Source organism: Runella salmonicolor (assembly GCF_024158025.1).
In the GTDB taxonomy this organism is placed as follows: Bacteria; Bacteroidota; Bacteroidia; order Cytophagales; family Spirosomataceae; genus Runella; species Runella salmonicolor.
The window spans coordinates 346,029-403,699 of sequence record NZ_JAMZEL010000002.1 but is presented as its reverse complement, the minus strand read 5'-3'; the positions used below and the strand labels follow the sequence as shown (position 1 = coordinate 403,699).

Here is a 57,671-nt window from a genome sequence, read left to right as displayed (position 1 = left end):
TATTTTGACGGGTCGCGCAAAATGCTCGATGAAAAATGGACGTATTGGGATGGCCCGCGTTTGGCGGCTACGCTGCCTATCAAGTGGTTTATTGTCAATGACCCCGTCGATAAAGGAACGGCCGTCAATACCAATGACCCTGCCGCCGCGGGTGGAAAGTACGGTGCGGCAGATATTGTTACCAAAGAAAAATTCAAGGATTTTCGCCTTCATGTGGAGTTTTACATCAGCAAACCGGGTGGTAACAGCGGTGTGTATCTCCAAAATCGTTACGAAATTCAAGTATTAGACGGTGATACCACCTCGCATGGCATGGCGGCGGTCATCAACGAAACGCCTTCTCCTTATTATGCCTATAACGGTGTAGGAAAATGGAACGCCTACGATATTATGTTTAGGGCGGCGCGTTTCAAGGATGGAAAGCTGGTTGAAAAACCCCTGGTAACCATTTATTTTAACGGAAAAAAAGTGCACAAAAACCAGCGTATCAGTCAAGTATGGGGCGGCCCGAACTCGGGCATTGATGGGGGTAATGACGGTGGCAAAGGAATCACGGATACGCCTGGTGGCCTAAAATTACAGGCCGAAGGCCATGACGTACTTTACCGCAATATATGGATTCAGAAAATGGACATTACCGAAGCAAATACCGATTTTTAGCAATGTTTGATGTCGGCTTTAGTAGGCTTGGGAAGTTTTTAAAACTTCCCAAGCCTATTTTTTTACTTTTTATTTCGTTTAAAGGTTTTTTCCACCTCTACGGCCCAGAAGGTAATGCTTGATACGCCAAAGGCAACAGCTAATTCTTCCAATGTAAGGGGCTGCGTATGGAAGAAGTCATTCAGAAACGGCACGTATATTACTGCCATCTGCAAAGCAATCGTTAATAATACGGCCCCGAGCAAGGTTTTGTTGCCCAATAATCCTTGGCTAAAAAGCGATTCTTTATGGCTTCGCACGGCCATGACGTGCCAAAGCTGACTCAAACACAGCACCGTAAACACAATCGTTTGCCAGTGGTCAGCTCCCGAATTGATTTCGTACCACTGCGTGCCGACGGTCAGTAATCCCACCAAAATACCTACCCAAATGATATGGCGGCCCAGTCCGTTGGCAAAAATGCTCTCTTTGGGGTCGCGGGGCGGGTGACTCATGATGCCTTTTTCGGCAGGCTCGGCTGCCAGCGCCAAGGCAGGCAACCCGTCCGTTACCAAATTGACCCATAAAATATGAACGGGCAACAATGGAATAGGCAAGCCAATGAGCGGAGCCAAAAAGATGCTCCAGATTTCGGCGGCATTGCCAGTCATGATGTACTTAATGAATTTCGTGATATTGTCGTAAATGCGGCGCCCTTCGCGGACGGCCTTGATGATGGTGGCAAAGTTATCGTCCAATAGAATCATGTGCGCGGCCTCCTTGGTTACGTCGGTGCCCGTGATTCCCATGGCAATGCCGATGTTGGCGCGTTTGAGCGAAGGCGCATCGTTGACGCCGTCGCCCGTCATGGACACAAACTGGTCGCGATTCTGAAGGGCTTTTACGATGTTTAGTTTTTGTTCGGGCGACACGCGCGCGTACACTCTAATATCCAGCACTTCTTTGGCAAACTTCTTTTCGCTCATGGCAGCCAGTTCTTTGCCCGTGATTACCTTTTGTTGGTCGTTGTCCAGAATACCGATTTCGCGGGCGATGCTCGCCGCCGTGAGTGGGTGGTCGCCAGTGATCATTACGGGCACGATTCCAGCCGATTTACATTCTTGAATGGCCTTTTGTGCTTCTTCGCGGGGGGGGTCAATCAGGCCGACCAGCCCCAAAAAATCAAGGTCTTTTTCGATGGTTTCAATGGTAATGTCGGCGGGTAACGCGTCCAATACTTTGGTGGCAAACCCCAAAACGCGCATTCCTTCTTGGGCCATGCGTTCTTCCTGTTCTTTGATAACGGTGTCGTCTCCGATGCTGATTTGGGCAATGGATTCGGCCGCACCTTTGGAAATAATCAAAAATTTACCGTCATATTCATGAATGGTTGTCATGGCCTTGCGGTCCGAATCAAACGGCAATTCATGCACGCGTTTGTTTTTCTTTCGCCATTGTTTGTCAAAAGACTCCTGGGTTTGTGCGTAATTGAGGATGGCTACTTCGGTGGGGTCGCCGGTGAGGATATTGTCTTGTTTTTTTACGTCTTGATTGAGGGCCATTGCCTGCACCATACGCATTTGGTCGGCTTCATTGGTTACCCAAAGGTCTACCACCTCCATTTTGTTTTTGGTCAAGGTCCCCGTTTTGTCGGTGCAGATGTAGGTCACGGAGCCGAGGGTTTCGACCGCGTATAGTTTTCGAACTAGAGCATTTCGTTTGGCCAAACGGCCCGCGCCCAACGCCAACGAAACCGTGATGACGGCGGGTAATGCTTCGGGAATAGCCGCAACCGCGAGCGAAATAGACGTAAGAAGCATGTTGCCGATTTCTTCACCGCGCAGGTACCCCGCCAAAAACAGCACCCCGCAGAGGATCAGGATGATAATGGTCAATCGTCGGCCAAAATCGCCCATTCTTTTTTGGAGGGGTGTTTCACTGCCTTCTTCTTGCAACATACCCGCAATTTTGCCCAGCTCAGTCTCCATACCTGTGGCGACTACGACGCCCTGCGCACGGCCGTTGGTGACGTTGGTGCCGCTGAAAGCCATGTTGGTGCGGTCGCCCAAAGGCAGCGATTGGTCATCAAGTGGGTCGGTTGTTTTATCCACAGGTTGTGATTCGCCCGTCAGGCCCGCTTCTTCAATTTTGAGCGAATGCACTTCCATCAAACGCAGGTCGGCGGGGACGGCCGCGCCCGCTTCGAGCAAAACGAGGTCGCCTTTGACAAGCTCAGGGGAGGGAATGTCGGTGGGTTTGCCGTCGCGGATTACTTTGGTGGTCGGAACTGCCAGTTTTCCAAGTGCTTCCATGGCTTTTTCGGCGCGGTATTCTTGCACAAAACCAATGACAGCATTGAGAAGCACGATGACCAAAATAACGATGGTATCCGATAACTCCCCCACAATCCCCGACACTACGGCTCCTACAATGAGCACCAGAATCATAACGTTCAAGAATTGTTGAAGAAAAATGAAAATGGGTGATTTTTTCTTCTTCGTCTTCAATTCGTTGCGTCCTTCGCTTTGCAGTTTTTGCTGCGCCACCGAAGTTGTCAGGCCCGTTGGTGAGCTGTGCTGCTGTTTTAAAGCTTCTTCTGGGGAAAGTAAATGCCAGTGTTGTGTCATAATTTAACCGTTTATGAATGCTGGTGGAGAAAATATTTTTTTCATCTATTGTCCGTAACAAGCCCAGAAGTTAAGGTGTTTTTGGAGATGGAAACGAAAAGTAACTTTTGAGCAATTTGCTAAATTTACACCCATAAAATGATTTACGACCATTTTAGGGATCGAATTTTACCGTTTTTTTTCATCAGTAGCTCTCTTATTGGTTTGCTTAGGATGACGAAATTATTTAACAAGATGTGTAAAAAATGGGCTTTTATCAGCGCAAAATTGGCCAGTTGAAGCAGTTTTAAGGAGAAAGATTGTCGTGGTTATGGATAATTTCAGTCTTCGTAACGACTACGGTACAAATTGCGCATTCCGTAAATGTACCGGATGGCTACGCCGAACTGATAGCTAACAGGCCGTAAAGTAAGTGAAGAAGAGCTTTCAATCAGTCGGTTGATGTATAATTGGGAGTCGGAGCGTAGCGCAGAAGCACCCGCGTAGTGAACGCGCCCGAAGGCGACGAGTTCGAGGTGGGTCGATACGCGGCCCACAAATTCAAGGCTTACTTCGGGTTCTAGCTTAGATTTTCCAGTGGAGAAGGTTTGATTTTCTACCAAAAGCGTATCGGGTGCGTTTCCAGCGCCCGATGAGCGGGTAAGACCTGTTAATAAAAAAGTTTCGGCATTTTGCCTTTTGCGCGTGGGAGTCCACAAAACCCCCGCACCGACGTAGATGCCCGATTGCTTGAGAACGTTGCCCAACCGAAGAATGCGCCATTTAAACCGCAACGGAATGCTGTGCTCAAGTTCATTGACCCGGACCGTAAAACCCCGAAAGGCATTGACCCGCATGATGGTATTGGAGGGATTACGAATGTAGCCTGATTCAATAGTCCAACGTAAATTATGAGAATACCCCAAATGCCCGCCTGCGTAACTATCGGTGTAGCCTGGTTGATACGCCAACAGCCCAAAAAGGGAATTGGAAAGCGTAGCCCCGTTCCATTTTCCACCGCCTTCAATGCCGATGTACCAATGACTGTTGGAGCGAACTAAATCGGGTTGGGTAAGCAAAATGGCCGTTTTTGGCCGTTTAAAAGGACGATAATATTCTTCAACTTGGGCTTCTGCAGAAAGAAATAGCCCACCCCAACATATCCCAAAAATTAGTATTCGTTGTATCATTAAAAAGCTGAATAATTACAGAACGATTTGCGTTTTGAATTGTTCAATAATACGGCGAAGGTAACGACTTCGTTGCAAAGGACTGTCGTTTTATCGTTATTCGCGTTATTATGAAACTTTTATTTCCATTACCTACCATTGAATCTCCCTTTCGCATTGGCGAGCGGGTAAAGATTGATTTGTTTACTTTGTACAAAAAACCTCCCTACGAGACCATCGAAGGGACGATTTATCAGGTACGGGTTGACTTTCCGTTACTATCGACGACCAAAAGCGACTTTTCGTTTGAATTCACCGAAATTAAATTTCGTTATGGAATCCAACCTGATACCAAGATGTTCCCTAAAATGAAGGATGTTGAAAATGAACTCTACGATGTGCCAGCGGAATATATTAACGAATTAGACTGAACATACCACCTTTTGTGAACGGGTTGACAGGAATTACAGGTCAGAATTTGACCCTTGGCAACCTGGAAATTGAAACTATAAAATGGCTTATTTTAAAGGACTGATCATAGAAAGTTTGACCGCATTGCGAAAAGAAGCTTCAAGTGCTGTTCGTCAACGCGGGAATGATATTTTTAGAAGTGGAGGAGTAAAAATTGCGAGTTTTGACGGAGACTATTATGCGGCAAAGTTTAACGTTGAAAGTCAATCGAGTCCGCAAAAATACGAAGTGGAACTGTCGAGCATGGACGATACCGATGCCATTGAATGTTACTGCAGTTGCCCCTCAGAGGTATATCCCTGTAAGCACGGCGTAGCGGCGGCTTATGCACTGGAAAATTTTCTGAGTGAAGGCTCAGAAAAAACCAAGCCGACGATTCACGACCTAAAAAAAATCATCATTGACATCACGGATTCGTCGCGGCAAATTGAGCCCCAAAAGCTCGTGTTTCATAAGCCCACCCTGCACCGAATGACGGACACGACGGTGGTTTTACGCACCCTCGACGACCAACAGATTCAGAACAATGTTCCGCTTTCTTTTTGGGCAAGTCGCCGTCATTATTTAGAAGTAAAGCCCGTAGAGCAGGGCAAAGGCTATGAACGTTTTGAGCTGTCTGTGCGCAAAAAAGGCGTTAATACGGTGCTAATTACCCGATTAGAGAAGTTTAAGTACCATTTTTCGTGTACTTGCCAGCAAGAACTTCGCACGCCGCTCTGTGAGCACATGATGGGGGTTTTGGTGTGGCTCAAGCAGCAACGGGGGCTGTACGCACTTGAGTTACTGAAGAATTGGGAGCGCGAAAAAGATGCGTTGCTGGCCAAATATGGCTACACTTCGGGGGATAATTTGGTCGGAAAATTTGACTTTAAAATCAATCATTACGGCGAATTGGAACTGGTCGTATTAGACAAAAGCATTCAGCCAATTGCGGGGGTGCAGTGGGGAAATGTCTTTAAAAGTACCCTGCCCATCAAGTCTGCCAGTCCGTTTGTACCTGCCGAAAATGCCAAAGATAAGCCCGTTTTTGTGTACTTATTGGAACATTTTACGACCAAAGAACTTCCTTTTTTTAGGCTCGAAGTAGGCAAAGGATTTTTGAATTCCAAAACGGGAAAAGTAGCCCATTTTGCCCGTATCAACTGGACCGATAAAGAACGCCCCGCCGCCGATGCCACCGATTTGGAGATCATGAATTCTAGTCGGTTATTAGGGCAAGAATTTATGCACGAAACCCTGCGGCAGCGTGGGTTTAAGCTCTCTACTTCTTCTTGGAATATCAAATATACCGAAGAAATCATTGATGCCGCCCTTGAAATTACGGGCAAGGTGCTGGAAAAGTTGTTCCCTTTGCTGGTGGGTCATGCCGTTCGGGTCAATCAAAAAATTAGTTCCAACAGCACTGGAACGGCCGTGATGGTCAGCGAGACCCCGCTGGATTTGCATTTTCAGCTTTCGCGTACCGAACAAGAAACCATTCTGGAGGCATTTGTTAAACACGGCAATGAAACCCTGATTCCGTTTCAGGAACTTACCGATTTGGAAACGTATTGGTTGGCACTGCTGCCCAGTGATTTACTTTGTCGTTTTCGTTCGGCGGCAGCGGCCAAAGTAGCCCGTCATTTTTTTGAACTGGGTGGGGCTATTCGCCTGCGCTCAGTGCGCGATGATGCGTTTTTCAACGGCTTTGTGATTCCGTTGGCCGACCAGTTTTCGGTCGAATTTGATAAAAATCAGGCCATTTCGCAGACTGACCTCGAATGGCAGGAGGGAAGGGTGTATCTCAAAGAGTCCGACGATAATCTGTTGATTGTGCCCGTTTTTGTGTACACAACCGAAGACGGAGACGAGATAGAACTACCCCGCGATTTTCGGCAGGCGCGGGTCAATGCTTACAACAATACCGTGCAGATTCAACGCCGGGACCGTGATTCTGAAGAAACTTTTGTGCAGTTTTTGCAAAAACAACACCCCGCTTTTGAGCACCAAACCGACGAGTATTTTTATTTGCCCTCTGAGCAGGTGTTGGAAGCGGGCTGGCTGTTTCAGTTTTATGAAGCCCTGAATCAGTACGGCACCAAGCTTTTTGGGTTTAATAACCTCAAAAAATTCCGTTACAACCCCAACAAAGCGACCTTCAAAATCCGTAATTCTTCGGGGATTGACTGGTTTGATTTGCAGGTAGAAGTCTCGTTTGGCGACCAATCGGTGGCGCTGGCCGACGTTCGGAAGGCTATTCTGAAAAAGCAAAATTACGTCGAACTCAAAGACGGCTCGTACGGACTGCTGCCCGAAGAATGGGTGGCACAATATGCGCAGTTGTTTCGGTTTGGGAAAGTGGACGAGAAGAAAGGCGTGTTGCGGCTTTCTAAACAACATTTTACGATTTTGGAACGCTACAAAGAGTTTATCGAAAACCCAAAATTGCTCGAAGAACTCGACGAAAAGCGCGAAAAACTGTTGAATTTTACCGAAATAAAAAAAATAAATCTGCCAAAAAACATCACCGCCACCCTGCGGCCGTACCAAGAAGAAGGCTATAAATGGCTGCATTTTTTGGATGAATTTGGTTGGGGCGGTTGTTTGGCCGACGACATGGGGTTGGGCAAAACCCTGCAAATGCTGACGTTTTTGCAGGAACAAAAAAATCGCAATCCCAAAGGCGTACACTTGGTGGTAGTACCTAAAACGCTGATATTCAACTGGCAGGCCGAGGCGGCTAAGTTTTGTCCCGAACTGACGCTTTATGTACACACGGGGCCGCAACGCACCAAAAATGCCAAGGTATTTAATCGCTACGATATTATCCTTTCAACGTATGGTTCAGTCCGTTCAGACATTGAATTGTTGAGCAACTTTCGGTTTCATTACGTGGTGTTGGATGAGGCACAGGCCATCAAAAACCCCGATTCGATGATTTCTAAGGCGGTCAAACTGCTCAACGCCCAAAATCGCCTGACCATGACGGGGACACCCGTTGAAAACAATACCTTTGACCTATATTCGCAGTTTGATTTCTTGAATCCGGGCTTTCTCGGCCACGAAGATTTTTTCCGGACCGAATACGCTACCTTGATTGATAAATATCAGGACAAGAGCCGGGCGGCGGAGCTTCGCCGTTTGATTTATCCTTTTATGCTCAAACGCACCAAGGAGGAAGTAGCCAAAGACCTGCCCGAAAAGACAGAAACGGTGCTGTATTGCGAGATGGACAAGCGCCAACGCAAAGTCTACAATGCGTTTCGGGATAAATACCGCGACATGATTGCGGGCAAAATGGCGGAAGTTGGGCGAGAACAGGCGTCGTTTTTGATTTTGGAAGGCTTGCTAAAACTCCGTCAAATTTGCGATTCTCCAGCTTTGCTTTCCGACGATGAAGACTACGGACAAGATTCGGTCAAACTGGCCGAAATCGTGCGCGAGATTGAAGAGAATGCCTCCCATCACAAGATTGTGATTTTCAGTCAGTTTCTGAAAATGCTGGATTTGATTCGTCAAAAGCTCGAACGCGACCGCATTCCGTACGAATACCTCGATGGTAAAACGCAGGACCGCGCCGAGCGGGTCAATCGTTTTCAGGGCGACGACGAATGTCGCGTTTTTTTGATGAGCCTCAAAGCGGGTGGCATAGGGCTCAACTTGACCGAAGCCGACTATGTATACCTCGTAGACCCGTGGTGGAACCCCGCCGTGGAGCAGCAGGCCATCGACCGCGTACACCGCATTGGCCAAACCAAGCGCGTTTTTGCGTACCGAATGATTTGTAAAGATACGGTAGAAGAAAAAATTGTGCAGTTGCAAGACCGCAAGCGCGCCCTCGCCGACGACCTCGTGTCGACTGAAGCGGGCTTCCTGAAAAAACTCACGCAAGATGATATTTTGGGGCTGTTCAGTTAAGGGCTCAAGCAGGGGCGCTGAGGGGTAAAGTATTTTTACACTGCGTCTTGGCGTCTCTGCGGAAAGAAAAACTGTTAGAAAGAGCAAGATTTTTCCTTTCTAGAAAAATGTCTCTCAACTTCTAAACAATTAAAATGAAAAGATTTTTTCGGTACCTCAAACTTAGTTTTTTTGCCCTTCCCTTACTTGCAGCCCAACAGGATAAACCCATTCGGGTCATTTTCTTCGGAGATTCCATCACCCAAGCGGGTGTTCGTCCAGGCGGATATATCGTAAAATTGGGTGAAATGCTCGAAAAACAAAACCTCAAAAGCAAATATGAACTCATTGGCGCGGGTATCGGCGGTAACAAAATTTATGACCTTTACTTGCGGATGGAAGATGATGTGTTGTCGAAAAAACCAGACGTGGTTATCATTTACATTGGCGTAAATGACGTGTGGCACAAAGCATCGCACGGCACAGGTACTGACCCCGACAAGTTTGTGAAGTTTTACGAAGCCATCTTGAAGAAATTGCAGGCGGCCAATATCCGCGTGGCTCTTTGCACCCCAGCTGCCATCGGTGAGCGCACCGATTTCTCCAATCAGCAAGACGGCGACCTTAATCAGTATTCCCAAATGATTCGGAATTTGGCCAAGAAAAACGGCCTGCCGCTGATTGATTTGCGTAAAGCATTTTTAGACTATAATCTCAAAAACAACCCTAATAACGAAGAGAAAAATATCCTTACCTCCGACCGCGTTCACCTAAATGAGGTTGGTAATCAGTTTGTTGCGGACGAAATGTGGAAAGTGCTTAAAGGGATGTAAGAATCTTTTTATTTGTTCTACATGCGCGATAAAATTTTGGTCGGTTAGTTTTGCAATAATTAAAACATGAATTTAGACAAGTACGACCTAAAGGTTTCTCAAAACTTTATTTCTTTCCAATTTGTTAGCGAAGGTAAAAATGGTAAAATACTCAAAGGCATTATATTTACCTTGATTGAAGCTCCTAATATTTGGAATTTAGGATTTGGTGATATTGATGCAATTTCGGGTGAGATTTCGGATTTGGTAGTTTCCGATAATGGAGATAGTGAAAAAATACTGGCAACAGTAGCACAATCTGCGCTGGTATTTTCGGAAAAATACCCTGATGCATTAATCTATGCAGAAGGTAGTACTCCCTCACGTACAAGGCTTTATAGAATTGGTCTCAGTAGAAATTTTGAGAAAATTACTGAAACGTTCATGATTTGGGGTTTATTGGATGATGAATGGTACCCTTTTCAGAAAAATACTGACTATCAAGCCTTTGTTGTGAAACGAAAAGTTGATAAATTTGGATAATAAGAGAACTGATGTGTTATGTTAAAGACCATAAAAATAACAAAAGTCGAATTTGACTCTACCATCAATGAAAAGCAAAAACATACTTTCATTGAGAAAAAGGTAACTCAAGCAAAAAAAACACTTAAACGAGTTGGCTTACCGAAGGATTTAGAGTATTGAGGGATGAAAAATACCTTATCATCTAAACTACGCAAAAAATCAGTCTTTCGCTTCTGAAATGTGGAGGTTTTGAAGATGATTTTATTAAAATTGTAGCTTGGCGGTGAAAATATCACCAACGGCATTTATCTAACCAAAGTCATTAGCGGTTGAAAAACCCTAATGGCTTTTTTTGTTGCCCTAATTTTTGAAAATTTATAATTTGGTAAACTTATGTTTAAAATAAGTAAACAGAAAATTGCCAACTTTGCGAAAAAACGAATACGGTGCACAAAATGAGTTCAGGGAAATTGATGGTTTTTAACGGCCCGGGTGAAGAGATGCAGTTGCAGCAACGTGAGCTGCCTGAATTAGTGGCGGGAGAAGTATTGATTCGAAATTTATACACCACTATTTGCGGCAGCGACTTGCATACCTTTTGTGGGTTGAGAAAAGAAAACACGCCGACCATTTTGGGGCATGAGATTGTGGGGAAAGTGGTAAAAATAGGCGAAAGCCATTCGGGGAAAGACTACGCGGGAAATCCATTGAAAGAAGGTGATATTGTGACGTGGAGCATTTTTTCGGCCGACCCAGACTCTAAAATGTCGGCGCAGGGGATGCCGCAAAAAACGGTAGGAGTGTTTAAGTACGGCCACGCAACGGTCACCGAAAATGACGCTTTTCACGGCGGATTGGCCGAATATTGCATCTTGAAACCGCATACCGCTATCCTAAAAATTCCTGATAATGTGTCGCTTCCAGTAGCGGCTACGCTCAATTGCGCGGTGGCGACGGTGGCAGGAGCGTTACGACTAGCGGGAACGGTAAAGGGCAAAACGGTGCTGATTACGGGCAGCGGTCTGCTGGGAATGGTTTGCGCAGCGATGTGCAAAGATGCGGGTGCCAAAAAAATAATCACGGCCGACATTTCTCCCCAGCGTTTGGAGCAATCCTTGGCTTTTGGGGTCGATGAAACTTGCCTCTTGACGCCAACTTCAGGGGTGGAAAATGGAAGTAGTTTATCTTCTTTTTACTCAAAAATAGATGTAGTGTTTGATATGAGTGGCTCGCCAGAAGCGATGGAAGAAGGCGTGGCTGCCTTGGCGGTGGGTGGCGTGGCCGTTTGGGTAGGGGCGGTGTTTCGTCAACGAAAAGTGATGGTGGATGCCGAGCAAATCATCCGTCGGTTGATTACCCTCAAAGGATTGCACAACTACAATTACGATGATTTTGTGTATGCCGTTGATTTTATGCGCCGCTGTGCCCAACGGTTTCCTTTTGAGCAGATTGTCGGGAAGGAGTTTTCTCTCAATGAAGCGGAGCAAGCCTTTGAATTTGCCCTGAAAAACAAGCCATTACGCGTGGGGATTCGAATCGAAGAACCGTAACTAAAAGAGAAAATATGCAATCGTCTTTCAGAGGTCAGCAGTGGAAAATGTTGTTGGTAACGATGTTTTGTTACCTGTTTTTTTACACTGGTCGGCACAATTTTGGGTGGGCTGCCAAGGGCATGGCCACGTCACTCAATGTATCTTATTCGTACATTGGATGGATTAGTTTTTCGATGTTGTTGGGCTACGCCATCGGCCAATTCATCAACGGCAACCTCGCCGACCGCCTAAGCGCCCGCGTGATGGTCACGACTGGCGCGTACCTGTCGGTTTTGACCAACATTGCCGTCAGTTACAGCGACTCCATTACCACAATCATGATTTTATGGGCGTTGAACGGGTATTTTCAATCCATGGCGTGGGCACCGGGCGGAAAGTTAATCAGCAATTGGTGGAACGAGGCGGAGCTGGGAAAAGCCTTTGGGTTTTATACGATGGCGGCTGGATTGTCGTCGGTTCTGACGTACCTGCTGTCCATCGTGCTTTTGCAGCAAGGCATGGAATGGCGAATGCTTTTTCGTTTACCAGTGTTGTTTCTGCTGGTAGCAGCAACCATTTTTTTGATTGTAGCTCGAGATAAACCCTCTGATGCGGGCTTTATTGACCCTGTTAAGAAAGACGGCACTTCCGAAAAAATTAGCTGGCTGACTCGCTATCGCGTGGTTTTGTCATATCCTCATTTTCTGCTTACCTCTTTCGCCTTCGGTTTTGAAAGCATGGCGCGGTATGGGCTTATTTTTTGGGTACCTGTACATTATCTTGGAAAAAACTGGAAAGACAACCCGGGCAACTTGTGGGTGACGTTTTTGCTGCCCGTTGGCATGGCGGCGGGAGCGTTGTCTTTTGGAATGTTGTCGGATTCACTGTTTAAGAAAAACCGCATCCATTCTATCCGTTTTGGGATGTTAATGAGTGCGGTTATGGCGCTGTTGGTTTATGTACTTCCCGCCAATAATCTGCTGTTGGGGGGATTTCTGATGCTTTCGGTCGGTTTTTTTGTGTACGGGCCTCAATCCTGCTTTTGGCCGTTGAGTCCCGAAATGCTCGGGTGGGATTATACCGGAACGGGCATTGGCTTTATGAATATGTTTGGCTACGTATTTGCGGCGTTGGGCGAACCGCTCTTCGGTTTTATCATTGATTGGGTGGGCAATACCAACATCATTTTTGTGTTTATTTCGGGTATTTGCCTCCTATCGGTTGTGATGATTTCCCTGGCCAAAAGGTCTTGGAATGCGGCTGGGGGCGTTGTATCACAGCCAGAAACATTGCCTTCTTAGCGTTTTTGTTGGCGATATTCTCCACCGCCAACAAAAACAACTTGTTTTTAAAATTACTGCCCAATGGCAATAATAGTATAGCTATAGCTGAGCAGCGAAACATTGGTCGCGGTGGGATTGCAGAATCTGACGTATCCTCCGGTGCTCGTAACACTCTCGACCGTGAGGGTCAATCGCTGGTCGAATGTTCCCCCCGCAGTCTTATTTCCAACCGCAACCGACGGAACGGCCGTGAATGTTCCAGCGGGAAAATTGAAGCCCGCGATATTGCAGCCGTTGCTTTGGACCAGAAAGGTAGAGGATGGGGTAGTGATGCTGCCCGTATATAATTTTAACTGGGTGGCGTTGCTATTTTGAAGTATACCGACGTTGGCCGATGAGACATTTCCGCTGAATGCTCCGCCTCCGCTCACGTTTAGGGTGGCGGAGGCTGATGGTACGGTACCTATTCCGATGGCGCCACCGTTATTGATAATCATTCGGGGGGAAAAACCTGTTTCGGTTATTTCAAACCTGTCCCCACCATCTGCGTAGGAAAAACGCCATAATTTTGCATCAGCCGTACTTTTAATGGCGATATTTCCATCCGTAATATGTAATTTTTCCACGGGTGGTACAGAGCTGTTGATGGCAACCTTTGCGCCGACGGAGAGCGGCGAATTGAACCGACCCGTACCGTTGACATCCAGCGGATAAGCAAGGGTTGATTTGTTGATTCCGACCAATCCTTTGGTATAATAGATGTTATTGTTGCTTCTTTCCCATTTTGATTCGGCAAAAGAAGAGGAGTTGACAAAGTTGATGCAGTAACAAACTTTGTCATTGACGGCATTATAGTACAATTTACCAATGTTGCCCTCGCTGCACGGAGTTGCCGTTAGGGTGGGCAAGGAGAGGGCATCAACGGTTAATTCACTGAATTGGGCCATTGATTTTTGGGTTAAAAACAATATTCCAAGGAAGATGAAGGCTAATTTCATGGCTCGATTTAGTTTTTATATTATTGACCAATGCACAAAACGTTGAAAGTCACATTGGTTAATGTGATTGTGCTGGCTGTAGGGTTACAAAAACGGACCACGGCCTGGGTGGTGGTTGTGGATTGTACATTGATGACCAACTTCCCAAAATCTCCCGTACCGCCCGTAAGATTTCCAACTGTCACAGTTGGGGCAGCCGTGAATCCAGCGGCGGTCAGGGAAGCATTGGCCGTGGCGCAACCTCCATTAGTAACCGAAAAGGAGGCGCCCGGCGCAACCGAGGCCGTATGGTATTTGAGTTGGGTACTTGTGGTACTTCTTACGATTCCCTTTCCGCTGTTTACGGTCAAATCGCCGCTGAAACTGCCGTTGCCTTCCACGGTCAATTTGGCGGTTGGCGCTCCCGAGCCGATGGTTATGTTGCCGCCGTTGGCAAACACCATGCGTGCGGTGCCGTTTTCGCGAAGGGCTAAGCTGTTGCTTTCGTCAGCGTAATCAAATTTCCAGGTTTTGGCATCAGCAGTGCTCGTAATGGCAATGTCGCCGTCTAGTACTTCAATGGCTGAGGAGGGAGTAGTGGTACCGATTCCTAATTTTTCGGTGTAGATGTCTCCCGTAAATCTTCCCGTACCGTTTACGTCTAGCGAATATTGAGGTGTGGAGGTGTTTATACCTACGTTGCCCGCGTTAAAATAAATGTCGTCAGGTTGAGAGAAAGGGGTGCTCCATTGCGAAGAGGCTGGTTTCCAAGCAGAGCCATCACAAAACAGGAGGTTATTGGTGGTGCTGTTGTAATAAATTTTGCCCTTATCACTTACGGTACATCCGGGGGGCGTGGCGGATTTGGGGATGATAAAGCCGTCGGGCAGGATGGTGCCGTATTGGGCCTGTGAACTGAATGGGATGAAAAAAGAGAGCGATAGGAGTGGAAGATAAATAGTTTTCATGCGTTGTGTTTTCTTGATTACTGCTTCAAAGTTGGGTTATAACTAAGGCGAATTCGAAAAAAAACGAGCGAATCGTTGAAAATGAAGCTTAAGTAAGGGCGTTTCTCTAAGTAAACCGTTTTTAACCTGTTGATTTGGATTAAGTAGCCAATGATAAAGTTTACCCAATTTGGATATTCTGGCATTTAAATTGTTTTGAAAAATAAGTGAAGCTAAATTTACGCGTGGTGTGGTGCTTTTATGCTCATTAATGGCTTTTTTAACGTTGTGCGAAACTCACTGTTTATGAAATTTTGTCTACTCCTTTTCTGCTACTGCTGTTTTCTGGTTCATTTACGCGCTCAGTCAATCATTACTTTTGGTCAAGGAAATACCCCGAATGTTTCGGTGACGGCTTCTTCGCAAAGCAGCGCCGCGATTCAGACCTTAACGGGTACGGGCTTTTTGCCCAACTCGGCGGCGGCTTCGCGGTTTTTGTCGCAGGCTACACTGGGGCATAATTTTGCTCATATACAGGATGTTGGCAACCTTGGCGTTGAGAAATGGCTGGATAATCAGCTTGCGCTGCCCAATACTTTTCGTACCCAAACGTATCTGGCGCAGATTCACCAAATGATGGTAGATTCGCTAAACTTCAAATATCCCTCCAATACCTACACCCTTTCCAACGTGTTTGTGGGCAACACGCATTTTGATATTTCGTGGTTTCAGGGGGCTATGACCGCCCCCGATGCGGTCAGGTGGCGCGTGGCGTGGGCGTTGAGTGAGTTGTTTGTGGTGTCGAGGGTGTCGGCGTTTGACGATAACCCCTATGCGCTGTCTAGTTACTACGATTTATTGTTGGAAAATGGCTTGGGAACCTATCGTAACCTGCTGGAGAAAATCACGTACCATCCGGCGATGGGCGTTTATTTGACTTTTATGAACAACCACGCGACGGATTCGACCAATAAAGTTTACCCCGACGAAAACTACGCCCGCGAGCTGATGCAGCTTTTTTCGATTGGACTTTACAAACTAAATGTGGACGGAACAGAAATACGGGACGCCAACAATAACCTCATCCCGACCTACAACAACAACGACATTGCAGGCTTGGCCAAGGTATTTACGGGACTGTCGTGGGGCGATAGCCGTTATCTTGGCGACAATGAAAAAAACAACTGGAGTTATACTTTGCCGATGAAGTTTTTTCCGATTGATTCGAGCGACGCCAAAAGAAATCCGTGGAAGACTAAACCGCGCATCGTGGACGGACACGAACCCGGCCCGAAGACGTTTCTGGGAGTAACGATTCCCGCCCGGCCCGTTTTGCAGGGGGAGCAAGACATCAAGGATGCCTTGGATGTGTTGGCCAATCACCCCAACGTAGGACCGTTCATTGCCCGACGGCTCATTCAGCGGTTGGTCATGTCAAATCCTTCGCCCAGTTACATTCAGCGGGTGGCTACGGTGTTCAACAACAACGGAAGCGGCGTGCGTGGCGACTTAAAAGCGGTAGTTCGGGCGGTTTTGTTGGATGCCGAGGCGCGAGATTGTGGTATCGACCAAACTGTTAGTACGGTGGGAGCACTTCGCGAACCTTTTCTGAGATACATGAATCTGATGCGTGGCCTGCCCCTGACAACGCAGGGAGGCGTATATAGAAATGTGATGGTGGATTTGTTCTCTCGGTTGGAACAAAAACCGCTGAACTCACCTTCGGTATTTAACTTTTTTCAACCCGATTTTCAACCCGACGGTGAATTGAAAACGCAGGGAAAGTTTGCGCCAGAGTTTCAGTTGGTGAACTCCCAAACCATCACTGCCTACGTAAATGCGCTCGGTAAGTGGCTAATTGATGACGACCCCGTTGAATATTGGGGACTTTTTAATGGTGAAGCATATAAATCCGATCAAGATTCGAAATTTAATTTGGTGGCTGATTATGCCTTTACGCGCAACGATAAAATTGTTCAATTGCTCGACAAATATAACCTGCTTTTTACGGGCGGAAAACTGTCGGCCAAGACCTTGGATTTGATTCGTTCGATGGTCGTTAAAATGCCCTATTCCGAAAACTCCAACGGAGTGCCCAACGCTGACCAAGCCTATCGCCGCGTTAGATTGATGCTGGTGTTGATTTTGTCTTCGCCAGATTATCTCATTAACCGCTGATAATGCGACGGTTAGCCAACAACAATTCATCTAAGGGTTTTATACTTAACTTATGAATAGACGGAATTTTCTGAAACAAGCTGGTTGCGTGGGTATGGGTTCGACCACCCTGCTCAGTACCCTGACAAACCTGACTTCCTTCAACGGGCTGGTGGGCAAACAACCCAGTGGAGCGGCTTATCCCACGGACTATAAAGCGCTGGTCTGTATTTTGCTTTCGGGTGGGGTAGACTCGTATAATATGCTGATTCCTATGGGGGTTAACGCGGGTGGTGATAACGGATTTAATGAATACAAAGCCATCCGAACCGACTTGTCGGTGTTGAATCCCATTGCGCTCACCAACTCCCAATGCGTTGGTTTTCGGGGTATTGCGTGCAATTATGGTGCGTATGGCGTTCATCCCCAGATGACGGGTGTGCGCGATTTGTTCAACAGCGGAAAATTGGCTTTTATGTCAAACATCGGCACATTGGTCGAACCGATTTTGACTAAATCTGAATTTGAGAGCGGCCTCAAAAAGCTGCCCTTAGGGCTGTATTCTCATTCCGACCAAATCATGCAGTGGCAGACGTCGGTGCCGCAGAGCCGAGATGCCCTTGGTTTCGGTGGCCGCATGGCCGATTTGCTCAACGCAGCCAATGCCAATCAGGAGGTCTCGATGAACATTTCGTTGGCGGGAAAAAATGCCTTTCAACGGGGAAAAGATATTTCAGAATACGCCATCAGCAATAATGTTGAACCCAACCGTGTCGGTTTTGAAGCCCTGCCGTCGTGGTGGGGGAACTCTGGTTACCTGACCGATTTACGCAATTCGACCATGGACAGTCTGGTGTCGCAGACTTACGCCAACCTGATGCAGCAAACCTATTCGTCGAGCACCAAAACGGCCACGGCGGCCTTTGCGTTGTTTAAAGAAGCCCTCAAAAAAGTACCAACCATTACCACCGCTTTTCCGACGAGCCGACTGGCAACCGACCTATTGGCCATCGCCAAAATCATCAGTGTCCGGAATGAGTTGGGCGCAAAACGGCAAATCTTTTTTGTCAACTACGGAGGTTGGGATATGCACGACGACCTGTTGACGGGGCTGGATGACAAGCTGCCCGTGGTGAGTCAGGCGCTCAAAGCCTTTTATGACGCGACGGTAGAATTGGGCGTGGCCGACCGGGTTACTTCTTTTACCATTTCTGATTTTGCCCGTACCATCACCTCCAACGGTAAAGGCTCCGATCACGCTTGGGGAGCCAATCAAATTGTGATGGGTGGGGCCGTAAACGGCGGAAAAATCATGGGCGCTTACCCAAAAATGGATATTAATTATCCATTAAATGTTTCGTTTAGAGGTAATTATATACCTGCTGTATCAACAGATGAGTTCTACGCAGAGTTGGCACTCTGGTACGGTGTTAGCCCGAGTGACTTGTGCTATGTGTTGCCCAATATCGGCAATTTTTACAGCTATTCGCCGGGTCAATATCCCATTGGATTTATGAATTTTAACGGAACCACAATTTCGTCCGACAATCTTCCCCAAAACTGTTTGACGTATTAATGAATGGATTTAAAAGAAATAAGGATGGTATCCGTTGATATGACAATTCCGATGATAAAGCTTTCAATTTCAGTTCGTTCCTGCTTTTGGGTAGTGGTGGCTTGGGTGGGTTTTTCCCTGAATACTAACGCGCAAACTTGCGTTGGGACTCCCGGGCAAGTCAAATGGTCTTACTGGTCAGGTTTTAATAATTCATTGCCCGACAGCGCCGATTTGGCCGCGCTCGAAAATTTCCCCAGCCATCCCGACGGGACTCAGATGTTGAGTTCATTGAAAATGCCCGTCAATTATACCGAGTACTTCGCCGCCATGACCCGGGGTTATATTTACGTGAATCAAACCGCTACGTACACCTTTAACCTTACGGGTGATGACCACGCCCTTTTTTATCTAAGCACCGACGAGTCGCTTGCCAATAAACGCAAGCGAGCGGAAGTTACCTCTTACACGGACGTAACTGAACACAACAAAACACCCAGCCAAACCTCCAAGACCATCGAATTGGTGGCGGGACAAAATTATTACTTTGAAATTTACAGCTTCGAAGGCTGTTGTAGCGACCACACAACGCTTTATTGGCGTAAAACCGCCAACTCCGACACCACTTGGCGAATCATTGACTTTAATAACATCAAACAATACGCTTGCGAGCAATCGTGCCCCGTGCGCGGTACCGCTTGTAATGACGGCAATGCCCTAACTACCAACGACCAACACGACGGGTTTTGTAACTGCGTGGGAATCGCCCCGACGACGAACCCCTGCGTGGGTGAGCGCGGCGTGGTAGAAGCCTATTATTTTGACAATATCACGGGCAGTTATGTAGAACCCGATTTGGTGAATGCCCCAAAATTCCCGTTGTTGCCCGACCGAAAAGAGCAATTAAAGGGGATTTCAGGCCCCGATTTTGCGTCTTATGCCAAAGACAATTACGGCTCGCTGGTGCAGGGCTATTTGACGGTTCCTGTTTCGGGAATGTACGAGTTTAACCTCACGGGCGACGACCAAACGATGTTTTTTCTGAGTAAAAATGACTCTATTCAGTACAAACAGTATCACCAAGCCATGGTGATTTTTGGAATCAACGAAACGGCTCACTCTACCTATACGTTTCAAAATACCTCACCCATTTATCTACAAAAAGGCCAATTTTATTATTACGAGATAAGGCACAAAGAAAATGGTTGGCGCGACCATTTTAACCTGTACTGGAAAACACCCTTTCACGAGTTTAAAACGTGGAAACGGGTATCTGATTTTTATTTGCACGACTACAAATGCGAGATTTCGTGTGTTCCCAACAATACCCCCTGCAACGACGGCAACGCATTTACGAAGAACGATACCTACCAAAATTGCGAATGTGTGGGCACGCCTTGCACGGGCCCCGATTGCGATGACGCATCGGCCCAATACCAAAAATATGATTACTGCGCTCCGACCCAAAACATCACAAATTCCAATGAAACGGGTTGGCTCTCGTGCGTGAAAGCGACCAATCCAAACCCCGCCAGAAGCGGTCAGAATCACTGGATTAAGTATGATTTGGGGAATTTATATACCTTAAAAGGAACGCGCGTTTGGAACTACAACGTGTTGAACGAAACGACCAAAGGCTTTAAGGCAGTTTACATCGACTACTCGACCGACGGGGTGGTTTGGACGCAATTGGGGGGGCAGTATACGTGGCCCAATGCGCCTGGCGCAGCGCAATACGCGGGTTTTACGGGGCCTGATTTCAATAGCCTCACGGCGCGTTATGTGCTGATTACGGCCACCGAAAACTGGGGTCATGCTACTTGTGCGGGTTTTAGTAAAATAACCTTCAACGCGCAACAGTGTCAACAAAGCGGCACCACCTGCGACGACGGCGACCCGTTGACGGTGTACGATAAATTTGACGGGAATTGCGGTTGCAAAGGCATCAAACTCGCCTGTTTGGAAGATACCATTAAAACGGGAAGAGTGACGCTCGTGTCGGCTCCGCACAAGGCTCAAAAAGCAATTTTTTCGGAAGGACAATTACCGACGACCCAAAATATAGGCTTTACGGCGGGCAACAGTATCGTGCTGCTGCCGGGTTTTCAGATTGATGCTGGCGCGGTGTTTTCGGCCAAGATTGAAGCTTGTTTGCAGTCAATATTTACCCAAAGTCAAATTTCGCAGGAGGGAAAATCCCTCGCCACGGAATTTGGAGCGGAGCCAACCGACCAACCCAACATCAAACGCATCATTTTTCGTCTTAACCAACCCGGGCAGGTGAAGTTATTGCTGAAGGATAAAAAAGGCCAAACGCTGGCAACAATCATTGACGATTATTATCAGAATCTCGGAACGCAAATCAAATATCTGCCCACGGGCCGTCTTTCCAAAGGGGCATACGCGATTGAACTAACGGTCAATGATGCTAAAATCAATCAACAATTTCTGGTGGAATAAGGGTTTGGGATATTTTATACCGTTCCAAAAGATTGATTTTAGGCCTTCATTGGTTTTTTTGGCAACTGGTCGTAAATTACCAACCTACTTTCTTACCCAAAACCGACCCACCCATGCAAGATGTAACCGCCGTTCAATGGCCCCTGTTGCGCAGGGTTATTTTTCGTTTTACGGCTATTTATTTAGGATTTTATCTGTCCTTTCTCCAATGGATGGGCAACTTGCCCATCGTTTCTACCTTTACTGAACTTTACAATGAGGTGGAGAAATGGCTTGTTGAGTGGGGCAATCGCACGATTTTTCACGTCAAAGATGTACTGGTGCCGATGGGCGGCAGCGGAGATACTTCCTACGGCTACGCCCAATTGTGTTTTTTTGCGTTGGCCTCCATCCTCGGAACAGTGATTTGGTCGATTTTTGACCGTCGGAAAAACTACGACAAAGCCTATTATTGGCTGATGGTAATTTTGCGGTACTACATTGCCATGATTGCCTTTACCTATGGTTTCATCAAGGTATTTGGTTTTCAGATGTCGTTCCCTTCGCTGAGTCAGTTGGCCACACCGCTCGGCGACTTTCTGCCCATGCGGTTTTCGTGGCTTTTTATTGGATATTCTACCCCTTATCAATTTTTTTCGGGTGCGGCAGAGGTGCTGGTGGGCATCCTTTTGTTGTATCGTCGCACGGCCGTTTTAGGCGCTTTTTTGGCCGTAGGTGTATTTTTAAACGTGGCCGTTCTGAATCTTTGCTACGATATTCCGGTCAAATTGTTTTCTATCCACATGTTTGTTTTTAGCAATATTTTGCTGTTGGCGGATGCCAAGCGATTGCTTAATTTCTTTGTATTTAACAAACCCGCGCCACCTTCACCCTCGTTTGCCTTGCCCGAAAAATGGATGAGAATCGGTCGAATTGTGCTTAAAATCGCCTTTGTCGCAATATTTGCGTTGGTGCCTTTTTATAGCATGTACCAAAGCCTTCACCAGGTCAATGTGGTATCTCCCGCAAATAAGCCCATCACCACGGGGATGTTTGAGGTGGTTTCTTTTGAGGCGGGCGGACGAATGAACGAGGACAGCCTTCGTTGGAAAGACATTGTTTTTGAGGACTACAACGGTGGCAGCATCCTGACCACCGACACCATTTTCCGACAGCGCTACAACCGGGCTTATTTTGCGTACGTAACGGACTCGTTGAAGCAGAATATTTCTTTCAAAAAGCGTTCGGGCGACAGCCTTTCTCTGTTTACCCTTCAATACTCCATGCCCGACACGAATCAACTTTTGTTGAAAGGAAAAATCAATAACGACTCCCTAAAAGTAGTGCTCAAACGCCGTCGCCGAAACTTTCAACTGGCCGAAAGGCAATTTCACTGGTTGTCGGAAGATAACCGTTAATAAGTTAGTTTTTTACTTTCTGTCAGTCATTAGGGAAGGATGAAGCTTTTGGTAAACCACCGTGCGCCAATGCAATGCATCGGCATTTTCACCCCTCGAAAACCACACGGCTTTGTCGAGCGAAAGGTAGGCGTTGTTCATTTCATCCAGTTCATAATGAACCAATCCTTTCTTTAAGTGCACTTCCACCAGGGTGTTGTCAAAGGATAATGCTTCGGTAAAATCATACAGGGCGGAGTAGAGATTGCCATCTTGCAAATTGCACTTTCCCCGGTATTCGTAGGCTAAGGCAGACTTGCGGTTTTCTTTTATTTTTTGGTCAAAATAAGCGTAAGCGGCCGTATAATCGCCCGATTCAAACAGCGCAATTCCCTCCGCAAAACGCTTCCGGTCTTTGTCGATTGGGGTGTCGTGGTCGGTAAGGTAGTAATGCAGAAAAAACAGCGTTACGACAAGCGGGACAACGATGAGAGCATCCATGGTGGGTTATTTTTTCTTGAAAGAACCGTTATGTTTAAAAAACCGTTTCTGGGTCGTTTTGGTTTCTGTAGGTCAAAAATTGGCAAAAAGATGTCATTAGTCATAAAAATAAGGGTACTTGTGTGACAAATGTCGCAGAACGGGCGTATGGGTTGGGGGATATTTGCATCGTACTTACGAAATACAAATACCATTATGGCACAGGAACATTTTTATGAAGTCTCGGTTGAGTGGAACAGCGAACGCAAAGGAACGATGAGCTCGCCTGTTTTGAATGATACCCTTGAAGTGGCTACGCCGCCCGAGTTTCCCAAAGGCATGGCGGGCATCTGGTCGCCCGAACATTTGCTGGTGGCGGCGGTGAATAGTTGTTTAATGACCACTTTTTTGGCAATTGCCGACAATTCAAAATTAGATTTTACCCATTTTGCATCCAAAGGTGTCGGAAAACTAGAAGTGGTTGACGGCAAATACATAATCAGCGAAATCACCCTCATGCCCGTGTTGACGCTTCCTGCCGATGACCAAAAAGACAGAGCAATGCGGGTGCTTCACAAAGCGGAAGCGGCCTGTTTAATCAGCAATTCTGTAAAATCAAAAATTATCTTTCAACCTGAAATTATCGTAACGCAAGCGGAGTTAGTTGCTTAAAACCCAAAAAATATGACCAAATACTCTTTCATGCTGCTGAGCGCGTTGGTTTTTGTGCTCAATGCTTGCAACCCAAATGGCGAAGGTGGCGGTGAAACCACCGGCGGAACGTTGTCGGCCAAGGAGTTTAAGGCCAAAATCGACGCCAATCCCGCCATTACGGTGGTGGATGTACGAACGCCCGAAGAATTTGCGGGCGGGCATTTGCCCAATGCGCACAACATTGACTGGAACAGCAACGGGTTTGAAAACAAAATTGACGGTTTTGAGCGCGACAAACCCATTTTGGTCTATTGCCTCAGCGGAGGTAGAAGCGCAGACGCAGCCCAAAAAATGCGGAGTTTCGGCTTTACGCAAGTGTTTGAACTAGAGGGGGGTATGATGAAATGGCGGGCCGAGGGTTTGCCCGAAACTACCGCTGAAACGCCCAAATCGACGGGCATGAGTCGCCAACAGTTTGATGAATTGCTAAATTCTGAAAAACTGGTTTTGGTCGATTTTTACGCGGATTGGTGCGCTCCTTGCAAAAAAATGGCCCCGTTCCTCGAAGAAATAAAGACAGAGAAGGCCAACAAAGTCAACCTCGTAAGAATCAATACTGACGATAATCCAGAGTTGGCCCAGCAGCTTGGCATTGAAGGCCTGCCCACTTTGCTTTTATTCAAAAACAAAACCCTCGTTTGGCAAAACGTTGGGTACATCGGAAAGGAAGAAGTGGAGAAGCAGTTGAACTGATTTTCGACATTTTCCGTCGCTTTTATACTTCATCAATACGTTATTCGTGATTCCATTTCAGTGGCGAGGTTTTTCTCGCCACTCTTTTTTTGGCCGTTCTGACGGTCGTTCTCAAAAAAACGCCCTAACTTTCGGGCTCACTTTTAGAAGAAGTAAACGACGCAAGCATAAAATGGCTGAACCTGAAATCAATATCCGAACCGTCAACGTAACCCGCTACGTCACGCCGTTGCGGGAGGGCGGCTCGCTACCTGCCATTGTGGAGGCCGACGATGATTTTTTGTACGTGATGAAATTTCGCGGTGCGGGGCAGGGTGCCAAGGCGCTCATTGCCGAACTGATTTCGGGCGAAATTGCCCGGGCGCTCGGTTTACGCGTCCCCGAAATCGTGTTTAGCAACCTGCACGAAGCATTCAGCCGGATGGAGCCCGACGAAGAAATTCAGGATTTGTTGCGCGAAAGCGTAGGGCTTAATCTGGCCCTGCATTTTTTGTCGGGAGCCATTACTTTTGATGCATTGGTAACGACCATCAACGCCACCCTCGCGTCGCGGATTGTTTGGTTGGATTGCCTGATTACCAACGTAGACCGCACCCCACGCAACACCAATATGCTGATGTGGCACCGCGATTTGTGGCTGATTGACCACGGTGCCTCGCTGTATTTTCACCACTCATGGGATCATTGGGAACAGCAGGCCAAACGCCCTTTTACGGCCGTTAAAGACCATGTTTTGTTGCCTTTTGCTTCCGAATTGGACGAAGTAGATGCCCATTTTAGGGCTATTCTGACGCCCGAACGGATTCAGAGTATTGTGGCGTTGGTGCCCGATGAATGGCTCATGGATGAGTCCACGACGATGTCGCCTCAAGAGCGGCGGCAGGTGTATGCTCAATTTTTAGAAACGCGCGTTGCCGCGTCCGAACTGTTTGTCAAAGAAGCACAAAATGCCCGAAAAACACTTATTTGAGTACGCCGTGATTCGCGTGGTGCCGCGCGTCGAGCGCGAAGAGTTTTTGAACGTCGGGGTCATTGTCTATTGTTCAGCCGAAGGTTTTTTACAAACAAAATTTGAACTGAATGAGGCGCGACTGCGGGCGTTTTCGGACCGGATAGATATGCCCGAACTGACTGCGCGACTGGGGGCTTTTGACCGAATCTGCGATGGCCGCTCTAAGGGCGGAACGATTGGACAATTATCGCGCGCGGAGCGTTTTCGGTGGTTGACCGCCACCCGAAGCACCGTGGTACAGACGTCGGCGGTGCATCCGGGTTTGTGCGAAAATGCCGCCGAAACCCTAGAGCGGCTGTTTGTCCAGCTGGTTTTGTAGAGCCTATTTCAGTGCTTTTTGATTTTCTTTTTCAGTTCTAAATAATCTTCTGACAGCGGGTCATTTCGTTGTTTTTGGGCTTTTTCGTATTCATTCATTACTTTTTTGAGCGAAAGTCCTTCGGGATTTACGTAATAGACATTGTCGCCCGCGTCGACGAGCAGCTTGCAGATTCCCCATTCCTGTTTGGAAGCGGCCGCTATGAGTGGCGTTACATTTTTGAGCGGTTCGAGGTCGCCTGTGGCTTGTTTCAAGTCTAAACCGTGTTGGAGCAACAGTTGTACTTTTTCAAACGTATCATCGCCGTACTGAATGATGGATAAAATCAGCGGTTGGCCTTCTTCATCGGTCGCGTTGGGATCAGCCCCTTTTTCCAAAAAATACGCAAACATCGCTGGCTCCATGATTCCCGCATTCCTGACGTGCGTGTCAATTCGCCCGGCGGACGTTGCTTCTATTTTTGCGCCCGCTTTGATAAGCAACTCAAATACGGGTTTCCAGTGAATAGGCGTGTGGGTATAGCGGCTAAAACGGTCGCGGGCGTAGTCGAGCAGATTGATATGGGCGTCGTTGTCGGCGTCGTTGAGGTTGGGCGGTGGATTGTGCAACAAAAACTTTAGCCGTTCTACATCGTAAGCATCAATGGCTTGGGCAATTTTTTGCCGAGGTTCGTCTTTGAAGCAGGGCTTTGTTTCATCAGAATTCCAAGAAAACAAGCATAAGTCAGCAAGCGGTTGGCTGTAAATGAGAAACAAACACAGCCCAAGCAGCAGGGCAATGACGCGGTAATTTGCGTAAGGTTTATTGAGTCGTTTTTGCATGGCGGTGCTTCCAAAAGCGGTATTTCCCTGCAAAAATTAACGACACGACTAGCACTGAAAAATATAGAAGGCTGATATGGAATAAATGAATGCTGAAGCGTAGAATTCAGCAGTTGAATACCTGACCGAAACCCACGAAAACGGTTGTCAGGGCTTGCGGTCTTTGACCACCAAAAACAGGTCATTTTCGAGGGCTAAATACCCATATTCGTACACAAAGTAGTAGGTCGCACCTTTTTGGGTGGTGCGGGTATTGGTGAAAAAACCAAAGTCAAAGCCTTCGCGTAAGAGGGAGGCTTTGGAAATCTTGGCTTTGTCGTCTTTGCAGGCTTCTTCCAGAATACGACGATTTTTGCGAAGCGTATTGTTGACGTTTCGGACAAAATTGTTGGAGTCAGAATTTAATTTGTTGTTGTAGGCGTTGCGGCACATGTCTGAGCAAAATTTCTTGTCAGACCGACCGATTATTTTTTCGCCACATTCTAAGCATTCTCTCATTTTTCTGGTTGTTCAGTAAAATTTGTTTGTCGTTTTATCGTTCTGCGGTGGAGAATTTAAGCATTGCCACAAAAATTTTGCTGTTTTTCCCTCTCTACAATCAAATTACTATAAATATTTTTTTCTTATTTTTTTATAGCGATGTCATAAAGAACGGCTAGAATTGTTGTTATCAATTGAAAACTAATCATGCCCAGAAGATAAGCGGACAATGCCTTGAAATAATTCTTTATGCTTTTATCGTAAACTATGCTTATGGCCCAAGAAATATAAGCAAACACAATCACATAAAAAGCATTGTCGACCAAAGAGCTGTTGAGGTAATAATTGAAAATTTGTTGCACTGAAAGTATTAGCATTCCCTCACCCATCACAAAGCAGATTATAACCACTACTTCAAAAAAATTGTACTGGTATTGCCTGAATAATAACTTGCAAAAAAAAGCAATCGGTAATATCATTAACAGGTTTGCATAGCCGTAGTTTTCTTGTATCCATTTATTCATTAAATACACACTTGAATTACCCAACATATTCTTCATACGCTGGTCAATCACTACATCTGTTTGTAGATAATGTGAAATTAAGGTGTAGATAACAGATGATAAAATTAGAAAAGTAAGTGGCTTTGTAACCGTGTTTCTATTTATATAAAGGAAATGCTTAATTGTTTCAGCAGGCTTTATTAGTAGATTTTTAACGGTAAATAAAAAACCTCGCTCATATCCTACTAAATTTAATATTTCCTGACCAGCATATTTGGCATCAATTCTTTCAATAGATTTTTGGTGCCCGCAGAAAGAGCAAAAATTTTCCGTAATAATTTTATTGCAATCGGGACAATTATCAGGCATTGATTGACTAAGGTTGCGTGATTTGATTTCTTTTTGCACAGTATTGTAGGTTTTGCAAAAATGCTGGTATTAGCCGTATTTTATTTACTATTTGTCGTGTAAAAGTCGTAAGTTGCTTTTGCGATGTCGGCTATAATTTTCTCGTTTGTGTCGAAATTTTCTTTTGATTCACTCACAAAAACGCTGATAATAAAGTATTCACCATTTGGTAAAAAAACAATGCCTATATTGTTAACGGCAGCTGTAATTCCTGTTACTTTATTTGTTCCAGACCAACCTGTTTTATGAGCTACAATTGTTCCTTTTGGCAATTGCCCTTTTATTCTTTTTTCTCCAGTTGTTGTTTCTATATTGGTTTTCCAAAAGAAATCATAGCTGCTTTTTGAAAGTAAATTGTTTTTATTCTCATAAAATATTTTGAGCGTCTCACTTGCCGCTTTTGGTGTTGTCCAGTTCTGAAACATATTTTCCCACTTTGCTTGCATTTCTTCTTCATTGTAGGTGATTTGTATGTCCTGAATATTGTTTTTTTTGAAATATTCTTCCACCGTTTTAGGCGTTCCAATAAGTCTTATTAAAACATCGCAAGCAGTATTGTCACTATTTGAAACCGAATATTGAATTAATCTTTCAATGGTAAAAACTCCACCGTTGGGGTTTTCGTCTCTGAGTGGACTCCAAAAATCCTTGGGTAAAAGTTCATCTTTTCCTATCTCTATTTTCTGGTCTAAGGATAGTTTTCCTTTGTCAACTTCCGATAAAACGGCAAGGGCAATATGGAATTTAAATACGCTTTGCATCGGGAATCGCCTATCTCCGTATAGCGACATGGTGTCTTTACCGTTGTTCCCGATAATTGAAACACCAACAATCGCATTCTTGCTTGATACGATTTGCTGAATGTTGCTCCTAAGAGCATCCGTCGAACTTTTTGAGGTCTGACAGTTTGTAAAAAAAAGTAATAATAAAAATATTACACTAACCGATTGAAGTATTCTTGTCATGTTTTTAGATGTTCATGCTGTTTTTTTAAAATTGCTACTAATGGTTTGGTAGATTTGGCTTTACTCGATTACAGGTTCTTTATGCTAATTCGATTTTTGGGATTTTATCAATTGATTCTTTAAACCTAAATCATCTGGGAAGCACCATTGTTCAGCGAGTTTGCCGTCCTTTATTCGGAAGATTGATACTTCTGAAATCATAACTTTGGTCCCAGTGGAATCAATTCCTTCATAGGTTCCAGAATGTGTTCCCGTGGAATTATAACGTATTACCACTTTATCTTTCTCAATAATAAAATCAACCACTTCTTCATGCCAGTCAGGAAATAGTTTTCTCCAATTTGTGATTTCAGTTTTGGCTCCCTCAACACCGCTCCATTCAGCATCAGTTACATAATGGCAGATAAAATCAGGCGCCACAAATTCACTTAAATTTTCTGTTTGGCCAGTGTTCCAAGCATCTTGCCACTTGAGCACGAGCTTTCGATTATAATCTGCGTTGTCAGCTCCACTATTTGATTGACAACTCACACAAAGGAATAGAACAGCAATTAATGCTAGGATTGAATAATTGGATTTCGTCATTACAGATAATTATTTAAGTTCTTTGAATTTGTCAATTTTGGAGTCATTGTTTATTGAGTTAATCCAATTACTGCCAACGTTTTCGAGCTTGGCGTTCGGGCGGATTTCGAAGCACAAAGTTTAAATTTATTACTAAAGTTCAGTCGAAGAACTGCCGTTGAATTTAGCACTTCAGCCCGCCTGACGCAAAACCCGTGTTAGCTGCCGAATTTTTCGTTCGGGCGTTTAAGTTTGTAAATTTCGTCTGTTTCTAATTTGTTTTTCAAGGTGTTAGAAATTCTGTATGTTCCGTCATTAAAAATTTCTATTTCCTCGTTATCAATAGCTGATACTATTTCTGTCGCAAAGTTTTTAAGTTGTTTGTGATAAAACTCAAATTCGGTTAAACATTTTTCATACTCAGCTTTCCAATTGTTACCATAAAATGTTTTCAAATATCCTTCGTCTGTCCAATATAAATAATTAATTCCTAAATTCCCTAAAAATTTGTATTCATATCTTCTTACCCCATTCCCTTGGTAGACTCCACAATATAAATGATATATTTTGTCAAGATTAAGGTCTATTTTTTCTGGCTGGGTTAGAAAATCGTTTAGAATTCTTTTTAGTTTCCACGTTTCAAATTGTCCTTCTTCAATAACTCTGTTCTTTATTAAGCCTGGTAATTTTGCTTTGTCATATTTATCTTTGAAATTTAAATCGATTAAACTGAAATATGTTTCGTTACCAAGTTGTAGCTCTAAATCTGGTTGCGAATAAATAAAATTCTCTAAGTCCTCAACAGATTTATCTCCATTAAGAAATTTATAAAATTCTATTTTATAGTTGTCAGATACGGTTGTCATAATATGGCAGCTAACACCCATATACCTGCAAGTTACAAAAATACTATCCGTTTGCAAACGATTGTAAGCGGTATTTATGAGCTTCCAAATGCAAGGCGTCGGCCTTAAAATTTATGGCTGGCGCTTCTGGGTTTGGAATGGATGAAGTGAATCTGAATACTTTTCCAAAAACGAGGTTGTGAGCAGCCTCAGTGCGGTTTTAAGAAACCGCTCTCACGCGGTAGATAGGGGAGGGTTTTACGCAACTACCCTCGGCTTCGACTGTGGGGAAATCTGTGTTCATTCAGTCTCTTTTTCAGGAGGGAAGTGTTATTCGTTTGTAAACGCTTACAATTGTTTTTATCCAACTGGAAACGTGTACTAACCGAATCGTTTTTGGCCCATCCACCACCTTTGTATCGTCAATTCGGGGTAAAACCATTGGCGGGAACAAATTCAATAAACACAAAACTTTAAGGAACATGAACAAGGTAACATTGATTGGCAACGTAGGAAACGAAGTGATTGTGCGGGATTTCGACAACGGGAAATTGGCCTCTTTTACGATGGCAACGACCGAAAGCTACACCAATAAAAACAATGAAGAAGTGACCAATACCACTTGGCACAACATCGTGGCATTCGGAAAAGTAGCGGACGTGTGTAAGCGGATGGCGGCCAAGGGTAAGCTGCTTTCGGTAGAAGGAAAGATTAACTACCGGACGTACAAGAACAAAAAAGATAAGATGATTTACGTCACCGAAATTCAAGTGTATAAAATTGAGGAAATAGAAAAAAAATAGTCGTTTAAAGCCTGCTTTCTTCAATGGGAAGCAGGCTTTTTTATTCAGGATTTTGGGGAGGAATCAAGAGGTGAAAAATACGATTCGTTGATTTTTATATACCGTTTGATAACTATTTGGTTGCATTGGTATGTTTAAAGGGGTTGAAATTTGATTTTTAGAATCGAAATTAGAACCTTGCACTATACTTCAGCGAAATGAAATATCCTTGATGTCATATAAGGGTTAACACATGCTTTATTGTTTTATCATCAGCAAACCCAAAAGGGCATTCAAGCCATTCTCGTTAAACACTTACATTTATTGTTTGATTGCTTTTGAGTACACACTTTACCCTTAATCTATGAGTGCTTTGAATGGTAAAATCCTTTTAATTGAGGATAAGCTTGATAATATTTCTCATATTGAGAATATGATTAAAGAAGCTGGCTATGAAGTTTTCAGGGCGGCGGGCACTCCTCAGGAGGCGCTCAGAATGACCATATTAATGCTTCAATCAACCATCATTATTGCCAATGATTCATTGAGCAATACGATTCTTTCAACCGCCCGCGAACTGAATAAAGAAATTTCTATTATTATGTTGGGAACGTCTGACGAAACGCTCTTGCTCCCAAGTAGTGAAGCAGGTAAAACGGCCTACCTTAAAGCCCCCTTTACAACGTCTGTTTTAAAAGCAGTCATTGACTTTATCAGCCGCTAAAAAAGTCTCTCGCAATATTGTGTTTTCTTCTTGGTGCCTATAAAACCTTTCCCTAGTCTGGGGAGGGTCAGCGGCGTGGTTTTTAAATCATCTTCTTCACAACCCAAAGGGGTCTCTTCTGTATCAAAGCAATTGGGATATTTTTCATTGATTGGCACTGCTTTTTAATGATTATATAAAATACGCTTACCTACAACGTTAGAAGGGTGCTAAAAAAGTATGTCAATGGATAAATGTGTGGCATAGTGGGAATATTACGCCCCTTTAGAATGGGGACTTTTTTCCATGTTAGCAACTTTTCGTGTTTGAATAAACTTTGAAAAGTCATGTTTGAAAAATATTTTTTTATTAGTCTATTATTTTTTGTCGGTTTCCTAAAGAGTTCTTTCCAAGTCGACTATCCTTATGAAGTGCGTTATTTTTCGTTTATGTTGGAAAATCAGCCCGTGAAAATGGCGTACATGGACATAGCTCCCGTGGTTAATACGGGCAAAACGATTATTCTGTTACACGGGAAGAACTTTAACGGTTATTATTGGAAAGAAGTAATCCCTGGGCTGGTCAAACAGGGCTACCGTGTCATTGTGCCCGACCAACTGGGCTGGGGCAAATCCGATAAGCCAAACGTGCAGTATAGTTTTCACTTATTGGCAACCAATACCAAACAGTTGTTGGAGGGGTTGAGAATACCGAAAGCCGTCATTGTTGGTCATTCAATGGGCGGGATGTTAGCGATTCGGTTTTCGTTACTTTATTCCGAAATGGTCGAAAAATTAATCCTTGAAAACCCCATTGGCTTAGAAGATTATAAAACATTTGTCCCTTATCAAGCCCATGAAAAATTGGTTGAGAAAGAAAAAAATGCCACTTACGAATCGTATAAAAAATACCAGCAGAGCTATTATCCCGACTGGAAACCTGCGTACGAACAATACGTAAAAGCCCAGGCCGAAGCACTTTCTGAGCCAGTATTTCCGCAAACGGCGCAGGTAAATGCGTTTACTTATGAGATGATTTATGAGCAGCCTGTGGTTTATGAATTGGAGAATATATCGGTGCCAACGTTATTGATTATTGGCCAAGCCGACAGAACAGTGGTAGGGAAAGACTACCTGACTGCGGAGCAGAAAAAAACGCATGGGAATTATCCAGCCTTGGGTAAAAAAGCAAATCAGCAAATAAAAGGCTCGAAGTTGGTAGAGTTGGAAGGGGTGGGGCACATTCCGCACATTCAGGATACGGAACGATTTCAGAAAGAGGTTTTTAAATTTTTATAGCATTCGGTCGTCGTTTTTATCCACTTATAACGCACTAAACTGTTACGTATATGAATAAGGTTAGCATTTACATTATTGTTTTATTGGTTCTTTTTTCGGTGGCTATTGCGATTTTTTAACGGCTCATGGTTGGATACTAAATGAAAAGTCCCTGCACATGCTTGAGCAGGGACCTTGGTAAGGGGTTATAGTGAGCTTATGGTACAACCTTTTCGACGGCATGGCCGCCAAATTCATTCCGCAGGGCCGCCACCACCTTGCCCGTGAAGGTGTCATCCTGCTGCGAACGGTAGCGCATAATCAACGATAGCGCAATAACTGGGGTAGGAATCCCCATATCAAGGGCGGTTTCAAGCGTCCATTTTCCTTCGCCTGAAGAATGCATTACTCCTTTGATGGTATCTAATTTTGGGTCTTTTGAGAAAGCACTTTCGACGAGTTCCATGAGCCAGCTCCGTACGACCGAGCCGTGATTGAACACCCGCGCCACCTGTTGCAGGTCGAGGTCGTATTTGGATTGCTCCATCACCTCAAAGCCTTCCGCAATGGCCTGCATCATGCCGTATTCGATGCCGTTATGCACCATTTTAACAAAGTGACCGCTTCCGGGGCCACCTGCGTGCAAATAGCCGTTTTCTACCGAAATATCTCTAAACACAGACGCGCAGTGGTTAAACACTTCATCTTCGCCGCCAATCATGGTACAAGCGCCGTACAAAGCGCCTTCAACCCCCCCGCTAGTGCCGCAGTCTAAGTAGTCTATGCCTTTGGATTTGAGGTAGTTGTAGCGGCGTACCGAGTCGTTGAAATTAGAGTTTCCACCATCAATGATGATGTCGTGTTGATCGAGATGAGGAACCAGCAATTCAATACAATCATCAACGGGCTTACCGGCAGGAACCATTAGCCAAATTACTTTTCGACCGTCTAACTGTTGACACATTTCGACGAGGCTGTAAGCGGGAGTTACGCCTTCGAGCGATATATTCTTAATGTTGTCGATTGCAACGTCGTAGGCTACCACTTCATAGCCATGACGATGCAGGTTTAACGCCAAATTGAAGCCCATTTTGCCAAGGCCAACGAATCCGATTTGCATCTTATAAGTATTGAAAAGTTAGTATTGAGTAGATAGATAGGGTGGATATTGAATCGTTCGAAAAACAAAAATAGAATTCTCATGACTCAATACCCACTACTCACTACTTAAATTTTATTTGTCCCACCATACTTTGGTATCCAAATCGTCGGCTCCCTGCCGACTAATGGCCTCTTTGACATTGGCGTTGTTGACCGAAATCTCTGAGTTCGGGTAAGTTAGGCGTCTGATAAAGTCACCTTTGATGGCTTTTCCAGGAAACGGATTGGGCGTCAATTTAGGGAAACCGCTACGTCTGAAATTGGCAAATGCTTCTGGCCCGTTCAGAAAAGAGGCAATCCAATATTGAGTATTGATTTGCTCAAGCGCGGTAGCCGCCACCAATGGATTTTCTTTGAGGTACGTATCAATGGCGGCGGTGGGTACGGCGGCATTGGCATCGTAAGAGGCGAGTTGCTCCATGTGGGCTCTCACGCCATTGTTGAAGTAGTCGGCCACTGCACCGGTTGTCCACCCGCGTTGGGCGGCTTCTGCCATCAACAATTGGGTTTGGCTGGCCGTAACCAAAAACATGGGAGCGGTATTTTTTGCCATACGGGTGCGGTCAACTTGGCTGAACTCATAGAAGCTTTTCAGTCCCAAGGTTTTAACTACGGCAGAAATAGAGTTGTTGTCGTAGCCAAAAGGCATTCCGATTTGTACGGCGGGGTCGGTGTTGGCCCGAGCAGCTACTTGTTCGGGTCCTGAGCTGGCGCCTACGTACCGAACGGCAATGGATTTTAAACGCGGATCGTTGGTTTTAACGAGGTAATCGGCAAAAGGAGCCGCCAAATAAAAGTTGGCCGCTTCGGTAGAGTTTAGCATTTGCCCGGGACCGTTTACGTAATTGGGGTCATGCTTGATGGACGCATTGTCGGCATTTGAAGTAATGACGCCCCCCTGAATGGCTTTTTGTACCACTTGCTGGGCTTGAGCAGGGTCAACCTTGCTCAAACGCATCCCTGCTCTTAACAGGAGAGAATTGCCGAATTTTTTCCATTTAGCCACGTCTCCTGCGTAGAGTACATCCGCTCTTTCGATGGTTTTGGTGGCGTCGAGGGCAGCAGTGGCTTCCGTCAATTCCTTGATGATGTCGGTATAAATTGCCTGCTGGGTATCGTATTTGGGAAGCACAACCTGGTCGGTAAACCCTTTACCCGCCTGAAGATAAGGTACATCGCCGTAGGTATCGGCCAAAACCATAAAAGCATAGGCCTGCGTAATACGCGCCATGTTCAACAAATTGGAACGGGTTGTATTTGCTTTTGTCAATAAAATGACGTCGGCGGTATTTCTAACCACATTTCGATAGTAACGCTGCCAAATTTGTTGGGTGTTGTCGCGGTTGTCTTGGTTAAAATTGGCCCCCGTCAAAACCCCAGAGTTGGGGCTTACCATTTGTTGCACAATCCCCATTTCGTAAATAACCACTCCGGCCGGAAACGATACGTTTACGAGGGCGTTGTTCAGTATAAAGGTCGGGTCAACGGCGGTTGCGGCGGTTTTATTGACATTTAGTTCGTCGAAACCCGAATCGCAGCTCCCGAGTCCCCAAACGGAGAGTGAAAGAACGATTGTTTTAAGTATATTTTTCATTTGAAATCTTATTTTTTTAGACAATTAAATCATTGATTGAGTACATTGACCCGCAATTTAGGGACTAAAATTTAGCATTTAAGTTAAAGCCCATACTGCGAGTGGTGGGAAGCCCAGTGGATTCCATTCCGACGAGGTTGTCAGATGAATAACCGAAAGACTCAGGGTCAATGTTGTCAACCCATTTTTTCAACAAAAGAACGTTGTTGGCGACAAAACTCAAACGGAGGGATTTGACGGGAGAATTTTTAGGTAGAAACTTCCCAAATTCATACCCTGCCGTAATCTGACGGAGTTTCCAATAGCCACCGTCATAGACTACGGGCTCAATCAGCGCCAACGAGCGCACCACTTCCCAATAAGGCTGTACGTTGGCTTTGACCGTGTTTGTTTCCCCTCTTTCGTTTACGCCTTCTCCCACAATCCCGCCTTCGGCCCGTCCGGCTACGGTCATTTTGTGCAGACCATGTCGGGTAAGGTTAAAGTTGGTGCCCGAAAGCATCTTGTTGCCCAGTTTGAAATCAACCAAGAAAGCGAGGGTCACTCCTTTATAATTGAAGGCGTTGTTGATACCTCCAATCCATTTAGGCAAAGCACTGCCAAAAGAAATCAGGTCGGTGGTCCGTAACGGAATGCCGTTTCCGCCAAAAATCTTTCTTCCCTGCGCGTCTCTGCGGTAGCCAAAACCGTAGATTTGGCCCATTTCCTGACCTACTACCTGCCGCAATTCTCCGTTGAATACGTGTGTTCCTACGGTGATTCTTTCGCCGGGCGTGTCGGTGGTTAGGCTCAATACCTTCGTTTTGTTATAAGATGCATTGAAGGTCAAATCCCACTGAAAATCAGTCGATTTGATGGGGACTAAGTTTAACAGCATTTCAAAACCATTGTTCTGGCTTTTTCCGCTGTTGATGAGGGTCGACACAAAGCCTGATGCATCCGAGATTTGGGCCGAAACAATCTGGTCGGTCGTTATTTTCTGGTAAACAGCGGCGTCGAGCGACACCCGGTTGTTGAATAACTTCAATTCCAAGCCGAGTTCGGTTTCGGCCGTACGCATCGGGCGCAGACCTGCATTGGGAACCGTAGTGCCTGATGAACCGCCCACGGGCTGACCACCAAAGAGGTTGGCGTTGATGCCATAAAACAGGTTGTTGGAGTAAGGCGCTACGTCGGTATCGCTACCTACTTGGGCGTAAGCGGCGCGTATTTTACCAAAACTCAACCAACTCGGTGTGCTATTAAACGCCTGTGAAAACACAAAGCTACCCGATACTGATGGGTACAAAATACTTCTATTTTCAGGAGAAAGGGTTGAAAACCAGTCGTTTCGTGCGGTTACGTTGACAAACAAAAAGTTGTTGTACGATAATTCTGCCGAGCCGTATACGGAGTTAACCGCTCTTTCTGACAATCCATAAATGGGGTCTTTTACCCGACCGTTCATGACGGTGTATAACCCTCTCACCACAAAATCTTGCACCAATACGCTGTTCAGATCCGAACGACGGTACATTTGGTTGCCGCCGAGGTTGAAGTCGAGGCCAATTTTGCCAAATTTCTGCGTTCCTGAAATGAGGATGTCGGCGTTGGTTTCTCTAAATCTTCTGGATTCTTGGGTGTAGGTTCCGTTGACAAAACCTGCGGGTGCTGCTGCCAATGAAGCATGGCCGGTGGGGAAGTTGTTGAAATCCTGATCGCGTGACCAAAAATCTTGACCTACACGTCCTTGCACAAACAACCAGGGTAAGAGGTTGTATTTGACCGAAATATTTCCAAATATACGGTCGCGGCGAATGTTCTGGAATTGTTCGGCGATGGTCCAGTAAGGGTTGGTGCGGTTTTGAAAACGAGAATAGATAAACTCATTGCCAGCGGCGTTGTACTTCTTGGCATCCAATAATTCCAAAGGCATGGAATTGGAGAGGTTAAAAAGTGCCGTCGGAATAGAGTTGTCTTGGTTGGCGATGTTTGGCGGGTTTTTGTTATATTCGTTTGAATAGTTAACATTTCCTGAAAAACTCAACTTTTTAGATAAGTCATACGCAAAGCCCAAGTTGATGGTTTTGCGGTTAAAGCTGTTATTAGGCACAATTCCTTTGCTGTCCATATTGGCAAACGAAAGGTTGAACCCTCCCTTGTCGCTGGCCGACGACAAACTGACGGTATTGGTAAAATTGGAACCGTTGCGGAAAAACTTGCGAATGCGATTGTAAACAGGCTCATACGGAACCGTTACATTGTCAAACAGAATCTGCGTCATGCCGGGCTGGAATTTTTCACCAAAAGACCACTGGCCAGAGGTAGGGTTGGGGGCAGTAGGACGAACCCCGTTTTCTCCCTGTCCGTATTCATATTGGTAGTCTGTGAAGTCCAACGGTGTTTCATTGGTGTAATTGCTGTTAAAACTTACCCCAATGCCGCGTCCGGAGCCTTTGGTTTTGGTCGTAATCATCAGAACCCCGTCCTTGGCGCGTGAGCCGTAAAGTGCGGCTGCCGTTGCGCCTTTCAAGACGGTCATGCTTTCGATGTCGTCGGGGTTAATGCTCGAAAGACCATCGCCGCCGTCCGAGGTATTGCCACCACCGCGCACCCCGATAGAATTGTCGGCGCCCGCGTTGCCAGGGTTGGTTCCAAAGTTGGTATTGTCAATCGGCACACCGTTGATAACAATCAAAGGGTTGTTTTGACCCGAAATCGACGATTGACCACGAATACGAATTTTGGATGTTCCGGCAGGGCCAGTACCTAATCCTGAGATGTTTACCCCCGCAATTTTTCCTTGAAGGGTATTCATGAAATTGGGTGTTCGGTTTTCGGTGAGGGCGTCGGAATTAATGGTCGTGGTGGCATATCCAAGTTTTTTGGATTCTTTCTTAATCCCCAATGCCGTTACGACAACTTCTTGTAAGGCTTCGGCGCTTTCGGCCAATGATACATCCACTTTGGTTTGGTTGCCGATGGCCACTTCTTTGGAGCCGTAGCCGATAAAACTAAAAACCAATGTGGCACCTGAGGGGGCAGTAATTGCATAGTTTCCGTTTCCGTCGGTAGAAGTACCCGTGTTGGTTCCTTTTACGAGAACAGATACACCCGCCAAGGCCGATTTGTCGGCGGTGTTGGTAACGGTTCCCGTAACGCGCATTTGTGCCCGGAGTACAGTGCTTAGGGCTAGGAGAGCTGTCAATAGTAGGGTAGCTCTAGGCAAGAGTAATCGTTTTCTCATCTTTCTAAAGTAAGATTGTTTGTTCAGTAAAATTTAAGGGTATTGAACTGACTACAAAAAAAACAAAGAATTGTGCAAAAAACTTCTACGATTAGACGATGTAGAATTTTGCAATATTTTGATGTTTTATTTAAAAAAATTAATAATGTAAGATTTGGTTAATGAGTTTACTAAACTGGCCCATTTTTTCGATGACTGAATTTCGGCATATCAAGGAATTGATACGGCTTAAAAACCCAACGGTGCGATTGGACGAATGGCCCGTACGGGTCAGGGGAGGGCTACAGATAGTATGTATTCTGGAAGGAAAATTTGAATGGCTGATTGAGCATCAACGCCATGTGCTATACCCCAACGACGTGGTTGTATTGTGCCCGTGGCACGGCTATGGTAGCCCGACCAATACCCTCGAAATCGGCAGTTTGGCGTGGCTTACCATCGAGCCTACGTCTTTTGAGCCATCTAAAGAACTTTTTTTGGGAGAATGGTCGGCCATTGCAGAAGCTGACCAAAAGCTGATGGGTAGGTTGTTGATGACCCAAGCTCCCATGGTTTTAAACAATTTTAAATGGGTCTGTGATTTGCTACAACGCATTGAAACGGAAGTGAAACAGGCCGAATTTGCCTATCAAACCCGGGTCAATCAATTATTAGATGAACTTTTGGTTACCATTGTGCGGCAGCTCAGTCAACAACAAAATCAGCGCCGTGATTTTCCGCAGGCTTTTGCCCAGCTGGAGCAACTGCTTCGCGATAGCCTTGACCACCCATGGACGGTCGAAGAAATGGCGGCGGTGGTGGGCTTGGGAAGTACGGCTTTTACGGAAAAGGTAAAAAGTTTTTCGGGTTTTTCTCCGCTCAACTACCTCATAAATATACGAATAGCTGAGGCCATGAAACAATTGAGACAAACGGCCAAAAGCCTGACCGACATTGCCTTGGATACGGGGTTTTATTCCTCACAACATTTTTCAACCACGTTTAAAAAACTCACTGGCTACACGCCGGGGCAGTTTCGGAAACGAGGCACGCAATAAAAAAATACTACAACCAGATTTAGACAATGAACAAGTTCAAATCACTAAATTATTCATTCACAATTCACAGCTTTTAACGAATGGATTGTATTGTAACCATAGATATTGGTACTACTAAAGTAAAAGTATCGGCCTTTGACCAAGCGGCTAATCTTATCGGTTGGCGTCAAGGAACGTACCCTACGTTTCACCCGCAGCCCAATTACAGCGAGCAAGACCCTGAGCAAATTTTTCTGACGGTTTTGTACGCCTTGAAAAGCCTGTTGAACGATGAATTGACCAAAAAACACAAGCCCGTGGCGCTGGTTTTTGGGGCGTCGATGCATAGCGTTTTACCCATTGATAAACAAGGGGTTCCGCTACGTAATGCCGTTATTTGGGCCGACAATCGGGGCCGTGACGAGGCCAATGCCCTCAAAAACTCCGACGAATGTCGGCTGATTTATGAACAAACAGGGACGCCGGTGCACCCGATGTCGCCGTTGATTAAAATCCGTTGGTTTCGTACCCATACGCCCGCTACTTGGTTTGAAAAAGTCTATAAGTTTATCTCCATCAAGGAATATATTATTTACCAATTGACGGGGCAACTGGTTGTTGATCAGAGTATTGCTTCCTCAACTGGACTGTTCAATATTCATACCCACCAGTGGGAAGAGCGGGCGCTAAACTACGCGGGGATTCAACCGCACCAGCTGTCAGAATTGGTACCGATTGATTATTCTGAGCTAAAACTGAAAAAAGAGTATGTGCGTCTTTTTAGACTGACCAGCGCGGCCAAACTTATCATTGGCGCCAGCGACGGGTGTTTTGCCACCTTGGGTGCGGGTGTAGTTACCGAAGGCGACGCCACCATCACCATTGGGTCGAGCGGTGCCATGCGCGTGGCGGGTAAACAAGTTATCAAAGACCCTAAACAGCGGTTTTTTAACTATTTATTAAACGAAGGAACGTACATTTCGGGAGGGCCGACCAATAATGGCGGCGTTGTTTTTGAATGGTTTGTGCAGCAGTTTGGGGCTTCGGGTATTCATTTGGACCTGGAATACACCGTTAACCAACTCTTGATTGAAGCCGAGCGCGTGCCCGCTGGCGCGGGAGGAATGCTGTTTTTGCCGTATTTATTGGGAGAACGTGCTCCGCTCTGGAACGCCAACGCCCGAGGGGCGTACATTGGCGTGAATATTACCCACGAGCGCCGCCATTTTATCCGCGCTACCGTTGAAGGAATTATTTATGAAATGCACAGCATCGGTAAGCTTCTTCAGCAATATCGTTCTATTCAAAACCTTTACATCAATGGTACTTATGCTACTTTACCGCTTTTTGCGCAAGTATTGTCGGATGTGTTTGGCAAGAAAGTGTACGTCAATGACAAGCATGATAGTGCCAGTGCGGGTGCGGCTTTGCTAGCGTTGACACATTTGGGGGTTTATCCAGATTTGGAAGCGGCCGCTAAAACCATTCGTTCGGTAGAATCGTATCAACCCAACCCCGAAAACCACGAACGATATGCCCGTTTTACGGAAATATTCGACCGTTTAAGCCAAAAACTGGCGGAAGATTTTGATGCATTGGTAGCATTGCAATAGCTCTGGCATGATTTATGTGGTGAGGGTATTAACGTGATACTAACCACCTAAAATTATGTTGAGATTTGTGACTTTGTGGATTGTTGTTTTTATGGTTAGCGCTGTTTCATGGGCGCAAAACAGTGAAAATTCGTCGAAAATTTGGCGGTTGAATGAGGAGGGAAAGATACAAGCCTCTCATAATGAGGGTAAAACGTGGGAAGATGCTGGCGCCAATGCAGAAGCTCGATTAAACGCCCTTCATTTTGTGAATGAAAACGATGGATGGGCCGTAGGACAAAACGCTACCCTGCTGCACTGGGATGGGGAAAAATGGGGAGAGGTACTTATTTTTAGTACGGCCAATCTTTTCTCCGTTTATTTTCAGGATGCTAAAAACGGATGGGTCGCTGGTAGTAACGGAACCCTGCTGTTTTGGGATGGGACAAGTTGGAATGAGGAGTCGTCTCCAACGGCCGAAACGCTCATTAATGTAAAACGTGCTACCAACGGAAACCTGCAAATTACCGCACAAAGCGGTGCCCTATTTGAAAAGGAAAATGGGCAATGGAAGGCGCAAGCGGCACCGATAGCTCCTTTACTTTCGGCTTCATTGAGCAAACTGGACGAATAAAGTCACTTTAAATATGTTTTTATTTCCTTGATAAGCGCCTTGTATTCAGCAAGTTCTTCGGCTTTCTTGTAATACAAGGTGGCTTTGGCACGGTCGCCAGCACGCAGGGCAATGCGGGCCAACCCTGCGTAGGCAAATGCGTGGTATTCCTTGGTATACTCAGAATCAAAAGGCTGCCGGAGTGCTGCCTGATAGGCTTTGGCCGCGGCGCCGTCGTGTTTGAGATGCTTTTCTTCCACTATTCCTTCAAACGTGTGGGCGGCAATGGGGAAAAATTTGTCAGTTCTTCGTTTAAATCTTTCCAAAAACGGCTCTGCCTCTTCATACTGCCCCAAAAGCAAGAGTGCTTCAATGTTTTTCATCAGAAAAACGGGGTTATTGGGATATTTTTGGGTCAGTGTAGATAAGTAATTTGAAGCTTTTTCGTAGCGTAATTCATGTTTTAAAAAGATTCGGGCTAAGTAAAAAGCCGATTCTGTACGCGTAAATATGCCTTTTCGGGCCGCAATATCCATTTGGCGAAGTCCTTCTTCGCGGTTACCATCTTTGAAGAAAAGAATCAGGGGTTTTACAATTGGGTGGTCTTCGGGATAGCGAATCACGTAGTAATTATACAGTCCCGATGAAAAATAAAATTCGGGATTTCGTTCCATGTATTTGAAGCCATCCATGACGTAGTTATAGGCTTTTTTTCCTTCAGAGGCCGCCTTGATTTTGTCGTCGTTGTAGTTGTGAATCAACGCAATATACCCGTGGCCAGCCATCGAAAAAAACGCCGCTTCAGGGCGCGTTTTTGCGTCCTTTTCAAGCACTTTTGCTTTATTCAGACACTCTTGCAGATAGCTTTGGTATTGCCCGCTCATGGCTTTATTGTCTTTGACGGGCAGATATTGCCAATGCAATTGGATGGCCTTCAACAACGGATTGACGGGGTGATTGGGGTATTTTGCCTTGATTTGCCTAGCCAAAGGTTCAACCGCACCAAACTCATAGTTGTAAATATGGTCGATGGCTTCCAAAACCAGATTTTGGGTGGGCGCATCGTATAAAAGTTGTGCTTTGGCAAATGGAGGAATAAGTAAAAATAGAAAAAAAACAATTCGTTTCATGTGGCTGTTAACGGACAAACAAATAGATAGAATCGGCTAATTTTTGGCATTCAACTTGAAACCATTAGCTTTGTTCTTAACGTTAAATCACCAATAAAGAGTTTATTGATTTTTGTTTTTTCCGGGAAAGATTCACAGATTTTTACTCGATTCATTTATTTTTACCTGACTCCAGTTGCTAGACAATTGACTGTGAACTTATTACACTATGATACATTACGCGCATTTTACCCTTGACAACGGGCTGGAAGTTTACGTTCATGAAGACCATTCTACGCCGATGGCGGCAGTCAATATCCTTTACAACGTCGGTTCTCGCGATGAAGAAGAAAATCGCACGGGTTTTGCTCACCTTTTTGAGCATTTGATGTTTGGCGGTTCCCAAAATATTCCGGCTTACGATGAGCCGCTTCAGAAAGTTGGGGGGGAAAACAACGCCTTCACTTCGCCGGATATTACCAATTATTACATTACCCTTCCTGCGGTCAATCTTGAAACCGCTTTTTGGCTCGAATCCGACCGCATGATGAGCTTGTCGTTTGACCCAAAAGTTTTGGAAGTACAACAAAAGGTAGTGGTTGAGGAGTTTAAACAACGCTATCTCAACCAGCCCTACGGCGATGTATGGCTCAAACTGCGCCCTTTGGCGTACGAGGTTCATCCTTACCGTTGGGCTACCATCGGCAAAGAAATCAGCCACATCGAAAATGCTACTCTGGACGATGTACGTCACTTTTTTTATAAATATTACCTACCCAACAACGCGATTTTGGTGGTAGCGGGTGATGTGACCGTGCCCCAAATCAAAGCCCTGGCCGAAAAATGGTTCGGCCCGATTGCACCAGGGGAAAAATATGTACGAAATTTGCCCCAAGAACCACGTCAAACAAAGGCCCGGTTTGCCGAAATTGAAGCAAAGGTGCCCCTCAATGCCATCTATAAGGCATACCACACTTCAGGCCGTTTTGCCGACGATTTTTATACAGTTGATTTAATGACGGATGTGTTGGGACGTGGGAAATCGGCCCGTTTGTACCAGAAATTATTGAAAGAACGCCCCTTGTTTGCCAATATCAATGCGTACACTACCTCATCGATTGACCCAGGTTTGTTGGTGGTGCAGGGAAATCTAAACGAGGGCGTCACCTTGGAAGAAGCCGATGCCGCCATTGAAGAAGTGTTGCAAGAGTTGGTCGAAATTCAGTTGCCCGCGCAAGAGTTGGCCAAAGTGAAAAATCAGGCCGAGTCTACGTTGGCATTTTCGGAAATTGAGCTGCTCAACCGTGCCATGAATTTGGCCTTTGCCGCCAATGCTGGCAATCCAGAGTTGGTTAATCAAGAAGCGGAGAAAATACAGGCAATTCGGGTGGAGGATATTCAGAACAAAGCGAAAGAATTGTTGCTAAAAGAAAATTGTTCTACCCTGTATTACAGAGCGGCCACGGTTTAGGAAGAGAAATGGGTGAGAATGTAAAAGATAATGATTATAAAGAATGAAATTTAGAGTTGGTTCGGGATACGACGTTCATAAACTGGAAGAAGGCAGGGATTTTTGGTTGGGGGGTATTAAAGTACCGCACACCCACGGGGCCAAAGGCCATTCAGATGCCGATGTGGTTTGTCATGTGATATGTGATGCACTGTTGGGGGCGGCCAATATGCGCAATATCGGCTATCATTTTTCCGATAAAGACCCGCAATGGAAAGGCGTAGACAGTAAGTTGTTATTGGCAAAAGTGATGGAAATGATTCGCGAAGCGGGCTACGAAGTAGGCAATGTAGATGCCACAGTTGTGTTGCAAGAACCAAAACTCAATCCGCACATTCCTGCCATGAAAGAGTGTTTGTCGAAAGTGATGAACATTCCCGAAGAAGATATTTCTATCAAGGCCACAACCTCCGAATGGATGGGTTTTGTGGGCCGAAAAGAGGGTATTGCCGCGCACTGCGTAGCGCTGATTTATAAAGATTAATTCCTATTTATTAACCCTTTCTTAAATTCCATCTTATGAAAATACTGGCAAGCGGTGTTTTGTTTCTCGGAGTGTTGACGGGCATGGCCCAAACAATTGAGCCGCCCCTCGGATTTGAAGAGTACGATCCAGTCTCAACGCTTAAAGTAGCAGAGCACAAAGTTACCCGCTCTAAGTTTCCATTTATTGACGTTCACAACCACCAATACCGGATGAATTCTCAGGATTTGTCAAAGTTGGTGGCCGACATGGATGCCCTCAATATGGGAATCATGGTCAACCTGAGCGGGCGTGGATTTTCGCAAGAGTGGGAGGAAGGCACCGCTACCATCAACGGAGCCCTTGCCAATGCCCGTAAAAATTATCCCAAACGCTTTCTGGTTTTTACGAACCCCGAACTCAAAAACATCGGCTCGCCAGGCTGGGGCGCGCGTGCGGCCAAACAAATAGAAGATGATGTAAAAGCGGGGGCCGTCGGCATGAAAGTATATAAAAATCTGGGTTTCAGCGGCGTAAAAGATACCGATGGCAAACGCGTGGCCGTCAGTGACCCACGCTTAGATCCCCTTTGGGCCAAGTGCGGTGAGTTGGGGATTCCTGTCATCATCCATACCGCCGACCCGAAGTCTTTTTGGGACCCCATGGACCGTTACAACGAGCGTTGGCTCGAACTCAAAACCCACGCCGGACGTAAACGAAGTAATAACGACCCCGTACCTTTTGACTCATTGATGCGCGAGCAGCACGCGGTTTTTGCGCGCCATCCCAAAACTACCTTTATTAATGCGCACATGGGTTGGTATCCCAACGATTTGAAAAAATTGGATAGCTTGATGCAGAAATTTCCTAATATGAACGTCGAAATCGGAGCGGTGATTGCCGAATTGGGCCGTCAGCCGCGTGCCGCAAAAGCGTTTTTTAACAAATGGCAGGACCGAATTTTGTTTGGAAAAGACAGTTGGGTTCCTTCCGAATACGCCACGTATTTTAGGGTATTGGAAACCGAAGATGAGTATTTTCCTTATCACAAAAAATACCACGCTTTTTGGCGGATGTACGGCATGGGGCTATCGGATGAGGTGCTGAAAAAAGTCTATTACAAAAATGCCCTTCGGATTATTCCGGGTATAGACAAAACGCAGTTTCCGGAGTAATTCATTACGCTTACGGACATTGCATTAATCATCAGCCCTGATTTTACGTTTTTACTTTCCAATGAATATACCCAGTCATACGCTTTCTTCTGTTCAAACCCTGCTTCAATCTCGCGGCTACATTGCCGACGAATACGTGGCTATGTCGGTGTATTTGGCAATGCAGCTCAATAAACCGCTTTTGATTGAAGGCCCTGCGGGGGTGGGTAAGACCGAGATTGCCAAAGTGATGGCCCAAGCCCTCAACACCGACCTGATTCGGCTTCAATGTTATGAAGGGCTAGATGCCCACCACGCCATTTATGAATGGAACTATCAGCATCAATTGCTTTTCCTGAAAATGGGTGAGAATGATAAAGAAGGACGGAATCAAGAAGCGTTGGAGAAGACGATATTTAGTGAAAAGTTTTTATTGAAAAGACCTCTCTTGCAGGCACTTACGCATTCAAAGTCGCCCGTGTTGTTGATTGATGAAGTAGACCGGGCCGATGAAGAATTTGAAAGTTTTTTGCTCGAAATGCTCTCCGATTGGCAAATTACCATTCCCGAATTAGGAACCATTAAAGCCACGCACGTGCCGCACGTGATTTTGACGGGCAACCGCACCCGCGAACTTTCGGAAGCCTTGCGTCGCCGGTGTTTGTACCTGTGGATTGATTATCCGCCTTTTGAAAAAGAACTCGCCATTGTCAAGTCCAAAGTGGAACAAATTGATGCCACTTTGGCGCGGCAAATCACGGCTTTTATGCAGGCATTGCGTGAACAACGACTCAATAAGGTGCCAGGCATTGCCGAAACGCTCGACTGGGCGCAAGCCTTGGCGGGGATGCACATTACCCATTTAGAAAAATCATTGGTAGAATCTACACTCGGGGTTATCCTCAAAGATTGGCAAGACATCCGGGAAACCCAACTCAGTCTTTCGGAGTTGTTTGACAAAGTGGGCATAAAATCAAAATGGGAAGACACCTAAAACAATCCACTGGAATTGTGCCTTTGTGTTGAACTGCTTACCATAAAGTTTGAAGTTGTTTGTAAAAAAGGCAATTTTGCACTCATATCTCACTTTTATGAAGTTGTCAAAGAAGCATATTCGCCAAATTCAAGATTATTTTAAGACCCAACCCGTCTTAAAAGCCTATCTGTTTGGTTCTTACGTACGTGGGGAAGCGACCAAAGAAAGCGACGTAGATTTGTTGGTGGAGTTAGACTATTCCCAACGAATCGGCCTTCATTATGTCCAAATGATTTTTGATTTGGAAGAATTACTGCATAAAAAAGTGGATTTAATACCTGAAGATAGTGTGTCAAAATATGTAAAACCCTACATTGAAGCCGAGAAAAAGATAATTTATGAAAGGTCATTTGGGGGATAATTTTGAGTGACATCCCCGATTTGAAAGTAAAAATTGAAAACATATTGAATCAACTATAAGAAATGCAACAAAAGAAAATCGTTCGCGTAGGCGATATTGAATGTGGTTCCGACGAATTGTTCCTGATTTCGGGGCCATGTGTGATTGAAGACGAAAAAATCATGATGACCGTAGCCGAACGCCTGAAAGAAATTTCGGAGCGGCTGGGCATCAAAATAATTTATAAGTCTTCGTTCATGAAAGACAACCGCAGCAGCCTCGACTATTACATGGGTCCAGGTTTAGAAGCGGGTATTAAGATTTTGGCCAAAGTGAAAGAACAATTTGGTTTTACGCTTCTGACCGACGTGCATTATCCAGAGCAGTGCGCTCCCGTGGCAGAAGTGGTGGATGTATTGCAAATTCCCGCCTATCTGTGTATGCAGACTACCTTGGTGGTAGCCGCCGCAAAAACAGGCCGCGTGGTGAATTTGAAACACGGACAGTTTTTGGCCCCCGAAAACATGAAACATCCCGTCAAGAAAATTGAAGATAGTGGAAATGAGCAGATTATCCTGACCGAGCGTGGTTATACGTTTGGATACAATGACCTCATCGTAGACCCGCGCAGTTTTTATCACATGAACAAAACGGGTTATCCAGTGGTTTTCGACGTTACGCACGCGATTCGCAAATACGGAATCCCTTCCAAAGACAGCAAAGGCGGTGCGCGTGAATACTTGCCAGTACTAGCCCGCGCGGGCGTAGCGGCGGGCGTAGACGGACTTTTTGTAGAAGCCCATACTTGCCCGTCAGAAGCGTTGTGTGATGCCGCGAGCCAGTTGGATATCAACTACTTGGAAGAGTTTTTGAAGCCATTGATTGAACTCCACAACGTAGAAGTAAAATACCGCGCTACTGCCCAGGAATTGGGGTAGCAACGAATTTTCCTAAAAAAAGAATATAAAAACCTCCTGTTTTGTGGTTGAATGTCCACAAAACAGGAGGTTTTTCGGTGTATTTTATACTGGATAAACTTCTTCCAAAAACTGAATAACGGCGTTGGTGAAAGCGTGATTGGAATCTCCCGCCACCATGTGACCCGCTCCCGAAACCGTTAGACTTCGAACGTGGGGTACGGCATCCAGAAACTCGGCCATCACGCGGTCGCTTACCACGTCACTCATTCCACCGCGCACAATTAACGTCGGTGCTTTGAGGTTTTGGGCGGCTACAAAGAGGCGCTCTTCATAGGCAATCTGCTGGTCGGGGGTGGCATCTTTCCACACTTTGAGCATTGTTGGGTCCCAATGCCAGTAATATCGTCCCTTGCGAAAACGCAGATTTTTTTCTAAACGAGAATAATTGTCTTTTCTGGAACGTTGCGGAAGATAAGCGGCTACGGCAGCGGCGGCTTCTTCCAACGATGCAAATCCGCTTTCTAGGTGCGAACTCATAAAAGCAAAAATTCGCTCGATTCCTTTTTGTTCGGCTTTGGGGGCAATATCTACCAAAATGATGGCGGAGGTAAGTGATTCTGCCGATTCTCCTTCCAAAACAAGCGCGGTGATTCCTCCCATCGAAGCACCGATGATGGCGGGTTTGCCGCCTACTTGGTGAATGATGGCTTTTAAATCACTGACCAGCGCATCGACCAAATACGCTCCTTTTGACGACCAACTGCTGTTGCCATGTCCGCGCGCATCGTAGGTGATGGCGTACCAACCCCGCTCCGCGAGCCGCTGGGCGGTATCGCCCCAAGAGTGGTGTGTTTGGCCACCGCCGTGCAACAAAAGAATGGGTGGAGCGCTTGCATCACCCCACCCTTCGGCATGAATAAAAAAATCAGGCTCCGTTTCAAAACGGATAATAGAAGATTGCATAGTTGATTACAGCGCTGGAACAAGCTCCAGATAGACATTAAAAGTTAATCCGTTGTAATTTATTTTATTTAACAAAACCATGCGCGAACGTTCCAGTTTGTTAATCGGAAATTGTCCTTTCAAATCTTTAATGTCAATGTCCAGTGTTTTTTCATTGTCCAGAAAATTCCAAGTACCGCCGTTGATAACCGTGCGCGCAACGGGGTCAATGGCCCGAACGGTTTTGTCATCGCTGAATTGGATATTGATACCAAAAAGCGCCTTTGATTGCTCTGGTAATGAAGCGGTGTTGATGACATTGCCGTTCAAATCCGTAATTTTGTCTACTTTCCACGGGTTGGTCGTCAGTACCCTGACCGTTGCCTCATTCGTGGGTTCGTCGGTTGTTGAACGGTCGCAGCTAGCCAAAAAGAAAGTAAATAATAGAGAATAAATGAACGTCAGTTTTTTCATAGCTTGTGTTACGAATTAAATTTGTACTCAAAATTAGTATTTTTATTATTTCATGTCCTAATTTATCAGCCCTAAAGTTAAGCGTTATGAAAAAGAAAATGGTTCTTTAGGGATTGATTATTAACGAATAATGTATTTTTTTATGCGACAAAATTGGTGTTGGTTGACGGGGTTGATTGTCTTGTTTGTTAATGCGTCCTTTGCGCAAGAGTGCGTTGCTCCTCTACAATGGACGCCCGTGCAGAGAAATAACGCTATTGAGTGGGAAAAATTTCCAGATTTTTCACTTCCTTTTACGATTATATATGAAGGGCCGCGTTTTGGCGACACAGAATCTTGGCCATTACGACGCGGATTTAGCCATTTGGCCAGTTTTTCAGGCAACGAAAGTGCTACACTTCCCGTAAACAAAAGGGCCATCACTTGGTATCATATTGCCACCGATGCCAATACCCAACCTTGGTCAGAACGCAATCTGGAAAGCCCTTGGGCCAATGATTTGGGACTCTATCGGGATACTTGGAACAATCAATTGCGGAACATGGCGGGATTGTTCGACGATTCTCGGGGCAGTGACCGACCTGCTTATGATATCATAGCCCTTGATATTGAGCGAATTCACGATACCGATCGTGAAATCCTGACCATTAAAAATAATCCGCGTGTTCCCGAAACTTATCGTAATCTGAGTGATGCCCAGTTTGTTGAACGCTACAAACGAGATATTCAGCGCCTGTATGCGGCACCCGCCGATTATGTCAAGGAGCGTACTAGTGCATCAACGCAATTTGGGAGTTACAGTGATGTGTTGATTCGGGGGAGTTTCAATAATTGGCTTGGAATGACGCTCACGCCGTGGAGCGATTGGACAACCGACCCCAGTCTAATTTTGCACGTGATGCGGGATACCCTTTCGGGAAAAGTGGGCGGCCCGTTTCATAACAACCTCAACTTTCTGACGCCTTCGTGCTATTATTACTACGATTACAATACTTCTCCTTTTGGTAAAGATTATTTGGCCTATATTTTATTTGTTATTGAGGTGAATCGGGCGTGGTCTACCAAGCCCATTATCCCCTTCGTTTGGTTGCGGTACCACGATGCTTTTAACCCTACGATTCCCTTTGTACCCAATTTTGTGGCCGAAGCCACGGCCATATTTCCTTTTTTCTCTGGGGCCAAAGGCTTGTGGTTATGGGAGGGACCCGTTGACCTCGGGCGACAGGATAACTTTGGGACGTACGAACATTTTATCGCGGGCTTGCATCGGCTATCACAATTTAAAGATTTCTTTGAAGGTGATAATGAGTTGGTTATCCCACAGCCAGCCGTTGAGTCTGCCAAAAGCAAATCTCCGATTTGGCGCGGTGTAATTAAGGGGAATGAGATTCTAATTGCCGCCCAGAATCCCTATGCTACCTCCGATACCCAGGAGACCGAAGTGAGGATGACGCACCAAAACTGGCAAAAAACCATTACGTTGAAAGGACGCGAGGTTTTTTTGTGCAAGTTTGACTACAACACCATTTCGTCAATCCCCAATGTATCATCTCTGTTGAATCTCAAAGTGATGCCCAATCCTGCCACCGACAAAATTGTGTATAGCTTTGAAAGTATCACGGGCATGTTGGGCCATGCTCAGTTGGTGGATATGACTGGACGTACGTTGGCTCAGGAGGAATTCAACGTGTATGTAGGCCTTCAAAAGCACGAATTTAAAGTCAACCATCTGCCAACGGGATTGTATATTTTACAGGTACAGGCGGGTAAATATACAATGAGTGAGCGCGTGGTTGTTGTTAGATAACCCATGAAAAAGGGGCTGTAGATGCAGCCCCTTTTTTTACGATTTGTTACACTTTTCCACCAAAGGGTTGCCCAGTGCGGACGAGTGCTTCAAAAACTGCTCGTTGACGAATTGCAAAGGCTTCAAACTTTTTAAACAAATTTTTGGGTTGAGCGCCTTGAAAATAAGCGATAATATATTCAAAATTGATAGTATTCATGGTCTTAGTTTGTTGATGAATCTAATGCAAAGTTCGGAATAATACAACGTATCGCCAAATGTGCAATGAGAATAGTACAATTTATGGTAGACGTAGTCCCAGAAACCCCCTAAAGTTGTTGAGTAGATGCAGTAAGTTCTTGAAATAATTACATGCTGTATTGTCTCAAAAATTGTCAAAAATGAGGTTTTAATGGTAATATCAAGTTAAAAATTCACTAATTTTTGCCTTTAACATGGGTGAAATGAGTCATGCTTGGAAATATGTTAGATTAAATTCCGAAAAGTACACAGTAAGAATCCTACCAATACACGTTTGTTTTCCAAAAACATATCCTTCATTTCTACTTACCACGTATGCAAAGTTTAAAATCAGGGCCTTTCGAAATTGGTTATCAAAATGGCTTCCTACGTCAAATCACCCATCAGGGCGTCGAAGTGCTGCGGATGATGTATTTTGCGCTGCGCGACCATAATTGGGGTACTTTTGGCCAATTAATAACAAATGAAATTATTGATAGTCAAGAAGATAGATTTTCGGTTTCGTATACTTGTACCAATATAAATGAAGCACAGGTAGCCATTTTTGAGTGGAATGTGCGCATTCATGGAGACAACGACGGAACAATCACCTTCGAAATTCAAGGTGAGACTTTGCAGGCAGTTCGGCGAAACAGAGCTGGTTTTTGTATTCTGCACCCTATTCAGGGAACTGCGGAGCAACCCGTCACGATTTTTCACGAAGATAACGCTAAAACTGAAACGCACTTTCCGCGCTACATTGCCGCACAGGACCCTTTCTTGGACATTCGGGCCATGCAATGGCGGGCGGGTAACGGCGGTGAGTATCGTCTTGATTTTGAGGGAGATATATTTCAGACGGAAGACCAACGCAATTGGGGCGATGCGTCTTATAAGACGTTTTGTACACCGCTGTCACGGCCTTTTCCCGTGCAATTGCAGCCAGGAGATAAGGTTTGGCAACGCGTTACGATGCGCCCGATTTCCATTCTTGCAGCTTCTTCGTTACAGCGGTCGCAAGAGAAATTATACCGCAAGAAATTTCAGTTGGGAATTGCTGCCTCGGTCGAAACCGAGCGTTTGTCGGAAAGAGCCGTGGAATTACTAAAATCACTTAATTTGGGTCACTACCGCATCGACCTTGCCCTTTCAGACCCAAATTGGATTACGAATTTTTCAAACCATTGTGAAAATGCCGCTTTGCTGAATGTACCGCTCGAAATTGCGCTTTTTTTAGCCGATGCGTTTGAGAATCAATTGACTGATTTTGTGGGTGTTTGTGAGCAGAATAATCTTAAAGTCAAACACCTGCTTTTATTCTCGGCCCAACAATTAGTGACGCCGCAGTCGTTGATTGACTATATCCCAAACCTAAAGCGACAATTGCCCAATACGAAAATCGGTGTTGGTACCGACTATAACTTTACCGAGCTTAACCGAAACCGATTTGACGCTGGCGAGGCCGATTTTGTCAGTTTTTCGTTTGACCCGCAAGAACATGCATTTGATGATTTTTCGCTATTAGAAAATACCGAAACCGTGCTGTACTCGGTAGCAAGTGCCGAAAACCTGTACGAAAAACCAGTGCATTTGTCATTTATTGCGTTGCGCAAACGCTCAAATCCTTACGCGACCAATCCAGTTGATTTTGTGTTACCACTTGAAAAACAAATAGATAGTCGCCAAAAAACCAATTTTGCAAAGGAGTGGACCGCAAAAGTGTTGGCGCATTTATCCCAAACCAACGTTGTATCGGTCACGATGTTTCGAACAGTGGGTGAATTGGGAATTATGAATGAAAAAGCAGAGGCGTATCCCGTTTTTGAGGCGTTGTTGCAGCCTTAAAAAAATACTGACCCCACGCTTGATATTTGTAGGAAACATCTTCGCTACAAACATCTAACGTGGGGTCAATTATTTTGAAATAAGGTAATCGTTTATAAAATGCAAAACGCTGTTGGTTGATTATTTTACATTTTGCAGTTTAATATTTCTCTTTTCCTAAGAGATTTGAACCTCCTGTTTTTTGCTTCGTAACCATTCTGGGCGATTGGTCCGAACGCGGGCACCGAGTTCGTTGAGCATCGAATACAGACCAAAGTAGGTACGGTTGATGTACAAACCGTCTTTTGAGCCCCGTGCAACCTTTGAATTACGGATTTCTTCGACTTTGGCCAATTCATCGGCAAAAGCATATACCGTATCAAAATAGGAATGATCACCAAAATCAAATTCTTCGGAGGCGAAGGGTTGTCCTAGCAACCGAATCATCTGTTTGAATAAATCGGTGAATAGCGCTTTTTCGCGCGGGCCATCTTCTTTTACCAAAAATTCGAGGTTATAAAAAATCTTTTCGATGAGCGCGTCATCATCAACCGTATCTGGATTGATGAGTGTAAAATAATTGTCGTAGAAATAGTCAGGAATAACCTTGACGCAGCCAAAATCAATCACGCCCATGGTACCGTCGGCCCGCATTAGGAAATTTCCAGGGTGGGGGTCGGCGTGAACCTGCCGTAGTTGGTGCACTTGATGGTCATAAAAATCCCACAATAATTGCCCGATTCGGTCACGTGCTTCCTGCGTTGGGTTGGTTTGTAAGAAATCCTTCAAGTGAAGACCTTCGAGCCAATCCATCGTCAAGATGCGCTTTGAGGACAATTGAGGATAATATTTAGGAAAAATAAGCCCCTCAATGTGGCTACAAGCTTCCGAAATTTCGACCGAGCGGCGCAGTTCCAACTCATAGTCGGTTTCTTCCAATAGCTTGGTTTCTACTTCTTCGGTGTAGCGCTCTACGTCTTTTTCATTTAATCCAAACAAGGTGACTGCCAATGGTTTAACCATTTTTAGGTCAGAGCTGATGCTTTCGGCTACGCCTGGATACTGGATTTTGACGGCCAATCGCTTCCCGTCTTTTTGCGCCTCGTGTACTTGTCCGATAGAAGCGGCATTGATGGCGTTGATGTCAAAGCTGTCGTATAGTTCATGCGGCGCTTTTCCAAAATAACCGCGAAATGTTTTGACCACCAATGGGCCCGAAAGCGGCGGCGCGGAGTATTGTGACATCTGAAACTTATCAACGTATTGACGCGGCAATACGCTGCGGTCCATGCTCAACATTTGGGCTACTTTGAGGGCGGAGCCTTTCAGTTCACTCAACGATTCATAGACATCCGTGGCGTTGTCCTGATGTAGTTCGTCGCGCGTCATGGAAGGATCCATTATTTTTTTGACGTTGTATTTCAGGTAGTTGCCGCCAATTTTGGCGCCCGTTTTCAAAAATTGGGTGGCCCGTGCTACTTTGGAGGTGGGGATACTGTTTTGTTGTTTCATATTAATGAATACGAATACTTATCTATTTTGATAGACAAATTTGGCTAAGTCAACGACCGTATCAACGAGAGAGCGTCCCATGAGGTCAAAGGCGGTGTTAACGGTTTTTTCGATGGCGGTGTCGGTCAATTCAAAATTGCGGCTTGTATCTTTTACCCAAAAGTCCAAAAGATATAATGTATTGAGCCAAACGGCTTCGGGATAACGGTTTGAAACGTAGGGGCGGGCCACAATCTCGCGACTTTCGCGGCCTTCATACATCAAATCGTGGGCGTAAGTGATAAAAGCTTCCTTAAAAGGACGTAATTCTGGCGGATTTTTGGCGGCGATGGGCTGGGGAAGTTTGCGATAACTGTACGTTACAAAACTACGGTTGGATTTTAGCACTTCCACCCATGTATAATAAAAGGCCAATAGTTTTTCGCGTACCGAATAGCCCTGATACGTAGGGTCATTTTCGGCGTTGGTGCGGGCTTGTTGAAAGAATGAAACCCACAAATCCATGTCGATGGACTCAAACGAAGTATAAAATTCATATAACTCCCCCTCAGTCATTTTGAGTTTTTTGGCAAATGCGTAAAAGGAGGCGGGAGGTTGACCGTGGTCAAGCACGTACTCAACGTATGTTTTTCGGATTTTTTCGGCTTTTTCCATGAAAAATGAAGTCTGTTGTCGTGGAGAAGGATTAATCATATTGTTTTGTCGAATGATTAATCTATTTAATTTAAACAACGAACTGTGCCTAAAAAAGGTTTGTAAAAAACTGGATTTTCGTCCTTTATTGCTAGGCAAATTGAAATCAACTTTTGGTTTTTTAGCCTAAAAAAATGAGACATAAAAAACCCCGCCCAAAAGGAGCGGGGTTTGGGTTTAAAATGGAATGTTTTTTTAGCTGCATTGTCCTAATACATACCAAAGTACAATGAAAATGAGGACGGTACTGAAACAACCGCCGCCTAATTTTTTTGCGCCGTAGCCGGCCAGTAACCCCCTGAAGATATTATTCATTTTGCGTATAGATTGATAGTGAAAGATAATCAAAGATTTGTAAAAAAGCAATCCATTCACTCTTTCGACGTCATTGGGGAATAAAGTACTCAAAGTGGGGATTGTTGAAAGGCCACTTTGCGCGGCATTACCCAGTTTGTTGTCTTTAGAAATTATGTGTCTTTCAAAACATTGATTTTGTCCATTTTTTGGCTATTTTAGAACTTTTGTAGCTCTATTCTTGCAAAAACGCCCACTGATTATTACCCATTTATAGCCTATATGATTCAGGAAAATCTATTATTGATTGTTTCGCTTCTTTTTGCGGTTTCGATGCTTTCGATGTTGAGCGAGAAACTTAAAATATCGTACCCCATTTTCTTAGTTATTATGGGTTTGCTGATTGGCATTATTCCTGGCATACCTCATGTAAGCCTTCATCCTGATATTGTTTTTCTGCTTTTTTTGCCGCCTATTTTATACGCGGCGGCTTGGAATACCTCATGGCGGGATTTTTGGGCGGCCCGTAGGTCCATCAGTATGTTGGCTTTTGGATTGGTATTTTTTACGTCGACGGCCGTTGCGTTGATAGCACACTGGCTTATTCCTGACTTCCCGTTGGCTTTGGGCTTTTTATTGGGCGGTATTATTTCGCCGCCCGATGCCGTGGCGGCCACGTCGGTTTTGCAGGGCATCAAGGTGCCTAAGCGAGTCGTAACCATTTTGGAAGGCGAGAGTCTGATTAATGATGCCTCGTCGCTTATTGTTTTCCGTTTTGCCCTCGCCGCAGCGCTGACGGGGCAATTTACGTTTGCCAAAGCCACCACTGACTTTTTTATGGTGGCTGGGTTGGGCATCGCCATTGGCCTCGGTATCGCTAACGTACTGTATCTTGTCCATAAATATTTGCCTACAACGCCGAGTATCGACACCTCTCTCACGATTATTTCTCCTTATTTGATGTACATCGCCGCTGAACATTATCATTTTTCGGGGGTGATGGCGGTGGTGAGCGGTGGGTTGTTTCTGAGTTTCCGTTCCCACGAAATTTTTACGTATAATAGTCGCATTCAGGCGTACTCCGTTTGGGAAGCGCTGATTTTTATGCTCAATGGGCTGGTATTCATTCTGATTGGCCTGCAACTTCCCCAAATCATTACTGGTCTGGAGCAGTATACCCTCGTTGAGCTGGTTTTTTATGCCTTGATTATCAGTGTTGTA

At 45.2% G+C, this 57,671-nt stretch carries 50 protein-coding genes (2 of these 50 cut by a window edge); 30 read left to right on the top strand and 20 right to left on the bottom strand.

Annotation, left to right across the window (positions count from 1 at the left end):
- Nucleotides 1-660: the 3' portion of a 3-keto-disaccharide hydrolase gene (locus tag NCI00_RS07575; protein ID WP_166557537.1), read on the top strand. The gene continues 120 nt to the left of window position 1, outside the view; the window shows 660 of its 780 coding nt (coding positions 121-780); its start codon lies beyond the left edge, outside the window; the stop codon is at nt 658-660.
- A gap of 62 nt (nt 661-722) precedes the next feature.
- Here NCI00_RS07575 and NCI00_RS07570 read toward each other — a convergent pair whose 3' ends face one another.
- Nucleotides 723-3,266 carry a cation-translocating P-type ATPase gene (locus NCI00_RS07570; RefSeq protein WP_253526438.1) on the bottom strand — a complete coding sequence of 848 codons (2,544 nt, stop codon included), beginning with the start codon at nt 3,264-3,266 and terminating at the stop codon, nt 723-725.
- Between the two features lie 320 nt (nt 3,267-3,586).
- Complete coding sequence (locus tag NCI00_RS07565) at nt 3,587-4,435, bottom strand: hypothetical protein (RefSeq protein ID WP_253526436.1); 849 nt, start codon at nt 4,433-4,435, stop codon at nt 3,587-3,589.
- Nucleotides 4,436-4,545: 110 nt separating this feature from the next.
- Between NCI00_RS07565 and NCI00_RS07560 the strand changes: the two genes are divergently transcribed.
- The 6 genes from NCI00_RS07560 to NCI00_RS07535 all read left to right on the top strand — a co-directional run bounded on the left by NCI00_RS07560 (nt 4,546) and on the right by NCI00_RS07535 (nt 12,931).
- The gene (locus NCI00_RS07560) at nt 4,546-4,845 is read left to right on the top strand and encodes a hypothetical protein (protein ID WP_114065585.1); all 300 of its coding nucleotides are present in this window, start codon (nt 4,546-4,548) and stop codon (nt 4,843-4,845) included.
- An 82-nt stretch (nt 4,846-4,927) separates the two neighbouring features.
- Nucleotides 4,928-8,782 carry a DEAD/DEAH box helicase gene (locus tag NCI00_RS07555; RefSeq protein WP_253526434.1) on the top strand — a complete coding sequence of 1,285 codons (3,855 nt, stop codon included), beginning with the start codon at nt 4,928-4,930 and terminating at the stop codon, nt 8,780-8,782.
- A 134-nt stretch (nt 8,783-8,916) separates the two neighbouring features.
- Nucleotides 8,917-9,594, top strand: a complete 678-nt coding sequence (locus NCI00_RS07550) for an SGNH/GDSL hydrolase family protein (protein ID WP_253526432.1) — start codon at nt 8,917-8,919, stop codon at nt 9,592-9,594.
- 66 nt (nt 9,595-9,660) lie between these two features.
- A complete protein-coding gene (locus NCI00_RS07545; RefSeq protein WP_253526430.1) occupies nt 9,661-10,116 on the top strand; it encodes a DUF6934 family protein in 456 nt (151 codons plus the stop codon).
- 437 nt (nt 10,117-10,553) lie between these two features.
- Nucleotides 10,554-11,648: a zinc-binding dehydrogenase gene (locus NCI00_RS07540; protein WP_253526428.1), complete on the top strand. Its 1,095-nt coding sequence runs from the start codon at nt 10,554-10,556 to the stop codon at nt 11,646-11,648.
- A 14-nt stretch (nt 11,649-11,662) separates the two neighbouring features.
- Nucleotides 11,663-12,931, top strand: coding sequence for an MFS transporter (locus NCI00_RS07535; protein ID WP_253526426.1), 1,269 nt, complete (start codon nt 11,663-11,665; stop codon nt 12,929-12,931).
- Between the two features lie 53 nt (nt 12,932-12,984).
- On the opposite strand, the gene NCI00_RS07530 is transcribed toward NCI00_RS07535, so the two are convergent.
- Together NCI00_RS07530 and NCI00_RS07525 are read right to left on the bottom strand one after the other, a co-directional pair.
- The gene (locus NCI00_RS07530) at nt 12,985-13,911 is read right to left on the bottom strand and encodes a hypothetical protein (protein ID WP_253526424.1); all 927 of its coding nucleotides are present in this window, start codon (nt 13,909-13,911) and stop codon (nt 12,985-12,987) included.
- A 20-nt stretch (nt 13,912-13,931) separates the two neighbouring features.
- Nucleotides 13,932-14,858, bottom strand: coding sequence for a hypothetical protein (locus NCI00_RS07525; protein ID WP_253526422.1), 927 nt, complete (start codon nt 14,856-14,858; stop codon nt 13,932-13,934).
- A gap of 285 nt (nt 14,859-15,143) precedes the next feature.
- On the opposite strand from NCI00_RS07525, the gene NCI00_RS07520 reads away from it, so the two are divergent.
- The 4 genes from NCI00_RS07520 (at nt 15,144) to NCI00_RS07505 (ending at nt 22,406) form a co-directional block, all read left to right on the top strand.
- Nucleotides 15,144-17,015: a DUF1800 domain-containing protein gene (locus NCI00_RS07520; protein ID WP_253526420.1), complete on the top strand. Its 1,872-nt coding sequence runs from the start codon at nt 15,144-15,146 to the stop codon at nt 17,013-17,015.
- A gap of 52 nt (nt 17,016-17,067) precedes the next feature.
- Complete coding sequence (locus tag NCI00_RS07515; RefSeq protein WP_253526418.1) at nt 17,068-18,570, top strand: DUF1501 domain-containing protein; 1,503 nt, start codon at nt 17,068-17,070, stop codon at nt 18,568-18,570.
- A gap of 51 nt (nt 18,571-18,621) precedes the next feature.
- A complete protein-coding gene (locus NCI00_RS07510) occupies nt 18,622-21,009 on the top strand; it encodes a PA14 domain-containing protein (RefSeq protein WP_253526415.1) in 2,388 nt (795 codons plus the stop codon).
- A 113-nt stretch (nt 21,010-21,122) separates the two neighbouring features.
- Nucleotides 21,123-22,406 carry a hypothetical protein gene (locus NCI00_RS07505; RefSeq protein ID WP_253526412.1) on the top strand — a complete coding sequence of 428 codons (1,284 nt, stop codon included), beginning with the start codon at nt 21,123-21,125 and terminating at the stop codon, nt 22,404-22,406.
- Nucleotides 22,407-22,418: 12 nt separating this feature from the next.
- Here the strand turns inward: NCI00_RS07505 and NCI00_RS07500 are convergent, their stop codons facing one another.
- Nucleotides 22,419-22,886: a tetratricopeptide repeat protein gene (locus tag NCI00_RS07500; RefSeq protein ID WP_253526409.1), complete on the bottom strand. Its 468-nt coding sequence runs from the start codon at nt 22,884-22,886 to the stop codon at nt 22,419-22,421.
- Between the two features lie 195 nt (nt 22,887-23,081).
- Between NCI00_RS07500 and NCI00_RS07495 the strand changes: the two genes are divergently transcribed.
- The 4 genes from NCI00_RS07495 to NCI00_RS07480 all read left to right on the top strand — a co-directional run bounded on the left by NCI00_RS07495 (nt 23,082) and on the right by NCI00_RS07480 (nt 25,603).
- Complete coding sequence (locus tag NCI00_RS07495; RefSeq protein WP_253526407.1) at nt 23,082-23,537, top strand: OsmC family protein; 456 nt, start codon at nt 23,082-23,084, stop codon at nt 23,535-23,537.
- A gap of 12 nt (nt 23,538-23,549) precedes the next feature.
- The gene (trxA, locus tag NCI00_RS07490; protein WP_253526404.1) at nt 23,550-24,272 is read left to right on the top strand and encodes a thioredoxin; all 723 of its coding nucleotides are present in this window, start codon (nt 23,550-23,552) and stop codon (nt 24,270-24,272) included.
- Nucleotides 24,273-24,444: 172 nt separating this feature from the next.
- Complete coding sequence (locus tag NCI00_RS07485) at nt 24,445-25,242, top strand: HipA family kinase (RefSeq protein ID WP_253526401.1); 798 nt, start codon at nt 24,445-24,447, stop codon at nt 25,240-25,242.
- Complete coding sequence (locus tag NCI00_RS07480) at nt 25,220-25,603, top strand: DUF3037 domain-containing protein (RefSeq protein ID WP_253526398.1); 384 nt, start codon at nt 25,220-25,222, stop codon at nt 25,601-25,603. Before NCI00_RS07485 ends, NCI00_RS07480 begins: the two co-directional genes overlap by 23 nt.
- An 8-nt stretch (nt 25,604-25,611) precedes the next feature.
- On the opposite strand, the gene NCI00_RS07475 is transcribed toward NCI00_RS07480, so the two are convergent.
- From NCI00_RS07475 to NCI00_RS07450, 6 genes are all read right to left on the bottom strand, one after another.
- Nucleotides 25,612-26,457, bottom strand: coding sequence for an ankyrin repeat domain-containing protein (locus NCI00_RS07475; RefSeq protein WP_253526396.1), 846 nt, complete (start codon nt 26,455-26,457; stop codon nt 25,612-25,614).
- A 114-nt stretch (nt 26,458-26,571) separates the two neighbouring features.
- Nucleotides 26,572-26,922 (bottom strand): hypothetical protein, encoded by a 351-nt coding sequence (locus NCI00_RS07470; protein ID WP_166557518.1) that lies wholly within the window; start codon nt 26,920-26,922, stop codon nt 26,572-26,574.
- Between the two features lie 125 nt (nt 26,923-27,047).
- Entirely contained in the window at nt 27,048-27,815 is a 768-nt protein-coding gene (locus NCI00_RS07465; protein ID WP_253526394.1) for a DUF3667 domain-containing protein, read from the bottom strand.
- A gap of 41 nt (nt 27,816-27,856) precedes the next feature.
- Complete coding sequence (gene bla, locus NCI00_RS07460; RefSeq protein WP_253526391.1) at nt 27,857-28,780, bottom strand: class A beta-lactamase, subclass A2; 924 nt, start codon at nt 28,778-28,780, stop codon at nt 27,857-27,859.
- Between the two features lie 84 nt (nt 28,781-28,864).
- A complete protein-coding gene (locus NCI00_RS07455; RefSeq protein ID WP_253526389.1) occupies nt 28,865-29,365 on the bottom strand; it encodes an ester cyclase in 501 nt (166 codons plus the stop codon).
- Nucleotides 29,366-29,562: 197 nt separating this feature from the next.
- Nucleotides 29,563-30,210: a hypothetical protein gene (locus tag NCI00_RS07450; protein ID WP_253526387.1), complete on the bottom strand. Its 648-nt coding sequence runs from the start codon at nt 30,208-30,210 to the stop codon at nt 29,563-29,565.
- A gap of 461 nt (nt 30,211-30,671) precedes the next feature.
- Between NCI00_RS07450 and NCI00_RS07445 the strand changes: the two genes are divergently transcribed.
- From NCI00_RS07445 to NCI00_RS07435, 3 genes are all read left to right on the top strand, one after another.
- Nucleotides 30,672-30,992 carry a single-stranded DNA-binding protein gene (locus NCI00_RS07445; RefSeq protein ID WP_206023213.1) on the top strand — a complete coding sequence of 107 codons (321 nt, stop codon included), beginning with the start codon at nt 30,672-30,674 and terminating at the stop codon, nt 30,990-30,992.
- A gap of 343 nt (nt 30,993-31,335) precedes the next feature.
- Complete coding sequence (locus NCI00_RS07440; protein ID WP_253526385.1) at nt 31,336-31,695, top strand: ANTAR domain-containing protein; 360 nt, start codon at nt 31,336-31,338, stop codon at nt 31,693-31,695.
- Nucleotides 31,696-32,021: 326 nt separating this feature from the next.
- Nucleotides 32,022-32,972 (top strand): alpha/beta fold hydrolase, encoded by a 951-nt coding sequence (locus NCI00_RS07435; RefSeq protein WP_253526383.1) that lies wholly within the window; start codon nt 32,022-32,024, stop codon nt 32,970-32,972.
- A gap of 196 nt (nt 32,973-33,168) precedes the next feature.
- On the opposite strand, the gene gnd is transcribed toward NCI00_RS07435, so the two are convergent.
- From gnd to NCI00_RS07420, 3 genes are all read right to left on the bottom strand, one after another.
- Nucleotides 33,169-34,071, bottom strand: a complete 903-nt coding sequence (gene gnd, locus NCI00_RS07430) for a phosphogluconate dehydrogenase (NAD(+)-dependent, decarboxylating) (RefSeq protein ID WP_166557510.1) — start codon at nt 34,069-34,071, stop codon at nt 33,169-33,171.
- 114 nt (nt 34,072-34,185) lie between these two features.
- A complete protein-coding gene (locus NCI00_RS07425; RefSeq protein ID WP_253526381.1) occupies nt 34,186-35,706 on the bottom strand; it encodes a SusD/RagB family nutrient-binding outer membrane lipoprotein in 1,521 nt (506 codons plus the stop codon).
- Between the two features lie 64 nt (nt 35,707-35,770).
- Entirely contained in the window at nt 35,771-38,932 is a 3,162-nt protein-coding gene (locus NCI00_RS07420) for a SusC/RagA family TonB-linked outer membrane protein (protein ID WP_253526379.1), read from the bottom strand.
- A 191-nt stretch (nt 38,933-39,123) separates the two neighbouring features.
- On the opposite strand from NCI00_RS07420, the gene NCI00_RS07415 reads away from it, so the two are divergent.
- The 3 genes from NCI00_RS07415 to NCI00_RS07405 all read left to right on the top strand — a co-directional run bounded on the left by NCI00_RS07415 (nt 39,124) and on the right by NCI00_RS07405 (nt 42,174).
- A complete protein-coding gene (locus NCI00_RS07415) occupies nt 39,124-39,969 on the top strand; it encodes an AraC family transcriptional regulator (RefSeq protein WP_253526377.1) in 846 nt (281 codons plus the stop codon).
- 80 nt (nt 39,970-40,049) lie between these two features.
- Nucleotides 40,050-41,561 carry a gluconokinase gene (locus NCI00_RS07410; RefSeq protein WP_253526375.1) on the top strand — a complete coding sequence of 504 codons (1,512 nt, stop codon included), beginning with the start codon at nt 40,050-40,052 and terminating at the stop codon, nt 41,559-41,561.
- Nucleotides 41,562-41,616: 55 nt separating this feature from the next.
- The gene (locus NCI00_RS07405) at nt 41,617-42,174 is read left to right on the top strand and encodes a WD40/YVTN/BNR-like repeat-containing protein (RefSeq protein ID WP_253526373.1); all 558 of its coding nucleotides are present in this window, start codon (nt 41,617-41,619) and stop codon (nt 42,172-42,174) included.
- A 2-nt stretch (nt 42,175-42,176) separates the two neighbouring features.
- Here the strand turns inward: NCI00_RS07405 and NCI00_RS07400 are convergent, their stop codons facing one another.
- The gene (locus tag NCI00_RS07400) at nt 42,177-43,283 is read right to left on the bottom strand and encodes a tetratricopeptide repeat protein (RefSeq protein WP_253526371.1); all 1,107 of its coding nucleotides are present in this window, start codon (nt 43,281-43,283) and stop codon (nt 42,177-42,179) included.
- A 208-nt stretch (nt 43,284-43,491) separates the two neighbouring features.
- Between NCI00_RS07400 and NCI00_RS07395 the strand changes: the two genes are divergently transcribed.
- The 6 genes from NCI00_RS07395 to kdsA all read left to right on the top strand — a co-directional run bounded on the left by NCI00_RS07395 (nt 43,492) and on the right by kdsA (nt 48,703).
- Nucleotides 43,492-44,733, top strand: coding sequence for a M16 family metallopeptidase (locus NCI00_RS07395; RefSeq protein ID WP_253526369.1), 1,242 nt, complete (start codon nt 43,492-43,494; stop codon nt 44,731-44,733).
- A gap of 43 nt (nt 44,734-44,776) precedes the next feature.
- Nucleotides 44,777-45,256 (top strand): 2-C-methyl-D-erythritol 2,4-cyclodiphosphate synthase, encoded by a 480-nt coding sequence (gene ispF / locus NCI00_RS07390; protein WP_114065617.1) that lies wholly within the window; start codon nt 44,777-44,779, stop codon nt 45,254-45,256.
- A gap of 35 nt (nt 45,257-45,291) precedes the next feature.
- On the top strand, nt 45,292-46,410 hold the full coding sequence (locus NCI00_RS07385; protein ID WP_253526367.1) for an amidohydrolase family protein: 1,119 nt from the start codon (nt 45,292-45,294) through the stop codon (nt 46,408-46,410).
- Nucleotides 46,411-46,471: 61 nt separating this feature from the next.
- Nucleotides 46,472-47,383 carry an AAA family ATPase gene (locus NCI00_RS07380; protein ID WP_253526364.1) on the top strand — a complete coding sequence of 304 codons (912 nt, stop codon included), beginning with the start codon at nt 46,472-46,474 and terminating at the stop codon, nt 47,381-47,383.
- A 97-nt stretch (nt 47,384-47,480) separates the two neighbouring features.
- A complete protein-coding gene (locus NCI00_RS07375) occupies nt 47,481-47,786 on the top strand; it encodes a nucleotidyltransferase family protein (protein WP_253526362.1) in 306 nt (101 codons plus the stop codon).
- A gap of 62 nt (nt 47,787-47,848) precedes the next feature.
- Nucleotides 47,849-48,703, top strand: a complete 855-nt coding sequence (kdsA, locus tag NCI00_RS07370; RefSeq protein WP_114463645.1) for a 3-deoxy-8-phosphooctulonate synthase — start codon at nt 47,849-47,851, stop codon at nt 48,701-48,703.
- 84 nt (nt 48,704-48,787) lie between these two features.
- Here the strand turns inward: kdsA and NCI00_RS07365 are convergent, their stop codons facing one another.
- Together NCI00_RS07365 and NCI00_RS07360 are read right to left on the bottom strand one after the other, a co-directional pair.
- On the bottom strand, nt 48,788-49,648 hold the full coding sequence (locus tag NCI00_RS07365; protein WP_253526360.1) for an alpha/beta fold hydrolase: 861 nt from the start codon (nt 49,646-49,648) through the stop codon (nt 48,788-48,790).
- Between the two features lie 6 nt (nt 49,649-49,654).
- Complete coding sequence (locus NCI00_RS07360; RefSeq protein ID WP_253526358.1) at nt 49,655-50,101, bottom strand: hypothetical protein; 447 nt, start codon at nt 50,099-50,101, stop codon at nt 49,655-49,657.
- A gap of 142 nt (nt 50,102-50,243) precedes the next feature.
- Here NCI00_RS07360 and NCI00_RS07355 point away from each other — a divergent pair, with 142 nt between their 5' ends.
- Nucleotides 50,244-51,908 carry a T9SS type A sorting domain-containing protein gene (locus NCI00_RS07355; protein WP_253526355.1) on the top strand — a complete coding sequence of 555 codons (1,665 nt, stop codon included), beginning with the start codon at nt 50,244-50,246 and terminating at the stop codon, nt 51,906-51,908.
- Between the two features lie 46 nt (nt 51,909-51,954).
- On the opposite strand, the gene NCI00_RS07350 is transcribed toward NCI00_RS07355, so the two are convergent.
- Nucleotides 51,955-52,107 (bottom strand): hypothetical protein, encoded by a 153-nt coding sequence (locus NCI00_RS07350; RefSeq protein ID WP_253526353.1) that lies wholly within the window; start codon nt 52,105-52,107, stop codon nt 51,955-51,957.
- 356 nt (nt 52,108-52,463) lie between these two features.
- Between NCI00_RS07350 and NCI00_RS07345 the strand changes: the two genes are divergently transcribed.
- A complete protein-coding gene (locus NCI00_RS07345) occupies nt 52,464-53,972 on the top strand; it encodes a D-apionate lactonase family protein (RefSeq protein WP_253526351.1) in 1,509 nt (502 codons plus the stop codon).
- A gap of 156 nt (nt 53,973-54,128) precedes the next feature.
- On the opposite strand, the gene NCI00_RS07340 is transcribed toward NCI00_RS07345, so the two are convergent.
- Both NCI00_RS07340 and NCI00_RS07335 read right to left on the bottom strand, forming a co-directional pair.
- Nucleotides 54,129-55,463: an ABC1 kinase family protein gene (locus NCI00_RS07340; RefSeq protein ID WP_253526349.1), complete on the bottom strand. Its 1,335-nt coding sequence runs from the start codon at nt 55,461-55,463 to the stop codon at nt 54,129-54,131.
- Nucleotides 55,464-55,481: 18 nt separating this feature from the next.
- Nucleotides 55,482-56,117, bottom strand: coding sequence for a TetR family transcriptional regulator C-terminal domain-containing protein (locus tag NCI00_RS07335; protein WP_114065626.1), 636 nt, complete (start codon nt 56,115-56,117; stop codon nt 55,482-55,484).
- Nucleotides 56,118-56,732: 615 nt separating this feature from the next.
- Between NCI00_RS07335 and NCI00_RS07330 the strand changes: the two genes are divergently transcribed.
- A protein-coding gene (locus NCI00_RS07330) for a Na+/H+ antiporter (RefSeq protein WP_253526347.1) crosses the window boundary here: on the top strand, nt 56,733-57,671 show its 5' portion. Its footprint extends 645 nt past the window's final position; only the first 939 of its 1,584 coding nucleotides appear in the window; the start codon lies at nt 56,733-56,735; its stop codon lies off the right edge, out of view.

Bases quoted from the DNA above. Each gene is read 5' to 3' on its own strand.
- NCI00_RS07570 (WP_253526438.1), bottom strand. From the start codon at position 3,266: ATGACACAACACTGGCATTTACTTTCCCCAGAAGAAGCTTTAAAACAG.
- NCI00_RS07565 (WP_253526436.1), bottom strand. From the start codon at position 4,435: ATGATACAACGAATACTAATTTTTGGGATATGTTGGGGTGGGCTATTT.
- NCI00_RS07560 (WP_114065585.1), top strand. From the start codon at position 4,546: ATGAAACTTTTATTTCCATTACCTACCATTGAATCTCCCTTTCGCATT.
- NCI00_RS07555 (WP_253526434.1), top strand. From the start codon at position 4,928: ATGGCTTATTTTAAAGGACTGATCATAGAAAGTTTGACCGCATTGCGA.
- NCI00_RS07550 (WP_253526432.1), top strand. From the start codon at position 8,917: ATGAAAAGATTTTTTCGGTACCTCAAACTTAGTTTTTTTGCCCTTCCC.
- NCI00_RS07545 (WP_253526430.1), top strand. From the start codon at position 9,661: ATGAATTTAGACAAGTACGACCTAAAGGTTTCTCAAAACTTTATTTCT.
- NCI00_RS07540 (WP_253526428.1), top strand. From the start codon at position 10,554: ATGAGTTCAGGGAAATTGATGGTTTTTAACGGCCCGGGTGAAGAGATG.
- NCI00_RS07535 (WP_253526426.1), top strand. From the start codon at position 11,663: ATGCAATCGTCTTTCAGAGGTCAGCAGTGGAAAATGTTGTTGGTAACG.
- NCI00_RS07530 (WP_253526424.1), bottom strand. From the start codon at position 13,911: ATGAAATTAGCCTTCATCTTCCTTGGAATATTGTTTTTAACCCAAAAA.
- NCI00_RS07525 (WP_253526422.1), bottom strand. From the start codon at position 14,858: ATGAAAACTATTTATCTTCCACTCCTATCGCTCTCTTTTTTCATCCCA.
- NCI00_RS07520 (WP_253526420.1), top strand. From the start codon at position 15,144: ATGAAATTTTGTCTACTCCTTTTCTGCTACTGCTGTTTTCTGGTTCAT.
- NCI00_RS07515 (WP_253526418.1), top strand. From the start codon at position 17,068: ATGAATAGACGGAATTTTCTGAAACAAGCTGGTTGCGTGGGTATGGGT.
- NCI00_RS07510 (WP_253526415.1), top strand. From the start codon at position 18,622: ATGATAAAGCTTTCAATTTCAGTTCGTTCCTGCTTTTGGGTAGTGGTG.
- NCI00_RS07505 (WP_253526412.1), top strand. From the start codon at position 21,123: ATGCAAGATGTAACCGCCGTTCAATGGCCCCTGTTGCGCAGGGTTATT.
- NCI00_RS07500 (WP_253526409.1), bottom strand. From the start codon at position 22,886: ATGGATGCTCTCATCGTTGTCCCGCTTGTCGTAACGCTGTTTTTTCTG.
- NCI00_RS07495 (WP_253526407.1), top strand. From the start codon at position 23,082: ATGGCACAGGAACATTTTTATGAAGTCTCGGTTGAGTGGAACAGCGAA.
- trxA (WP_253526404.1), top strand. From the start codon at position 23,550: ATGACCAAATACTCTTTCATGCTGCTGAGCGCGTTGGTTTTTGTGCTC.
- NCI00_RS07485 (WP_253526401.1), top strand. From the start codon at position 24,445: ATGGCTGAACCTGAAATCAATATCCGAACCGTCAACGTAACCCGCTAC.
- NCI00_RS07480 (WP_253526398.1), top strand. From the start codon at position 25,220: ATGCCCGAAAAACACTTATTTGAGTACGCCGTGATTCGCGTGGTGCCG.
- NCI00_RS07470 (WP_166557518.1), bottom strand. From the start codon at position 26,922: ATGAGAGAATGCTTAGAATGTGGCGAAAAAATAATCGGTCGGTCTGAC.
- bla (WP_253526391.1), bottom strand. From the start codon at position 28,780: ATGACAAGAATACTTCAATCGGTTAGTGTAATATTTTTATTATTACTT.
- NCI00_RS07455 (WP_253526389.1), bottom strand. From the start codon at position 29,365: ATGACGAAATCCAATTATTCAATCCTAGCATTAATTGCTGTTCTATTC.
- NCI00_RS07450 (WP_253526387.1), bottom strand. From the start codon at position 30,210: ATGACAACCGTATCTGACAACTATAAAATAGAATTTTATAAATTTCTT.
- NCI00_RS07445 (WP_206023213.1), top strand. From the start codon at position 30,672: ATGAACAAGGTAACATTGATTGGCAACGTAGGAAACGAAGTGATTGTG.
- NCI00_RS07440 (WP_253526385.1), top strand. From the start codon at position 31,336: ATGAGTGCTTTGAATGGTAAAATCCTTTTAATTGAGGATAAGCTTGAT.
- NCI00_RS07435 (WP_253526383.1), top strand. From the start codon at position 32,022: ATGTTTGAAAAATATTTTTTTATTAGTCTATTATTTTTTGTCGGTTTC.
- gnd (WP_166557510.1), bottom strand. From the start codon at position 34,071: ATGCAAATCGGATTCGTTGGCCTTGGCAAAATGGGCTTCAATTTGGCG.
- NCI00_RS07425 (WP_253526381.1), bottom strand. From the start codon at position 35,706: ATGAAAAATATACTTAAAACAATCGTTCTTTCACTCTCCGTTTGGGGA.
- NCI00_RS07420 (WP_253526379.1), bottom strand. From the start codon at position 38,932: ATGAGAAAACGATTACTCTTGCCTAGAGCTACCCTACTATTGACAGCT.
- NCI00_RS07415 (WP_253526377.1), top strand. From the start codon at position 39,124: ATGACTGAATTTCGGCATATCAAGGAATTGATACGGCTTAAAAACCCA.
- NCI00_RS07410 (WP_253526375.1), top strand. From the start codon at position 40,050: ATGGATTGTATTGTAACCATAGATATTGGTACTACTAAAGTAAAAGTA.
- NCI00_RS07405 (WP_253526373.1), top strand. From the start codon at position 41,617: ATGTTGAGATTTGTGACTTTGTGGATTGTTGTTTTTATGGTTAGCGCT.
- NCI00_RS07400 (WP_253526371.1), bottom strand. From the start codon at position 43,283: ATGAAACGAATTGTTTTTTTTCTATTTTTACTTATTCCTCCATTTGCC.
- NCI00_RS07395 (WP_253526369.1), top strand. From the start codon at position 43,492: ATGATACATTACGCGCATTTTACCCTTGACAACGGGCTGGAAGTTTAC.
- ispF (WP_114065617.1), top strand. From the start codon at position 44,777: ATGAAATTTAGAGTTGGTTCGGGATACGACGTTCATAAACTGGAAGAA.
- NCI00_RS07385 (WP_253526367.1), top strand. From the start codon at position 45,292: ATGAAAATACTGGCAAGCGGTGTTTTGTTTCTCGGAGTGTTGACGGGC.
- NCI00_RS07380 (WP_253526364.1), top strand. From the start codon at position 46,472: ATGAATATACCCAGTCATACGCTTTCTTCTGTTCAAACCCTGCTTCAA.
- NCI00_RS07375 (WP_253526362.1), top strand. From the start codon at position 47,481: ATGAAGTTGTCAAAGAAGCATATTCGCCAAATTCAAGATTATTTTAAG.
- kdsA (WP_114463645.1), top strand. From the start codon at position 47,849: ATGCAACAAAAGAAAATCGTTCGCGTAGGCGATATTGAATGTGGTTCC.
- NCI00_RS07365 (WP_253526360.1), bottom strand. From the start codon at position 49,648: ATGCAATCTTCTATTATCCGTTTTGAAACGGAGCCTGATTTTTTTATT.
- NCI00_RS07360 (WP_253526358.1), bottom strand. From the start codon at position 50,101: ATGAAAAAACTGACGTTCATTTATTCTCTATTATTTACTTTCTTTTTG.
- NCI00_RS07355 (WP_253526355.1), top strand. From the start codon at position 50,244: ATGCGACAAAATTGGTGTTGGTTGACGGGGTTGATTGTCTTGTTTGTT.
- NCI00_RS07350 (WP_253526353.1), bottom strand. From the start codon at position 52,107: ATGAATACTATCAATTTTGAATATATTATCGCTTATTTTCAAGGCGCT.
- NCI00_RS07345 (WP_253526351.1), top strand. From the start codon at position 52,464: ATGCAAAGTTTAAAATCAGGGCCTTTCGAAATTGGTTATCAAAATGGC.
- NCI00_RS07340 (WP_253526349.1), bottom strand. From the start codon at position 55,463: ATGAAACAACAAAACAGTATCCCCACCTCCAAAGTAGCACGGGCCACC.
- NCI00_RS07335 (WP_114065626.1), bottom strand. From the start codon at position 56,117: ATGGAAAAAGCCGAAAAAATCCGAAAAACATACGTTGAGTACGTGCTT.